49 protein-coding genes and 2 tRNA genes (2 of these 51 running past the window's edge) are annotated in these 57,671 nt (G+C 57.7%); 32 read left to right on the top strand and 19 right to left on the bottom strand.

Annotated elements, in window-relative coordinates; all coding sequences use genetic code 11:
• The 11 genes from nusA to KO539_RS19560 all read left to right on the top strand — a co-directional run.
• On the top strand, positions 1-1,409 hold the 3' portion of the coding sequence (gene nusA / locus KO539_RS19610; protein WP_035825194.1) for a transcription termination factor NusA. 157 nt of this gene lie to the left of the window's left edge; the window shows 1,409 of its 1,566 coding nt (coding positions 158-1,566); its start codon lies off the left edge, out of view; the stop codon is at positions 1,407-1,409.
• 46 nt (positions 1,410-1,455) lie between these two features.
• Entirely contained in the window at positions 1,456-4,314 is a 2,859-nt protein-coding gene (infB, locus tag KO539_RS19605; protein WP_219311038.1) for a translation initiation factor IF-2, read from the top strand.
• Positions 4,315-4,428: 114 nt separating this feature from the next.
• Positions 4,429-4,845 (top strand): 30S ribosome-binding factor RbfA, encoded by a 417-nt coding sequence (rbfA, locus tag KO539_RS19600; RefSeq protein ID WP_035825200.1) that lies wholly within the window; start codon positions 4,429-4,431, stop codon positions 4,843-4,845.
• 2 nt (positions 4,846-4,847) lie between these two features.
• A complete protein-coding gene (gene truB, locus KO539_RS19595; RefSeq protein ID WP_219311036.1) occupies positions 4,848-5,783 on the top strand; it encodes a tRNA pseudouridine(55) synthase TruB in 936 nt (311 codons plus the stop codon).
• A gap of 207 nt (positions 5,784-5,990) precedes the next feature.
• The gene (typA, locus tag KO539_RS19590) at positions 5,991-7,823 is read left to right on the top strand and encodes a translational GTPase TypA (RefSeq protein ID WP_035825203.1); all 1,833 of its coding nucleotides are present in this window, start codon (positions 5,991-5,993) and stop codon (positions 7,821-7,823) included.
• A 119-nt stretch (positions 7,824-7,942) separates the two neighbouring features.
• Entirely contained in the window at positions 7,943-8,938 is a 996-nt protein-coding gene (gene dusA / locus KO539_RS19585; protein WP_219311034.1) for a tRNA dihydrouridine(20/20a) synthase DusA, read from the top strand.
• The gene (locus KO539_RS19580) at positions 8,938-9,402 is read left to right on the top strand and encodes a hypothetical protein (RefSeq protein WP_219311032.1); all 465 of its coding nucleotides are present in this window, start codon (positions 8,938-8,940) and stop codon (positions 9,400-9,402) included. The genes dusA and KO539_RS19580 overlap by 1 nt, the downstream gene beginning before the upstream one ends.
• Positions 9,403-9,935: 533 nt before the next feature.
• Complete coding sequence (locus tag KO539_RS19575; RefSeq protein WP_219311215.1) at positions 9,936-11,675, top strand: methyl-accepting chemotaxis protein; 1,740 nt, start codon at positions 9,936-9,938, stop codon at positions 11,673-11,675.
• Between the two features lie 60 nt (positions 11,676-11,735).
• Positions 11,736-12,083, top strand: coding sequence for an energy transducer TonB (locus tag KO539_RS19570; RefSeq protein ID WP_034760455.1), 348 nt, complete (start codon positions 11,736-11,738; stop codon positions 12,081-12,083).
• Positions 12,084-12,250: 167 nt separating this feature from the next.
• The gene (locus KO539_RS19565; protein WP_219311030.1) at positions 12,251-12,823 is read left to right on the top strand and encodes a hypothetical protein; all 573 of its coding nucleotides are present in this window, start codon (positions 12,251-12,253) and stop codon (positions 12,821-12,823) included.
• Positions 12,824-12,972: 149 nt separating this feature from the next.
• Positions 12,973-13,353, top strand: a complete 381-nt coding sequence (locus tag KO539_RS19560; protein ID WP_219311028.1) for a hypothetical protein — start codon at positions 12,973-12,975, stop codon at positions 13,351-13,353.
• A 317-nt stretch (positions 13,354-13,670) separates the two neighbouring features.
• On the opposite strand, the gene KO539_RS19555 is transcribed toward KO539_RS19560, so the two are convergent.
• The 3 genes from KO539_RS19555 to KO539_RS19545 all read right to left on the bottom strand — a co-directional run bounded on the left by KO539_RS19555 (position 13,671) and on the right by KO539_RS19545 (position 17,454).
• Entirely contained in the window at positions 13,671-14,120 is a 450-nt protein-coding gene (locus tag KO539_RS19555; protein ID WP_035825219.1) for a hypothetical protein, read from the bottom strand.
• A gap of 260 nt (positions 14,121-14,380) precedes the next feature.
• Positions 14,381-15,040 carry an FxDxF family PEP-CTERM protein gene (locus KO539_RS19550; RefSeq protein ID WP_219311026.1) on the bottom strand — a complete coding sequence of 220 codons (660 nt, stop codon included), beginning with the start codon at positions 15,038-15,040 and terminating at the stop codon, positions 14,381-14,383.
• Positions 15,041-15,342: 302 nt separating this feature from the next.
• Complete coding sequence (locus KO539_RS19545; RefSeq protein ID WP_219311024.1) at positions 15,343-17,454, bottom strand: TonB-dependent siderophore receptor; 2,112 nt, start codon at positions 17,452-17,454, stop codon at positions 15,343-15,345.
• A gap of 288 nt (positions 17,455-17,742) precedes the next feature.
• Between KO539_RS19545 and KO539_RS19540 the strand changes: the two genes are divergently transcribed.
• Positions 17,743-18,189 (top strand): response regulator, encoded by a 447-nt coding sequence (locus tag KO539_RS19540; protein WP_219311022.1) that lies wholly within the window; start codon positions 17,743-17,745, stop codon positions 18,187-18,189.
• 28 nt (positions 18,190-18,217) lie between these two features.
• Here KO539_RS19540 and KO539_RS19535 read toward each other — a convergent pair whose 3' ends face one another.
• The 6 genes from KO539_RS19535 to KO539_RS19510 all read right to left on the bottom strand — a co-directional run bounded on the left by KO539_RS19535 (position 18,218) and on the right by KO539_RS19510 (position 22,380).
• Entirely contained in the window at positions 18,218-18,514 is a 297-nt protein-coding gene (locus tag KO539_RS19535; RefSeq protein ID WP_035825229.1) for an addiction module antidote protein, read from the bottom strand.
• Complete coding sequence (locus tag KO539_RS19530; RefSeq protein WP_035828697.1) at positions 18,514-18,813, bottom strand: type II toxin-antitoxin system RelE/ParE family toxin; 300 nt, start codon at positions 18,811-18,813, stop codon at positions 18,514-18,516. The genes KO539_RS19535 and KO539_RS19530 overlap by 1 nt, the downstream gene beginning before the upstream one ends.
• Before the next feature lie 204 nt (positions 18,814-19,017).
• Positions 19,018-19,093: transfer RNA gene (locus tag KO539_RS19525), tRNA-His, on the bottom strand.
• Between the two features lie 144 nt (positions 19,094-19,237).
• Positions 19,238-20,083, bottom strand: a complete 846-nt coding sequence (murI, locus tag KO539_RS19520; RefSeq protein WP_219311020.1) for a glutamate racemase — start codon at positions 20,081-20,083, stop codon at positions 19,238-19,240.
• Between the two features lie 66 nt (positions 20,084-20,149).
• Positions 20,150-21,691 (bottom strand): fumarate hydratase, encoded by a 1,542-nt coding sequence (locus tag KO539_RS19515; RefSeq protein WP_219311018.1) that lies wholly within the window; start codon positions 21,689-21,691, stop codon positions 20,150-20,152.
• A 71-nt stretch (positions 21,692-21,762) separates the two neighbouring features.
• Positions 21,763-22,380 (bottom strand): YqhA family protein, encoded by a 618-nt coding sequence (locus tag KO539_RS19510; protein ID WP_035825234.1) that lies wholly within the window; start codon positions 22,378-22,380, stop codon positions 21,763-21,765.
• A 308-nt stretch (positions 22,381-22,688) separates the two neighbouring features.
• Between KO539_RS19510 and acs the strand changes: the two genes are divergently transcribed.
• From acs to KO539_RS19480, 6 genes are all read left to right on the top strand, one after another.
• On the top strand, positions 22,689-24,695 hold the full coding sequence (gene acs / locus KO539_RS19505) for an acetate--CoA ligase (protein ID WP_219311016.1): 2,007 nt from the start codon (positions 22,689-22,691) through the stop codon (positions 24,693-24,695).
• A gap of 243 nt (positions 24,696-24,938) precedes the next feature.
• A tRNA-Ser gene (locus KO539_RS19500) sits at positions 24,939-25,029 on the top strand.
• A 231-nt stretch (positions 25,030-25,260) separates the two neighbouring features.
• On the top strand, positions 25,261-26,571 hold the full coding sequence (locus KO539_RS19495; RefSeq protein ID WP_219311014.1) for an integrase arm-type DNA-binding domain-containing protein: 1,311 nt from the start codon (positions 25,261-25,263) through the stop codon (positions 26,569-26,571).
• Complete coding sequence (locus tag KO539_RS19490; RefSeq protein ID WP_175445081.1) at positions 26,564-27,202, top strand: DUF4102 domain-containing protein; 639 nt, start codon at positions 26,564-26,566, stop codon at positions 27,200-27,202. The genes KO539_RS19495 and KO539_RS19490 overlap by 8 nt, the downstream gene beginning before the upstream one ends.
• Before the next feature lie 998 nt (positions 27,203-28,200).
• On the top strand, positions 28,201-29,067 hold the full coding sequence (locus KO539_RS19485) for a phage integrase N-terminal domain-containing protein (protein ID WP_219311012.1): 867 nt from the start codon (positions 28,201-28,203) through the stop codon (positions 29,065-29,067).
• Positions 29,068-29,201: 134 nt separating this feature from the next.
• A complete protein-coding gene (locus KO539_RS19480) occupies positions 29,202-29,402 on the top strand; it encodes an AlpA family transcriptional regulator (protein ID WP_219311010.1) in 201 nt (66 codons plus the stop codon).
• A gap of 475 nt (positions 29,403-29,877) precedes the next feature.
• On the opposite strand, the gene KO539_RS19475 is transcribed toward KO539_RS19480, so the two are convergent.
• From KO539_RS19475 to KO539_RS19450, 6 genes are all read right to left on the bottom strand, one after another.
• Positions 29,878-30,669, bottom strand: a complete 792-nt coding sequence (locus tag KO539_RS19475) for a DUF5677 domain-containing protein (protein ID WP_219311008.1) — start codon at positions 30,667-30,669, stop codon at positions 29,878-29,880.
• Positions 30,670-30,709: 40 nt separating this feature from the next.
• A complete protein-coding gene (locus tag KO539_RS19470; protein WP_219311006.1) occupies positions 30,710-31,660 on the bottom strand; it encodes a hypothetical protein in 951 nt (316 codons plus the stop codon).
• Positions 31,660-33,579, bottom strand: coding sequence for a hypothetical protein (locus tag KO539_RS19465; protein ID WP_219311003.1), 1,920 nt, complete (start codon positions 33,577-33,579; stop codon positions 31,660-31,662). The genes KO539_RS19470 and KO539_RS19465 overlap by 1 nt, the downstream gene beginning before the upstream one ends.
• Complete coding sequence (locus KO539_RS19460) at positions 33,576-34,823, bottom strand: metallophosphoesterase (protein ID WP_219311001.1); 1,248 nt, start codon at positions 34,821-34,823, stop codon at positions 33,576-33,578. Before KO539_RS19460 ends, KO539_RS19465 begins: the two co-directional genes overlap by 4 nt.
• Positions 34,824-35,624 carry a Dam family site-specific DNA-(adenine-N6)-methyltransferase gene (locus KO539_RS19455; RefSeq protein ID WP_219310999.1) on the bottom strand — a complete coding sequence of 267 codons (801 nt, stop codon included), beginning with the start codon at positions 35,622-35,624 and terminating at the stop codon, positions 34,824-34,826.
• Between the two features lie 726 nt (positions 35,625-36,350).
• Positions 36,351-37,931 carry an isocitrate lyase gene (locus KO539_RS19450; RefSeq protein WP_219310997.1) on the bottom strand — a complete coding sequence of 527 codons (1,581 nt, stop codon included), beginning with the start codon at positions 37,929-37,931 and terminating at the stop codon, positions 36,351-36,353.
• A gap of 386 nt (positions 37,932-38,317) precedes the next feature.
• Between KO539_RS19450 and KO539_RS19445 the strand changes: the two genes are divergently transcribed.
• Entirely contained in the window at positions 38,318-38,734 is a 417-nt protein-coding gene (locus tag KO539_RS19445) for an SMI1/KNR4 family protein (RefSeq protein WP_035825251.1), read from the top strand.
• Positions 38,735-38,787: 53 nt separating this feature from the next.
• Here KO539_RS19445 and KO539_RS19440 read toward each other — a convergent pair whose 3' ends face one another.
• Positions 38,788-40,092: an MFS transporter gene (locus KO539_RS19440; protein ID WP_219310995.1), complete on the bottom strand. Its 1,305-nt coding sequence runs from the start codon at positions 40,090-40,092 to the stop codon at positions 38,788-38,790.
• A gap of 152 nt (positions 40,093-40,244) precedes the next feature.
• Between KO539_RS19440 and KO539_RS19435 the strand changes: the two genes are divergently transcribed.
• Positions 40,245-40,961: an SDR family oxidoreductase gene (locus tag KO539_RS19435; protein WP_219310994.1), complete on the top strand. Its 717-nt coding sequence runs from the start codon at positions 40,245-40,247 to the stop codon at positions 40,959-40,961.
• On the opposite strand, the gene KO539_RS19430 is transcribed toward KO539_RS19435, so the two are convergent.
• The gene (locus tag KO539_RS19430) at positions 40,958-41,242 is read right to left on the bottom strand and encodes a DUF1993 family protein (protein WP_219310993.1); all 285 of its coding nucleotides are present in this window, start codon (positions 41,240-41,242) and stop codon (positions 40,958-40,960) included. The genes KO539_RS19435 and KO539_RS19430 overlap by 4 nt on opposite strands.
• 134 nt (positions 41,243-41,376) lie before the next feature.
• Between KO539_RS19430 and KO539_RS19425 the strand changes: the two genes are divergently transcribed.
• The 12 genes from KO539_RS19425 (at position 41,377) to KO539_RS19370 (ending at position 56,386) form a co-directional block, all read left to right on the top strand.
• Positions 41,377-41,799 carry a hypothetical protein gene (locus KO539_RS19425; protein WP_219310992.1) on the top strand — a complete coding sequence of 141 codons (423 nt, stop codon included), beginning with the start codon at positions 41,377-41,379 and terminating at the stop codon, positions 41,797-41,799.
• A 73-nt stretch (positions 41,800-41,872) separates the two neighbouring features.
• The gene (locus KO539_RS19420) at positions 41,873-42,838 is read left to right on the top strand and encodes a bifunctional helix-turn-helix transcriptional regulator/GNAT family N-acetyltransferase (RefSeq protein ID WP_219310991.1); all 966 of its coding nucleotides are present in this window, start codon (positions 41,873-41,875) and stop codon (positions 42,836-42,838) included.
• Positions 42,839-42,922: 84 nt separating this feature from the next.
• Positions 42,923-43,561 carry a TetR/AcrR family transcriptional regulator gene (locus tag KO539_RS19415; protein WP_219310990.1) on the top strand — a complete coding sequence of 213 codons (639 nt, stop codon included), beginning with the start codon at positions 42,923-42,925 and terminating at the stop codon, positions 43,559-43,561.
• Between the two features lie 116 nt (positions 43,562-43,677).
• Positions 43,678-44,472 (top strand): alpha/beta fold hydrolase, encoded by a 795-nt coding sequence (locus KO539_RS19410; RefSeq protein WP_219310989.1) that lies wholly within the window; start codon positions 43,678-43,680, stop codon positions 44,470-44,472.
• 148 nt (positions 44,473-44,620) lie between these two features.
• The gene (locus KO539_RS19405; protein ID WP_219310988.1) at positions 44,621-46,831 is read left to right on the top strand and encodes a TonB-dependent receptor; all 2,211 of its coding nucleotides are present in this window, start codon (positions 44,621-44,623) and stop codon (positions 46,829-46,831) included.
• An 84-nt stretch (positions 46,832-46,915) separates the two neighbouring features.
• Positions 46,916-47,911, top strand: a complete 996-nt coding sequence (locus KO539_RS19400; protein ID WP_219310987.1) for a PHB depolymerase family esterase — start codon at positions 46,916-46,918, stop codon at positions 47,909-47,911.
• A 197-nt stretch (positions 47,912-48,108) separates the two neighbouring features.
• Positions 48,109-50,904 carry a type VI secretion system Vgr family protein gene (locus tag KO539_RS19395; RefSeq protein ID WP_219310986.1) on the top strand — a complete coding sequence of 932 codons (2,796 nt, stop codon included), beginning with the start codon at positions 48,109-48,111 and terminating at the stop codon, positions 50,902-50,904.
• 18 nt (positions 50,905-50,922) lie between these two features.
• A complete protein-coding gene (locus tag KO539_RS19390; RefSeq protein WP_219310985.1) occupies positions 50,923-53,214 on the top strand; it encodes a DUF3274 domain-containing protein in 2,292 nt (763 codons plus the stop codon).
• Between the two features lie 58 nt (positions 53,215-53,272).
• A complete protein-coding gene (locus KO539_RS19385) occupies positions 53,273-54,889 on the top strand; it encodes a DUF2875 family protein (protein ID WP_219310984.1) in 1,617 nt (538 codons plus the stop codon).
• 13 nt (positions 54,890-54,902) lie between these two features.
• Positions 54,903-55,169, top strand: coding sequence for a PAAR domain-containing protein (locus KO539_RS19380; protein ID WP_099379511.1), 267 nt, complete (start codon positions 54,903-54,905; stop codon positions 55,167-55,169).
• Positions 55,170-55,253: 84 nt separating this feature from the next.
• Positions 55,254-55,913 (top strand): hypothetical protein, encoded by a 660-nt coding sequence (locus KO539_RS19375; protein WP_219310983.1) that lies wholly within the window; start codon positions 55,254-55,256, stop codon positions 55,911-55,913.
• Positions 55,914-55,951: 38 nt separating this feature from the next.
• Positions 55,952-56,386, top strand: coding sequence for a DUF695 domain-containing protein (locus tag KO539_RS19370; protein WP_100875823.1), 435 nt, complete (start codon positions 55,952-55,954; stop codon positions 56,384-56,386).
• Here the strand turns inward: KO539_RS19370 and bla are convergent, their stop codons facing one another.
• A complete protein-coding gene (gene bla / locus KO539_RS19365) occupies positions 56,387-57,280 on the bottom strand; it encodes a class A beta-lactamase (protein ID WP_219310982.1) in 894 nt (297 codons plus the stop codon).
• Positions 57,277-57,671: the end of a PAS domain-containing protein gene (locus tag KO539_RS19360; protein WP_219310981.1), read on the bottom strand. 2,278 nt of this gene lie beyond the right edge of the window; only the last 395 of its 2,673 coding nucleotides appear in the window; its start codon lies off the right edge, out of view; the stop codon is at positions 57,277-57,279. The genes bla and KO539_RS19360 overlap by 4 nt, the downstream gene beginning before the upstream one ends.

The raw sequence follows: 57,671 nt of genomic DNA, 5'->3' as shown, positions 1-57,671 counted from the left end.
CGGGCGAATTCGAATCGTTCCGCCGCTGGCACGTCGTGCCCGATGAAGCGGGCCTGCAATTGCCGGATCAGGAGATCCTGCATTTCGAGGCAAAAGAACAGATTTCCGATATCGAAGTCGATGACCACATCGAAGAACCGATCGAATCCGTTGAATTCGGCCGCCGTTTCGCCCAGGATACCAAACAGGTTGTCCTGCAGCGCGTGCGTGATGCCGAACGCGAACAGATCCTGGTCGACTTCCTGGAACGCGGCGACTCGCTCGTTACCGGCACCATCAAGCGCATGGAACGCGGCGACGCCATCGTCGAATCGGGCAAGATCGAAGCACGTTTGCCACGCGACCAGATGATCCCGAAAGAGAATCTGCGTATCGGCGACCGCGTGCGTGCTTTCATCTTGCGCATCGACCGCAATATGCGCGGCCCGCAAGTGATTCTGTCGCGCACCGCGCCAGACTTCATCATGAAGCTGTTTGAGCTGGAAGTGCCGGAAATCGAGCAAGGCATGCTGGAAATCAAATCCGCGGCCCGCGATGCCGGCGTCCGCGCCAAGATCGCCGTCTACACGGCCGACAAGCGCATCGACCCGATCGGTACTTGCGTCGGCATGCGCGGTTCGCGCGTGCAGGCTGTCACCGGCGAACTCGGTGGCGAACGCGTCGACATCGTGCTGTGGTCGGAAGATCCGGCGCAGTTCGTCATCGGCGCCCTGGCGCCGGCGAACGTGTCGTCGATCATGGTCGATGAAGAGAAACACGCGATGGATGTCGTCGTGGACGAAGAAAACCTGGCAATCGCGATCGGCCGTTCCGGCCAGAACGTGCGCCTGGCCTCTGACCTGACCGGCTGGAAGATCAACATCATGACGGCCGAAGAATCGGCTGACAAAGCTGCCCAGGAAACGGCTGCCGTGCGCATCCTGTTCATGGAAAAGCTCGATGTCGACCAGGAAGTGGCCGATATTCTGGTGGAAGAAGGTTTCGCCAGTCTGGAAGAAATCGCTTACGTGCCAATTTCCGAAATGCTGGAAATCGAATCGTTTGACGAAGATACCGTCAATGAACTCCGTACCCGTGCGCGTGATGCGCTCGTTACCGAAGCGATTGCTTCGGAAGAGGGTCTGGAAGGCATGGACGAGGCGTTGGTGGGTCTGGAAGGCATGGACCGCATTACCGCCGGCAAGCTGGGTCTGGCTGGTATCAAGACCGTTGAAGCATTTGCAGCACTGGCATACGACGAATTTGGCGCAATCCTGGCCTTGTCTGCGGACCGTGCGCGTGAACTGATTACAAGTGAATTTAAAGATGTGACCGACGATGAGATGAAGTTGGTTGACTCGAAATACGACGATCGTGCCAAGGCGTTGCAAGCCAAGGCATGGAGTCTGGCCGAATCCGCAAAGGCTTAATTTGAGTATCTTTATCATCTCCGCGACACATAGAAAAGAGGACTGAATGGCGAGTAACAACGTAGCCCAATTTGCCACCGAACTGAAGATGCCTGCAGATTTGCTGCTGACGCAGCTGCGTTCTGCCGGCGTCGAGAAAAGTTCGACGTCAGATCCATTGTCGAAAGATGATAAGGACAAGCTTTTGGATCATCTGCGCCGCACACACGGCGCAGCGGCTGACACAGAAAAGAAAAAAATCACCGTGACCCGCAAGGAAACGACTGAGATCAAACAAGCTGACGCAACCGGCAAATCGCGCACCATCCAGGTGGAAGTGCGCAAGAAGCGCACTTTCGTCCAGCGTGACGAAGCTGCGCCGGTCGCAGCAGAGCCGGTCGCGCCTGCCGCACCGGTGATCGATCCCGCCGACGTGGCGCGCCGTGAAGAAGAAGCCCGTAAACAGGCTGAACTGATCGCCCGCCAGGAAGCCGATCTGCGCGAAAAGCAAGAACGTCTGGCCAAGCTCGACGCGGAAAAAGAAGCCCAGGCGAAAGCCACGCAACAGGCTGAACTGGCTGCGAAGAAAGAAGCTGAAGCGGAAGCGAAGAAAGCCGCCGCCAAGGCTGCTGCCGCGCCTGCCGCCAGCGCCGCTGCGCCTGTCGTTGACGACGCCGCCGCCGAAGCGAAAAAAGCTGCTGCCGCTGAAGAAGCGAAGAAGAAAGCGGCTGCCGCTGCTGTTGCCGCCAAGGAAGCCGCTGACAAAGCGGAAGCCACCGAGCGTGCACGCAAGGCCGTTGCCGACGAAGTCGCCCAGATCAAGGCCATGATGAACGCGCCACGCCGCGCCATCAAGGCACCGGAACCCGTACCGGTTCCCGTCAAGCCGAAGGCGCCGGAAGGCACCCTGCACAAGCCAGCTGACAAGAAACCTGGCGACAAGCCGGGCGACAAGAAGCCTGCTGTTGCAGACAAGAAATCCATCAAGTCGGCGAATGTGTCGTCCACCTGGTCCGATGACGCGAAAAAACGCGGCACCACCGGTGGTCCCAAGCCACGCGGCAACAGCGGCCCAGGCGGCCGTGACAGCTGGCGCGGTGGCGCGAAGGGCCGTCGCCCGACGCACCATGACGACCGTGAATCGAACTTCCAGGCTCCTACGGAAGCCGTCGTCAAAGACGTGCACGTACCGGAAACGATCACCGTGGCCGAACTGGCGCACAAAATGTCCGTCAAGGCATCCGAAGTCATCAAGCATTTGATGAAACTGGGCCAGATGTGCACGATCAACCAGGTGCTGGACCAGGAAACCGCCATGATTCTGGTGGAAGAAATGGGCCACAAGGCGTTCGCCGCCGAACTGGATGATCCGGAAGCGTTGCTGGCCGATGTGGGCGAACACGCGCACTTCGAAACCAAGCCACGCGCACCGGTGGTCACCGTCATGGGTCACGTCGACCACGGCAAGACCTCGCTGCTGGACTATATTCGTCGCGCCAAGGTTGCTTCCGGCGAAGCGGGCGGCATTACGCAGCATATCGGTGCTTACCACGTCGATACGCCACGCGGCATGATCACCTTCCTCGACACCCCGGGCCACGAAGCGTTTACCGCGATGCGTGCCCGTGGCGCCAAGGCAACCGACATCGTCATTCTGGTGGTTGCCGCCGACGATGGCGTGATGCCGCAAACGAAAGAAGCGATTGCCCATGCGAAAGCAGCCGGCGTACCGCTGGTGGTGGCGATCAACAAGGTCGACAAACCAGGCGGCAACGTTGACCGTGTGACGCAGGAACTGGTCGCCGAACAAGTCGTGCCGGAAGAATACGGTGGCGAATCGCCATTCGTGCCGGTCTCGGCCAAAACGGGTCAAGGTATCGACGACCTGCTGGAACAAGTGCTGTTGCAAGCCGAAGTGCTGGAACTGACGGCACCGGTCGATGCGCCTGCGCGCGGCCTGGTCGTCGAGGCGCGTCTGGACAAGGGCCGTGGTCCTGTCGCGACGATCCTGGTGCAGTCCGGTACCTTGAAACGCGGCGACGTGATTCTGGCTGGCTCTTCGTATGGCCGTGTTCGCGCCATGCTGGATGAGAACGGCAAGTCGATCGCTGAAGCCGGTCCTTCGATTCCGGTCGAAATCCAGGGCTTGACGGAAGTGCCGGTTGCCGGTGAAGAAGTCGTCGTCATGGCTGACGAGCGCAAGGCGCGTGAAATCGGTCTGTTCCGTCAAGGTAAGTTCCGCGACGTGAAACTGGCGAAACAGCAAGCTGCGAAACTGGAAAACATGTTCGACCAGATGGCCGAAGGCGAAGTGAAAAACTTGCCATTGATCATCAAAACCGACGTGCAAGGTTCGCAAGAAGCGCTGGTCGGTTCGCTGCAGAAACTGTCGACCTCCGAAGTGCGCGTACAAGTTGTGCACGCAGCCGTCGGCGGCATCACGGAATCGGACGTCAACCTGGCAGTCGCCTCGAAAGCGGTCATCATCGGCTTTAACGCCCGTGCTGATGCCCAGGCACGCAAGCTGGCCGAGTCGAATGGCGTGGACATTCGCTACTACAACATCATTTACGATGCGATCGACGAGATCAGATCGGCGTTGTCGGGCATGTTGGCGCCGGAGAAACGCGAAACCGTCATCGGCCAGGTCGAGATCCGCCAGGTTATCCTGGTCTCGAAAGTGGGCGCGATTGCCGGTTGCCTGGTCACCGATGGCGTGGTCAAGCGTGCTTCTTCCGTCCGCCTGTTGCGCAACAACATCGTGGTGTGGAGTGGCGAGATCGAATCCCTGAAACGCTTCAAGGACGATGCGAAAGAAGTTCGCGCCGGTCTGGAGTGCGGCCTGTCGCTGAAGAACTACAACGACATTCAGGTTGGCGACACCCTGGAAGTGTTCGAAGTCCAGGAAATCGCTCGTACCCTGTAATCACAGAAGTAATGGCGCGGACATATCGTTGTCCGCGCAAACACGTGGGGCGCATTGGTCAACGGGCAACCGTTTGACTCATGCGCCCTGCGGCACTTAGGACAGCATAAAATCATGGCTAAACATAGCAAAACCATGCCAGCGCGCGGCTTGCGCGTGGCTGACCAGATCCAGCGCGATCTGGCTGAAATCGTCGCCTACGAATTGAAGGATCCACGCGTCGGCACGATGATCACCATCACCGAAGTACAGATCACGCCCGATTACGCGCACGCCAAGGTGTTTTTCACGATGTTGAAAGACAGCAAGGAAGCCATCAAGAACACCACCGAAGGCCTGATGGCCGCGTCCGGCTTCATCCGTGGCTTGCTGGGCAAGCGCCTGCACATCCACACCCTGCCGATGCTGCATTTCGTGCACGACAGCTCGACTTCGCGCGGCATGGAAATGTCGCTGCTGATCGACAAGGCCAACGCCACGCGCGCGGCTGACGCCGAGCCGGATGTCAAACCAGAAGCGGACGAGCAATAACAGTGGCGGGTCCGAAGAAACCGCCCGGCATCAAGCGGGTGCGCGACCTGGTCGACGGCGTCTTGCTGTTGGATAAGCCTGTAGGCTGGTCCAGCAATGACGCCCTGATCAAGGCCAAGCGCGTTTTGAACGCGAAAAAAGCGGGCCATACGGGCACCCTGGATCCGTTCGCCACGGGCTTGCTGCCGCTGTGCTTTGGCGAGGCGACCAAGTTCTCGCAGGACTTGCTGGAAGCCGATAAAACCTACGAAACCCTGGTGCACCTGGGGCAGACGACGGATACGGGCGATACCGAGGGCGAAGTGCTGGAAACGCGCGACGTCAACGTCACGCAAGAGCAGATCGAAGCCGTGCTGGCGCAGTTCCGCGGGCCGATTTTGCAGACGCCGCCGATGTACTCGGCCTTGAAACGGGATGGCAAGCCCTTGTATGAGTATGCAAGGGCAGGCATCACCCTGGAGCGCGAAGCGCGCCCCGTGACCATCCACAAGCTCGAGTTCCTCGGCTATGACGCCCCGTTCCTGAAATTGTCCGTGATGTGCAGCAAGGGCACGTATATCCGCGTGCTGGGCGAAGACATCGGCCATGCCCTCGGTTGCGGCGGCCATCTGAACGCCTTGCGCCGCACGCAGGTGGGCAGCCTGACCTTGGACGGCGTCGTCACGCTCGATGAGTTGACTGCGCATGCCGCGCCGCTGAGTCTGCTGGCGCCCGTCGATGCACTATTGTCGAGTTTCCCCGCCGTCCAGCTGACGGAAGAATTGGCCAAGCGTTTCCTGCATGGCCAGCGCATCGCGCTGGGCAAGGAAGACGTCGCCGTGCCAAGCGAGCCGGGCAGGGTGCGCGTGTATCACGACAGCAAGCTGCTGGGCACCGGCCAGTTGCAGGAATACAGCATCCTGGCGCCGGAACGCTTGATTGCCACGGCGCATCAATAAGTCACAGCAACGTCACATTACCCAGCGACACTCGTTAAACAGTGTCGCTTTTTTAAACAAACCGTCCCCGACTGCGGGAGCCGCCAGCATTTTTAGATAGCGTTGCAACGCAACATGCTATACTACGCGGTTCCGGAAATAGATTAGCATTCGGGTATCTCGTACACCTTGTACGCACTCCGCAGTTTTTCAGTAACTACTACGACCATGTCAAATACAAAACGCGCAATTCGTAATATCGCCATTATCGCCCACGTTGACCACGGCAAAACCACGCTGGTGGATCAGCTGCTGCGCCAGTCCGGCACCTTCCGTGAAAACCAAGCGGTCGACACCCGAGTCATGGACTCGAACGACCTGGAAAAGGAGCGCGGCATTACGATTCTGTCGAAGAACTGCGCTGTTGAGTACGAAGGCACCCACATCAATATCGTCGACACCCCAGGCCACGCCGACTTCGGCGGCGAAGTGGAACGTGTTCTGTCGATGGTGGACTCGGTTCTGTTGCTGGTCGATGCACAGGAAGGCCCGATGCCGCAAACCCGTTTCGTCACGCGCAAAGCGCTGGCACTGGGTCTGAAGCCTATCGTTATCGTCAACAAGGTCGACCGTCCAGGCGCGCGCCCGGACTGGGCCATCAACCAGACGTTCGAACTGTTCGACAAGCTGGGCGCGACCGACGAACAACTGGATTTCCCTATCATTTACGCTTCGGGCCTGAACGGCTATGCCGGCCTGACCGAAGACGTGCGCAGCGGCGACATGAAGCCGATGTTCGACGCCATCCTGGAACACGTTCCAGTACGTGACGACAATCCTGAAGGCCCGCTGCAAATGCAGATCACCTCGCTGGATTACTCGTCGTACGTCGGCAAGATCGGCATTGGCCGCGTCAACCGCGGTACCGTTAAAGTTGGTCAGGACGTGCTGGTCATCAATGGCCCAGGCGCCACGCCTATCAAAGGCCGCATCAACCAGGTGCTGAACTTCAAGGGCCTGGAGCGCGTGCTGGTTGACGAAGCCGTCGCCGGCGACATCTGCCTGATCAACGGTATCGACGAAATCGGCATCGGTTCGACCCTGTGCGCAGTCGATACCCCGGATCCGCTGCCGATGCTGACCGTCGACGAGCCGACCCTGACCATGAACTTCATGGTCAACAATTCGCCACTGGCTGGCCGCGAAGGCAAGTTCGTTACCTCGCGCCAACTGCGTGACCGTCTGGACCGCGAACTGAAAGCCAACGTTGCTCTGCGCGTTTCGCCAACCGACGACGACACGATCTTCGAAGTATCGGGCCGCGGCGAGCTGCACCTGACGATTCTGATCGAAAACATGCGTCGCGAAGGCTTCGAGCTGGCCGTATCGCGTCCACGCGTGGTCTTCAAAATGGTTGATGGCGTGCGCCACGAGCCGTTTGAAAACCTGTCCGTTGACGTTGAAGAAGTCAACCAGGGCGGCGTCATGGAAGAACTGGGCCGTCGTCGTGGCGACCTGCAAAACATGGAATCGGATGGCAAGGGCCGCGTGCGTCTCGAGTACCTGATCCCGGCGCGTGGCCTGATCGGCTTCCAGGGCGAATTCATGACCCTGACCCGCGGCACCGGCCTGATGAGCCACGTATTCCATGAATACGCGCCAGTCGACAACACCCGTGGCGAAATGGCTGGCCGTCGTAACGGCGTGCTGATCTCGCAAGATGACGGCGCCGCTGTTGCTTACGCCATCTGGAAACTGCAAGACCGCGGCCGCATGTTCGTGTCGCACAATGACCCAGTCTACGAAGGCATGGTCATCGGTATCCACTCGCGCGACAACGACCTGGTCGTCAACCCGATCAAGGGCAAGCAGCTGACCAACGTGCGTTCGTCGGGTACCGACGAAGCGGTGCGCCTGGTACCACCAATTCAGATGTCGCTGGAATACGCAGTCGAATTCATCGAGGACGACGAACTGGTGGAAATCACGCCTAAATCGATCCGTCTGCGCAAGCGCTTCCTGAAAGAGCACGAGCGTAAAAAAGCGTCGCGTGATGCGTAATCTGTTGTAGCGCATGGCCTGCGGGCCATGCCACGCTCAAGCCCGTTGCTCCGCCTTTCCTTCACCGGTGAGGCGCGCAGCGGGTTTGTCATTTGCAGCTCCTGTTTTTTGTAGACACCATGACTTCCTCTTCTTTGCCTTCCCGCCGCCTGTCCGTCGCCCCGATGATGGACTGGACCGACCGCCATTGCCGCAAGTTCCACCGCGAAATCACGCGCCACACCTGGCTCTACACCGAGATGGTGACGACGGGCGCGCTGGTGTACGGCGATGTGGAGCGCCATTTGCGCTTCAACGAGGAAGAGCATCCGGTGGCGCTGCAGCTGGGCGGCAGCGATCCGAAGGACCTGGCTACCTGCGCCAGGCTGGGCCAGCAGTGGGGCTACGACGAGGTCAACCTCAATTGCGGTTGCCCGTCCGAGCGCGTGCAAAAGGGCGCGTTTGGCGCCTGCCTGATGGCCGAGCCGCAGCTGGTGGCCGACTGCGTGAAAGCCATGCGCGACGTGGTCGATATCGACGTCACGGTGAAACACCGCATCGGCATCGATGACAGCGAGTCGTATGACTTCGTGCGCGATTTCGTCGGCACCGTGGCCGACGCCGGCTGCAAGACGTTTATCGTGCATGCGCGCAATGCCATCCTGAAAGGCCTGAGCCCGAAGGAAAACCGCGAAGTGCCACCCCTCAAGTATGACTATGCCTACCGCCTGAAGCGCGATTTTCCCCAGTTCGAGTTCATCATCAATGGCGGCATCAAGACGCTCGACGAGATCGACCTGCACCTGCAGCACCTGGACGGCGTCATGCTGGGCCGCGAGGCCTATCACAACCCCTACGTGATGGCGCAGTTCGACCAGCGCTATTACGGCGACGACACGCCCGTCAAAACGCGCGAGCAGGTGCTCGAAGCGATGATTCCGTACATCAGCGCGCAGCTGGAAAAAGAAGCGGGACGATTAAAACTGAACAGCGTCACGCGCCACATGCTGGGCCTTATGCAAAACCTGCCCGGTGCGCGCGGCTTCCGCCAGACCTTGTCCGATTCCAAGAAGCTGGCCTCGGGCGATCCGCGCTTGCTGCTGGAAGCGGCGGCGCGCTTGTCCTTGCCTGCCTGATGCGCGGCGACGTCCATGTCCATGCACAGCAGTTGCATGGCTACCTGCAGGCCGTCACAGCATTGAAGGATGATGGCAGCCTGTTTCTGTGCGAGTATCTGGGGCCCGTCGCGCCGCAGGCATCGCTCGACGCGCTGTGCCGCACGCTGAAGCTGCAGCCGGACGGCATGCGCCTGCAGCCGATCGAGAGCATGGACTGCAGCGGCGCCTTGTGCACGCCGCGCCAGTGGTTGCTCGAGCGTTTGCTGCCGATGAGCGAGGCGGACCGCGAGCCGCTCGACGCCCGTTTATATGATGGTTTCGAGGCCGAACTGGCCGAACTGTTCGGTAGCGAGCCGCACTGGTATCAACTGGTATCATCGGGCCAGGGCAGCCTGGCTGGTCGATTGGGTGCCATCTGGAGCATCTTTGTCTTCGGCACAGACGGCCACGCCTATGTGATGCGTTGCAGCTGGGACCGCTAATCCAACTTGTCTATACCGGTGCCCTTGCGCATTGGTATTGTCCGCACTTCCCCCTCCTCTGAGTCCCTCTCCCCAAACGATGTCACTGGCTATGCCATGTGTTGTAAATGCGCTGTTTCGGCGCACGCCCGCACTGTCGTGGGGCATTTCTATGGGGCAAGAAACGGCGTTGTTGCCATTTCCCCGAAGAAAGTTAATCAGCCATTTATTCGGGTACTTATTGCTTGCTTTGAGGCAAAATTTACACCTATAATTGATTATAGACAAATATTTCTCATATGAATGTTTGATGTTGATCTCGCATCATCTGTGTCAAAAATTCAGTGTGTAGAACAAATTTGCATTCGCAGTCACTGGCGTTTTCAGGGCTGTTGTAGATCAGGAAGTACCCCAGGCTGCGTGCGGCCGGAGACCGCCAGCATACCAATGGGTAAGGGCGGACACCGGTGTTGCGCAGCCTTCGTCTTGTCGTGCCGGGCAAAAATCCTTATCAATAGTTTCATTTACGAAGAGCCGAAATGAATTTAGCAAAAATGAAGGTTGGTACCCGCCTGGGCCTGGGTTTCGCCCTGGTACTGGTTCTGCTGGTGGCCGTGACCGTCCTCGGCATCGCGCGCATGGCGCAAATCCAGGAACGTCTCGATCACGTGATCAATGTCAACAACGTCGTCACCCGCCTGGTGATCGACATGCGTGGCAACGTCAGCGACCGCATCACTTCGCTGCGCATCCTGACCCTGATGACGGACGCGGGCGATATGGAACCTGAAATGGCGCGTATCAAGACGCAGACGAGCACCTATCAGGAAACGCAGAAGAAGCTCGAAGAGAAATTCGCCGTCGAGTCGACTCCGGAAGAAAAAGCCCTGCTGACCTCGATCAAGGAATATGAAGCTGCCGCCATGCCGGCCATCGCCAAGGCGTCGGCACTGTGGATGGCCAACGATGCGGAAGGCGCCACGCGCGTGATGATCAAGGAAATCCGCCCGGTACAGAAAAAATGGATGGAAGCGCTGGAGCAACTGGCCGTGCTGGAAGACAAGCTTAACGAGCAGATGCAATCGGACGCCCGCAAGGCCTTCGACAGCGCGCGCCTGTTCATGATCATCCTCGGCGTACTGGCCGTGGCGATGGGCGTGGCGGCGGCACTGGTGATTACCCGCGGCTTGCTGAAACAGCTGGGCGGCGAGCCTGACTACACGGCGTCGATCGCCGGCAGCATTGCCAATGGCGACCTGTCGATCGGCATCCACACGCAGCCTTCCGATACGTCCAGCCTGCTGGCGGAAATGAAGGAAATGCGCAACAGCCTGGTGGGCATCGTCGGCCAGGTGCGCGTCGGTACGGAAACCATCGGCACGGCGTCACGCGAAATTGCCGACGGCAATATCGACCTGTCGTCGCGCACGGAAATGCAGGCCAGCGCGCTGGAAAAGACGGCATCGGCCATGGAAGAGCTGACCTCGACCGTGAAACAGAATGCGGACAATGCGCGGGAAGCCAACAAGCTGGCCGCCACCGCTTCGGACGTAGCCCTGAAGGGCGGCTCCGTGGTGTCGCAAGTGGTTGACACCATGAGTTCGATCAATGAATCGGCGAAGAAGATTGTCGACATCATCGGCGTAATCGATGGCATCGCCTTCCAGACCAACATCCTGGCGCTGAACGCGGCCGTGGAAGCGGCACGTGCCGGCGAACAAGGCCGCGGCTTTGCCGTGGTGGCGTCGGAAGTGCGCAACCTGGCCCAGCGCTCCGCTGGCGCGGCGAAAGAAATCAAGATCCTCATCGACGATTCGGCCGAGAAGACGGAACGCGGTACGCGCCTGGTCGGCCAGGCTGGTGTGACGATGGGCGAAGTGGTCGACAGCGTGCGCCGCGTGACCGACATCATGAGCGAGATCGCCAGTGCCAGCCAGGAACAAAGTGCCGGCATCGAACAGGTCAACCTGTCGATCATCGAGATGGATGGCATGACGCAGCAAAATGCGGCCCTGGTGGAACAGGCAGCCGCCGCGGCGCAAAGCTTGCAGGACCAGGCGGCCGAACTGGCCCACGTGGTCAGCATCTTCAAACTGGTCGACGGCGAAGAGAAGCCGGCGGCGTATGTGCCGGCCCCCGCGGCTGCCGCGCCAGTGGCCGTACGCAAGCCGGCGCCGGCATTGCGTCCGGTCAAGTCGCTGACCCGCAAGACCGAAGCGGCCGCTCCCGTGGCGGCTGCAGCGCCACGCAAGGCGGCAGGCGCCGGCAGCAATGACGAGTGGGAAGAGTTTTAAGCGCGGCCAACAGCGCACCGGAAGTTGTAATTACCGTATCTGATAATCATGGGGAAGCACATGTTTGAGAATAAGCGTTTGATGAGTGTTGCAGCAGCCTTGCTGGTGTCCGTTTCTTCCGCCGCCTTCGCGGCCGAGGTGCCGGCGTCGTTCGATGCCAAGAACTGCAAGGCCGACTATCCGAAAGCCTCGCTGATGAACGAAGAGCAGGGCACCGTGTCGATGTCCTTCCTGGTCAACGCCGATGGTAGCGTTGCCGATTCGAAAGTCGAGAAGAGCAGCGGCTTCAAGAACCTGGACAAGGCCGCCATCAAGGCCCTGTCCGCATGCAAGTTCAAGCCGGGCACCAAGGATGGCGCCGCGGCGCAAACCTGGACCAAGGTCGACTACGCCTGGAAGCTGGACTGATCCACATTTGCCGGGAGCGGCGCTCCCGGCATGGCCGACTCCGCTACGGGCGGCGCCTGCAAGGGTGCCGCCCGTACTGTTATGTGCGCCAGCCAACGGCACTGTCGCCGCCGATTCTGTTACCCTCGAAACATACCTTCGGGATCTCCCATTACAAGAGGCCTACCATGCAGCGCATCCTGACACTTTCCTCCCTGGCCGCCAGCGGCTTGCTGCTTTCCGCCTGTGCATCGCTGAGCACGCCCGTGGGCTTGCAGGCGGGGCAGACCGTCGCCGTCGTCAATAGCCTGAGCTGGGACAATCCCCTGACGGGCAAGCGCGATGGCGTGCGCACCAGCTGGCCCATCAAGGATGGAAAGATTGCCCCTGAATATTTTCCGCTGGCGCAGCTGAAGCAGTGTGAGGCCGGCGGCAAGCCTTGCGCCTGGGGCGTGATGCGGGCGCAGCGCGGCGCGCCCACGCTGAGCTATGCGGACGGCGGTGTCGACCTGGCCGTGAGCGTGGCCATCGACGTGGCGCGGCGCCAGGATGCGCGCCAGGGTGAAACGCAAACGGCGATGGCGATTCCGCAGGATGTGGCCGCGCTGGCTGGCCGGCAACAAGTGCAACCCAGCTGGAAATTGAAGTATGGAAAGGTCGAGCAGGTCGAGCTCGATTACGGCGTGCGCTACCAGGTGTGCGTGCAGCGCTACGATGCGGCCGGCAAGGCCATCGATACCTGCGCGATTCCGTTTATTTGAGGAAACATGCGGCATGGGCCGCTTGTGGCGCGATTGCTACATTTCATGTTGCGGCGTGCGTCGGCGTGTAACAATCGGTAAAAGCACAGCAAAGCGCGGCGTAATTTCTTATAGTACTTAATTAAGTAGTACACATTAGGAGAATTGCGATGAAAACCCTGTTGGCAGTAATCTCGCTGGCCGCCCTGGGTGGCTGCGTCGTGGCGCCCCCCGGTCCTGCGTATTACGGTTCGCGCGCGCCGCAGGCAGCCTACAATCCTTACGACTGGCATACGGTCTCGTCCGAGCCGGTGCAGTCGGGCCGCGTGATGAGCGCGCCGCGTGTGGAATATACGAATGAGCCCGTTTATGTGCAGCAGCCGGTGTACGTGCAGCAGCCCGTGTATGTGCCGGCGCCTGTGTACGCGCCGCAACCGTATTACTACAATCCGCCCGTATCGATCGGGCTGGACTTCATGTTTGGCTTTGGGCGCTACGGTGGACACCGCGGCGGCTGGGGCGGGCATGGCCGCTATCACGGCCGCCGCTAATGTAGCGTGTTTGCATGCAGGACAAAGCCGGACAAGCAGTGCTTGCCCGGCTTTGTCATTTTACTAGTGGAAATACACCGAACCCTGGTGCAATACGTCCGCCGAGCACAGGATGTACATCGCCGCCGCTGCCAGACCTATTTGCAAGGCGCCAAAGCTGATCGGGATGAGGCGGGACATGTCGTACTCCTGAGTGGTGTGAAATGTGGTCAGGCTTTCATCATAGGATGAGTTGATGCCTTTGGGCATCGGATGAATGTCCGCTACCGTGTAGGACAACACCTCGTACCTGGCGCCCCGCCTCGCTCTCCGACCGCCTAGCGGTTTTTCCAGCGCACGACAGGCTCTTCCGGCGCCGTGTCCGGCACGTTCGAGATCGCCAGCCAGTGCGTCAGGCGTTCCGGGTGTTTGAGATTGATGCCCATACCATCGATGATGCCGACCTGTTCCAGCATGCGCGCATCGATTTTCGCTTTCGACACCGTGGGCGCGCCCATCACCATGCGGTCGTACGCCTTGCGCGCCTTGTGTTCCCACTTGTGCAGATTGCTTTCGTCGAAGCGGTTCGCTTCGAAGTACACGGTCAGGGTGCCATCGAGGTTGCCGAAGCCGACAATGCCTGCGCCCTTGCGGATGGTGGTGGTGTTGTCGATGTCAAATTCCGCCGTGGGCACGAAAATGCCGGCGCGGCCGTCGATGTCGGGACGTCCCACGGGCGTTTCCTTGCCGTAGGAACTCGTTTCGGTAATGGTTTTTTCTGCGGACATGGTGCGTGTGCGGTGGCCGTGCCGGGAGCGCTATCGGGCCCGGTGGTGCCAGCCTTCCTGTTCAAAAAATGCGTGCTGATGATCAGGGCGGGGTAGGGGCCCTGGCGGAGCGATGCCTGGCATTGCTTGATACCCCGCTATTGTAGCGTCAATTTAATTCTTCTTGGCAACATTTCCTGAAAATTATGCTCCCGTCTTTCCATGAAAAAAGCCGCCCGGCCATGGCGGCGGGGCGGCTGATGCGCGATGCTAGATCAGGCTCAGGCGCCGTTCTTGCGGCGCACCACAAAACCCAGCAAACCCAGGCCCAGCAGCATCATGGCGTAGGTTTCCGGTTCCGGCACGGCAGCCATCACCGAGACATTATCCAGATAGGAACCATAGGTCGGCGCCGAGACGGGGCCGATCGATTCGAAGCGCAGCAGGCTCGACGAGCCGAGCGCCGTCACGTTCTGGCTGTAGGTTTGCCACACGCCGGTGGTGGTGCCGACCAGTGCCGTTGGCGTCAGCAGGGTCGAACCCCAGTAGACGTTCATCAGGCTGCTCGCGCCGCCTGGCGTATTCGGGCGGCCCGAGTAGGCGAACGACAGCGCATACGTTCCGCCGGCCGTGGTGGCGATCGATTGCGAGACGGAAGTCAGGCGCTCGGCATTGAGTTCCAGGTATTGCGTGCCGGCAGCGGCGACGGGGTTGAAGCCGCTCTGGCCGCCTTGCGTGGCGCCCTTCTGGATTTCAAAGGCCGTGTTGCCGCTGACGGACGAGGTCCAGCCCGTCACGGCGCTCAATTGCGCGAACGGCGTGCTGATGGCATTGCTTTCGAAGCTACCGTTGATGACCAGTTCGGTCGCGGCATTGGCTGCGCCGGCAGTGATCAGGGTGGTGAGTGCGGCGATCTTGATAAGGGTGGCTGGCAGGTTCATGTATTGTCCGTTGTCTTGTTTAATAATTAATTCAATTTCCTAAATGATATTGAAGAGTATCACTAAAACTCACAAAAAATAGAAGTTTTTCAGGAAAAATTTTGTAATTGTGAAATCATTTGTGTTTAAAATGAAAATAATTTCCACGGTGAATTAGTTGTACTGACTTCCAGGGGGACGCGGCCCTGTCTTAGCTTGCACCGCAGCATCTTTGTGACATGACGGACGTAAAAAAACCTGCATCGAAAATACAACGATGCAGGTTTTTGGCCCAGTGCGCGTGCCACGCGTGCTGCCGGCTGTTAGAACGCGAGGCGGCCTTGCAGGTAGACCATGCGCGGCGCGCCCACCAGCTTGCCCAAGTTGCCATCCGAGGTGCGCGTGAAATAGCGCTTGTCGGCGAGGTTGTTGACGCCGGCGACCAGTTCCAGGCCGTTCTGGCCCGGCACTTTCCATTTCACTTGCGTGTTCCAGGTACGGAAGCCGGGAATCACGCCCAGGCTGCCAGTCGGATTTTCCGCCACGGTGTTGGCTTCGTCGGCGAACTGGCGGCTCTGGTGGCTGCTCGACAAATCAAAACCCCAGGCGCCCAGCTGGTAGTGGGCGCCGATGGTGTCCGTGGTGCGCGAATAGAAGGGCACGTCGTTGCCTGCGTTCACGCCATCCTGCAAGGTGGCCTTGGTGTAAGTGTAGGTGGCGTAGGCATTCAAGCCGGCCAGCGGGCCGGACTGGTCGAAGTGGTAGTCGATGGCCGATTCCAGGCCCCGGTGGTGCGTGGCGCCCACGTTGTAGAAGACGACGTTTTCGCCGCTGCCGACGGACTGGATCTGGTTGTCGAACTTGATGTTGAACAAGGTCGCTTCGGCCGACAGCTGGCCGCTTTTCCAGCGCGCGCCCAGCTCGGCTGTTTTCGCCAGTTCCGGCTGCAGCGGGTTCTTGCCCGATTGCGCATTGAGCTGCGTATTTTGCACGGCGCCAAACGAGCTGTTGTAATTGCCGAACAGGGTGACGTTGTTATTGAGCAAGTAGGCCACGTTCAGCGAGGGCAGGGCCTTGTTGTTGAGCAGATCGATCTTCTGGTCGGTCGGCAAGTGGTTGAAGCGTTCCGTCTTGATGTGCTCGTAGCGCACGCCGGGCGTGATGCGCCACGCGTCGATGGCGATCTTGTCGTCGATATACACGGCTTGCGCATCGGTCGAATTGTCGGCGAAGCGCGTCGGCTTTTGTTGCACGCCGGTGGCGATGACGACGTTGTAGATGGTCTCATCGGCCCGCTCGGCCAGGTAGCGGTAGCCGACGGTGACGTCCTGCGATACCTTGCCGGTCGTGAAGCGCTGCGTGTAGCGCGGTTCGATGGCCGTCGTTTCATAGTTGCGCGGCTGGCGGCCCAGGCCCGTGCGGCCGGCGTTGATCAGCGTGCTTTCGCGCGAGCTCTTGTTGTAGTAGGCGCGCACCTCGAATTCCTGCGTGCTGGACAGGGCGTTCAGGTAGCCGATGTCGAAGGCTTTGCGCTCGCCGCTCCAGAAGTCTGTCGGGCGCGTGTTCTGGAACGGGTCGGCCTTGTATTGCGCGGCGGTCAGGCCGCCCGGCGTGCGCGACGTCACGTCGTAGTAGGACAGCTTGCCGTACACCTCGGCCGTCGGGCTCAGGTCGTAGCGGAATTTGAGGGCGAAGTCGTTGACCTTTTCATCGCTGCCCACGCGCCAGTCGCTGCCGCGAATGCCCGAGTACAGCACCGCCAGGCCCAGGCCGCTGTCGAGCTGGGTGCCGGCAAAGACGCTGGCTTGCGTGTTGTGGCCCACTTCGCTGTACGAGTTGTAGCGCACGGTGGCGTCACCCGTGATGCCTGGCGTGGTGGGCACGCGGCGCGTCTTGAAGTTGATGATGCCGCCCACGTTTTGCGGACCGAAGCGCACGGCGCCGCCGCCGCGCACCACGTCGACCGTTTCGACATTGGCCAGGCTGACGGGCGCGAACGACAGTTGCGGCTGGCCATACGGCGCCACCGACATCGGGATGCCGTCCAGCAAGACCGTGCTGCGCGGCGAATAGCGCCCGGCCAGGCCGCGCACGCCGATATTGAGGGAGATGGCGCTGCCGGCGCTGCCCGAGTTGTCGCTGATCTGCACGCCGGGAATGCGGCGCATCACGTCGCTGAGGCTGGTTGCGCCCGAGTTCTCGATATCGTCTTTTTGCACCACGGTGCGCGCGCCGGCGAAATTTTTCGTGCTGGCGGCCATGCTGGTGCCCAGCAGGTTGCTGCTGACCTGAATCGATTCCAGGATGGGGCCGGCGTTATCGGCGGTATTGGCTTGCTGTGCCTGCGCGGCGATGGGCGCGTTCAGGCATGCGAGGGCGATGGCCAGCGCGCACGGGCGCAGCGAAAAGGGCAGTGTGAAAGGTGTGGCAGCCATGCATGGATCTCCGTAATGACAATGTTTGCGCGGGCAATCGGGCGGCGCGACAACATCGTGGCGTGGACATCCGGCGCAAGGGGATGATAATGATAATGATTCTCATTTTATCCGTCAATTGCGAGTATTGCGTAGGGGAGGTATGGCCGCTTGCGAGGTGGGAAAGTGTTGCTGGTGCGGTACAGCGGGTGGCTTCGATTGCCGCTTGGCACCATTGCTCGGGTGCGGCGGCATTGTGCGCGCTTCTTGTATACTCGCGTTTTTGCAGCCGTCAGACGTGAACGTACAATGAGCCAGACAACTGAAACGACACCAGGCAATTCCTCCGTGGAACGCCGTCAGGGTGACCAGCCGGCAAGTGCTGCGCGCAAATTAAATCTCCTGGTGGTCGACGACAACCAGGAAGTGGGCGAATCGCTGGCCATGCTGCTCGAAGCGCTGGGCCACCACGCCGTGGTGGTGCGCAACTGGCAGATGGCCGTCGAGCAAGTCAAGCTGTGCGTGCCCGACGCCGTCTACCTCGACATCGAAATGCCCGGCATCAGCGGCATCGAAATCGGCCGCCGCCTGCATAACAATCCCGAGACGGCCAACGCAGTGCTGATCGCCGTCACCGGCCACAGCCTGCCCATGTACATGGACGACGCGCTGGCCGTGGGCTTCCGTCACTTCCTCGTCAAGCCCGTGCGCCTGGAGGATTTGGCAACGACGGTGCAGTCGGTGCTGGCGGGGTAGTCTTTTCGCTGCCACGCCTGATCGGTGGTCAGGTGTTCAGCGCTGCGGCGCGAAATTGCAAGCCGAGTGCATGCGTCACCTTCAAAATGGTGTCGAAGCTTGGATTGCCTTCGCCGGACAAGGCCTTGTACAAACTTTCCCGTCCCAATCCGGTATCCTTGGCAAGTTGCGTCATGCCGCGCGCCTTGGCAATGTTGCCGAGCGCTTTGGCGATGAAGGATGCGTCGTCGCCCGCTTCTTCCAGGCAAGCTTCAAAGTAGGCGACGATATCCTCTTCGGTTTTGAGGTGCTGCGCGCTATCCCACTTGTTGAGTTTTTGTATCATCAGACCTCCTGGAGTATTTGCGCGAGCCGCTGCGCCGTTTTGATATCTTTTGCTTGCGTTGATTTGTCGCCGCCAGCGAGCAGGATGATTATTTCCATGCCGCGCTGGGTGAAATAAACGCGGTAACCGGGACCACAATCAATTCGCATTTCCGAAACGCCGCCACCGACAGGTTTGCAATCGCCAAAGTTGCCGTCTTCGGCACGGTCAATACGGGCCTGGATGCGGAAAAAAGCTTTCCGATCCTTCAACTGGCTGAACCAGTCATCGAACGTGGCGGTGGTATGGATGCTTTTCACGCATACAAGTGTATTCTTTGGGATACGATAAATCAAGCGTATGCATCAAGTTTGATTGTTGTGCGCCGACCAGCTTCGTTCGCTGATGCGCTCGCCTGACATGTTGTGGAAGGGCGGCTGATGTTGCCTTATGCATGTGCGCGGAAATGAAAAAAAGGGTTACAAGCCGAAGCGTGTAACCCTTTGATTTTCCTACTCATTCTGTGGGGTGGCTGATGGGGCTCGAACCCACGACAACAGGAATCACAATCCTGGACTCTACCAACTGAGCTACAGCCACCACTGTCTTACTTACCTGTTTAGCTGTTTTGCTGAACAGGTGCCGAATTATACAAAGAACTCGGCAAAGTGGCAAATCTAAATGCAGTCTTTTTTAAAGAATCGAAAGATTGCATGAAAACGGTCGCTTTTGCTCTCACACCGCTCACACGGACAGGTGTTCGACGGGCGGCTGCAAGTCCAGCAAACCGGCGAAGGCTTGCGCCAGGGCTTCGACCTTGGCCGTCGTGTAGCCCAGCAGGCGTGGCGCGTCGTTGCTGGTGCGGCGCAGGCTGGCCGCGTCGAGCAAGCGGGCCAGCTGGCGCGCCACGGCGTCGCCGGTGTCGATCAAGGTGACGGGTTCCGGCGTATGCGCGCGTACCGTGCGTTCGATGGCGTCTTGCACGAAGGGGTAGTGGGTGCAGCCGAGCACGAGGGTATCGACGCCTTGCGCCAGCAGGGGCGCGATATAGCGGTCGAGCATGGCGCTGGTGGCATCGAGCGGGTCGCTGCCCATCGCGGACTGTTCGATGCGTTCGACCAGACCGACGCAGGGCTGCAAGATGAACGTGGCGCCGGTCGCGCTGCTGACTTGTTCGCGCAAGGCCAGCAGTTTGTCGCCGCGCAAGGTGCGCTCGGTGGCCAGCACGCCGATCTTGCCGTTGCGGCTGATGGCGGCAGCCGGTTTCAGGCCCGGTTCGACGCCGACGATGGGCAGGTCCGGATAGCGCGCGCGCAGCGCCTTGATGGCGGCGATGGTGGCCGTGTTGCAGGCGACGACCAGTGCTTTCGCGCCTTGCTGCAGCAGGTAGCCGGCCACTGTCAGTGAACGGTCGATCACCTGCTGTTCCGTCTTGTCGCCATACGGTGCATGGCCGGAATCGGCAAAGTAAATCAGGTCTTCCTGCGGCAGCTGCGCGCGGATATGGCGCAGCACCGACAGGCCGCCCACGCCGGAGTCAAAAATGCCGATGGGCGCGTCAGGGTGGACATTGCTTGCAATAGAAGTCATGGGGAACCGGAGTAGATAAAAAAACGCCGCGCTGGATTGCCGCGCGGCGTTAATGGTAGAGCTTGTTTAAGCAACCGTCACGGGAATCTTGCTGACGCTATTGAGTTGCTCGATCTTCGCCTGCCACTCTTTCGGGCCCGTGTTGTGCACCGAGGTGCCTTTCGCATCCACGGCCACCGTCACCGGCATGTCGACCACGTCGAATTCGTAGATCGCTTCCATACCCATGTCGGCAAAGCCCAGCACCTTGGCGTGCTTGATGGCTTTCGACACCAGGTAGGCGGCGCCGCCCACGGCCATCAAATAAGCCGACTGGTGCTTCTGGATCGATTCGATGGCGACCGGGCCCCGTTCGGCCTTGCCGATCATGGCGATCAGGCCGGTTTTTTCCAGCATCATGTCGGTGAATTTGTCCATGCGGGTGGCGGTCGTCGGACCGGCCGGGCCGACGGCTTCGTCGCGCACCGGGTCGACCGGGCCGACGTAGTAGATTACGCGGTTCTTGAAGTTGACCGGCAATTCTTCGCCCTTGGCCAGCATGTCCTGGATGCGCTTGTGCGCGGCGTCGCGGCCCGTCAGCATCTTGCCGTTCAACAGCAAGGTCTGGCCCGGCGTCCACGAAGCGACTTCTTCTTTCGTCAGGGTGTTGAGGTCGACGCGCTTGGATTTTTCCGTGTCCGGCGTCCAGTGCACTTCCGGCCACGACGACAGCGATGGCGGTTCCATGTAGGCAGGGCCCGAGCCGTCCAGCACGAAGTGGCCGTGGCGCGTGGCGGCGCAGTTCGGGATCATGGCGACCGGCTTCGATGCGGCGTGCGTCGGGTGCATCATGATTTTCACGTCGAGCACGGTCGTCAGGCCGCCCAGGCCCTGCGCGCCGATGCCCAGCGAGTTGATCTTGTCGCACAGCTCGATACGCAGTTCTTCCAGCTTGTTTTGCGGGCCGCGTTGTTTCAGCTCAAACATGTCGATGTCTTCCATCAACACTTCTTTTGCCATCAGCATGGCTTTTTCGGCCGTGCCGCCGATGCCGATGCCCAGCATGCCAGGCGGGCACCAGCCGGCGCCCATCGTCGGCACGGTTTTCATGACCCAGTCGACCAGCGAGTCGGACGGATTCATCATGATCATCTTGGATTTGTTTTCCGAACCGCCGCCCTTGGCAGCGACTTTCACGTCGACGGTATTGCCTTCGACCAATTCCATGTGCACGACGGCTGGCGTGTTGTCCTTGGTGTTCTTGCGGTCGAAATGCGGGTCGGCCACGATGGAAGCGCGCAGCTTGTTGTCGTCGAAGTTGTACGCACGGCGCACGCCTTCGTTGACGGCGTCGGTGACGGTGCCGGAGAAGCCTTCGAAGCGCACGCCCATGCCGATTTTCAGGAAGACGTTGACGATACCCGTGTCCTGGCAGATAGGGCGCTTGCCTTCCGCGCACATGCGCGAGTTGGTCAGGATTTGCGCGATCGCATCTTTTGCCGCCGGGCTTTGCTCGGCCGCGTAGGCGCGCGCCAGGTGCTCGATGTAATCAGCAGGGTGGTAGTAGCTAATGTACTGCAACGCTGCGGCGACGGATTCGATCAGGTCTTCTTGCTTTATGACAGTCATGGTGTTCTCGCGGTGGATAAGAAGGGTAGGACTTTGATGCTGTTTGCTAATCAATATAGGAGCGCCGGAACTTAGTGGGGCGCCCTGGCTTGATTCTGCGTCACCGTCATGATGCGGTCGGTGTACGCAATGGCCATGGCCGAAATGATGAAGACCATGTGGATTACCGTTTGCGCAATGATCACTTCCATCTTGTAGGAATTGGCATTGATAAATGTCTTCAACAGGTGGATGGACGAGATGCCGATGATGGCCATCGCCAGTTTCGTCTTCAGCACGGATGCATTGACGTGCGACAACCATTCCGGCTGGTCTGGGTGGTCATCGAGGTGCATGCGCGAAACGAAGGTTTCGTAGCCGCCAATAATGACCATGATCAGCAGGTTCGAAATCATCACCACGTCGATCAGGCCTAATACCACCAGCATGATGGTCGCTTCGTTCAGCTTGGTCGGCAGGGCGCTGCCCGGCACGGCAACGGCCGTCAGCACGTGCTGCAGGGCTGCATCATTGCCGAACACGGCGCCGATCAGGTCGGATAATTCCACCCAGAAATGGAAGACATACACGCATTGTGCGAGGATCAGGCCCAGGTACAGCGGCAACTGCAGCCAGCGCGACATGAAGATGAAGGAGGACAGTGGGTGCAGCTTGGTATGTTTGGATGACGGTGGTAGGTGGTCGATCATGTGGGGTTTCCTGGGGGAGTAAATACCAATTTTTGGTATGCCCGACATTTTACACTTGCTGCTGATTACTGCGCATGGCCTTGCATCTGATTATCAGGTTTGATGAAACACGAAGTGGTATTGAACCTTCGGCGCAGCGTGCATTTTCCCAGTGAAAATACTGTATGGCGTCCCCTTGACTCCTGTTGCCGAAGGCGCTTATGGTTAGCCTTGATAGGGCTAAATCGCTGCATAAACGCGACATGTAAGGCGTCCGTAAGACATGGGGCCTATCGTGTTAGCAAACAATTACTACACTGGAGACAAGCATGAGCGCTACAGAAAACCAAGGGCAGGGCACGGAACAGCAGGGACCAGGAGAGTCGCGCGTATTTGACCCATCGGCAGCGTTTGCCGCACAGGCAACGATTTCCGGCATGGACGCCTACCGCGCCATGGTGGCCGACGCCGAACGCGACTACGAAGGCTTCTGGGCCAAGCTGGCGCGCGAAAACCTGAGCTGGAAAAAGCCGTTCACCCGCACCCTGAACGAAGACAACGCGCCATTCTACAAATGGTTCGAAGACGGCCAGCTGAACGTGTCCTACAACTGCCTGGACCGCAATATCGAAAATGGCCTGGGCGACAAGACGGCCATCATCTTCGAAGCGGACGACGGCACCGTTACCAAGGCAACATATAAAGAACTGCACGAAAAAGTCTGCAAGTTCGCCAATGGCCTGAAAGCCAAGGGCATTGCCAAGGGCGACCGCGTGATCATCTATATGTCGATGTCCGTTGAAGGCGTGGCCGCCATGCAAGCCTGCGCGCGCATCGGCGCCACCCACTCTGTGGTCTTTGGCGGCTTCTCGGCAAAATCCCTGCAGGAGCGCATCATCGACGCGGGTGCCGTGGCCGTCATCACGGGCGATGAGCAATTGCGCGGCGGCAAAAAGCTGCCATTGAAATCCATCGTAGACGAAGCGCTGGCGCTGGGCGGCTGCGAGTGCGTGAAAAACGTCATCGTCTACAAACGCACGGGCAGCGACTTGCCGATGGTGGCCGGCCGCGACACATGGCTGCACGACCTGGTCGAAGGCCAGCAGGCGCAATGCGAACCGGAATGGGTCGATGCCGAGCATCCATTGTTTATCTTGTACACCTCCGGCTCGACGGGCACGCCGAAGGGCGTGCAGCATTCGAGTGGCGGCTACCTGCTGTGGGCCGCGCTGACGATGAAGTGGAGTTTCGACATCAAGCCCGACGACGTGTTCTGGTGCACGGCCGACATCGGCTGGGTGACGGGTCACAGCTACATCGCGTATGGTCCGATGGCCGTGGGCGCCACGCAAGTGGTGTTCGAAGGCATCCCGACGTACCCGAACGCGGGCCGTTTCTGGGAAACCATCAAGAAGCACAACGTCAGCATTTTCTACACGGCGCCAACGGCCATCCGTTCGCTGATCAAGGCGGCCGACGTGGACCCGAAAGTCCATCCAAGCAACTACGACCTGACCAGCTTGCGCCTGCTGGGCACGGTCGGCGAGCCGATCAATCCAGAAGCGTGGATGTGGTACTACAAAAACATCGGCGGCGAGAAATGCCCGATCGTCGACACTTTCTGGCAAACGGAAACGGGTGGCCACATGATCACCCCGTTGCCGGGCGCCACGCCGATGGTGCCAGGTTCCTGCACCCTGCCATTGCCAGGCATCATGGCCGCCATCGTTGACGAAGCGGGCCAGGACGTGCCGAACGGCCAGGGCGGCATCCTTGTGGTGAAGCGTCCATGGCCATCGATGATCCGCACGATCTGGAACAACCCCGAGCGTTTCAAGTCCAGCTATTTCCCGGAAGAACTGGGCGGCAAGATGTACCTGGCAGGCGACGGCGCCATCCGCAACAAGGACACGGGCTATTTCACGATCACGGGCCGCATCGATGACGTGCTGAACGTATCGGGCCACCGTATGGGCACGATGGAAATCGAATCGGCCCTGGTGGCCAACCCGCTGGTGGCCGAGGCGGCTGTGGTGGGCCGTCCGGACGACACGACCGGCGAGTCGATCTGCGCCTTTGTGGTGCTGAAGCAAGCGCGTCCGACTGGCGAGGAGGCCAAGAAGCTGGCCCTGGAGCTGCGCAACTGGGTCGGCAAGGAAATCGGCCCGATCGCGAAACCGAAGGAAATCCGTTTCGGCGACAACCTGCCAAAAACCCGCTCCGGCAAAATCATGCGCCGCCTGCTGCGCGTGCTGGCCAAGGGCGAGACGATCACGCAGGATGTGTCGACCCTGGAGAATCCGGCGATTCTGGATCAGTTGAAGGAAGCGTCGTAATAAGGTCAGTCCCTTCGGGATCGGCCTGCGCCCCACTGGGGCACAGGCCCCCGCCGGGTCTGACCCCAGCTTTTACTGGGATGGAAGCATGAGAACATCCGAAACCAATTCTGGCCAGCCAATGGTTTTACCCCAAGGTAAATAACTTTGGCAGTCCGTAGAATCTTTGCTATAATCTGCGGCTTCGCGACAAGCGATATGCAGTACACAATGTGAGCAAGCAAGACGCGCGCATTGCCTTCAGGAGAGATGGCTGAGCGGCTGAAGGCGCACGCCTGGAAAGCGTGTATAGGGTAATACTCTATCGGGGGTTCGAATCCCCCTCTCTCCGCCACGGATAGTAATTAAGTAAGATCAGGACGTCTCAGGAAGTCCCTCAAAAACCGCTTAGAGCCTTGATTCTAAGCGGTTTTTTCGTTTTTCGGCGTCTCGAAATGTGCCAAGACGTTTCAGTACGTCTAACTTTTTTGAGGGAAGGCGTCGGGCCGCATTCCCCCATCCTTGACTACCATTCCCGCATAACTGTCCTATAGTGGTTTCAGACGCATTTGCGAAGGAGGCTACCATGGCAAAGCTCATCGTACCGCTGTCCGAACTTCAGGTCAAAAACGCCAAACCAAAGGATAAACCATACAAGCTATCCGACGGCGGCGGCCTGTTCGTAGAAGTCATGCCGAGCGGGTCTCGCATCTGGCGCTGGAAGTTTCGCCAGGCCAACGGCAAGGAGAACGCGCTGACGTTTGGTCCTTATCCGGAAATTACGTTGCAGGATGCGCGTGAAAAGCGCTTGGCTGCGCGGCGCTTGATGCTGCAAGGAATCGACCCCGCCAAGCATCGCGACGACGCCAAACGCTTGGCAAAGGATAAGGCGTCCAACACCTTCGAAAAAATCGCGCGCGAGTGGCACGGCAACAAAGTGCCGACGTGGAGCGAACGCACCGCCAAGAACACCATCCAGCGCCTGGAAGCGGACATCTTCCCAGCCATCGGCCGCATGCCGATCGATGAGATAAAGCACCGCGATCTGATCGCCGCACTGCGCAAGATCGAGGAGCGTGGCGCAAGTGAAGTCGCCCATCGCCTGAGAGCGCTATGTGCGTCAATTTTCAGCTACGCGATTCAATGCGGATTCACAGAGCGCAATCTGGTCACCGATATGAAGGATGTGTTGAAGACCGTCCGCGCCGGACACTTCGCCGCCATCAACGCCGACGAACTACCGCAGTTTCTGGCCATTCTGGACCGCAACGAAGCACGCATGTTCGCGCCGACGCGCATTGCGCTGCGGCTGATGCTGCTGTGCTTTGTGCGTACCAGCGAGTTGATCGAGACGCCCTGGAGTGAAATTGACCTGGAGCGCGGCGAGTGGGTCATTCCATGGCAGCGCATGAAGCGCGGCAAGCTGACCGTCAATCCGGATATGACCAACCATCACGTCTGCCTGTCGCGCCAGGCGCTGGAGCTGCTGCGCGAACTGCACGCGATCACGGGCCGCAGCAAGTACCTGTTCCCGAATCAGCGCGACCACGAAAAGCCGATCAGCAATAACACGATACTGGTGGCGCTTGGACGCATGGGATACAAGGGCAAGATGACCGGCCATGGCTTCCGGGCGCTGGCCATGAGCACCATCAAGGAGCGCCTGGGCTACCGGCATGAAGTCGTGGACCGGCAGCTGGCACATGCACCGAAGGATAAGGTGGCCAGCGCCTATGACCGCGCCCAGTTCCTGGCGGAGCGGCGCCGGATGATGCAGGATTGGGCCGACTATATCGATGCCGTCAGCGGCAAGGGAGCGCCGCCGCAGACGCCAAGATTAACGCTGGTCAGTGGCGAATTCAGCCGGGATGGCGGAACAGGAGGGCACCATGTCTAAGTATGTATTGCGCCTCACGGATGAGCTTATCAATCAAGCTGCTCCGAAGGACAAAATATACAAACTATCCGATGGGGCTGGTCTGTACATCGCAGTGCAGCCCAGCGGCAGCAAGGTCTGGCGCATGAAGTATCGCCAGCAAAGCGGTGGCGAAAGCGTTCTGACTTTTGGCAGGTATCCCGAAGTCTCTATCGTCAAAGCCCGCGAACACAGGCTTGCAGCGCATCAGCTGCTGGAGCTGCAGCAGGACCCGCGCACAGAATTCAATCGAGAAAAATTGCATCCACTGCCAAAGCCTATTCCAATCGACGAAATATTCGATGAGCCGGAGTGGGGCCATGTGCAGACCAGTATTCGGCGGGCGACCCTGCTCGCTATCCGTCACCTCGAAACCGCCTTATTTCCGGCATTGCAGCGCATTTCCATCAGTGAAGCACAGCACAGTATCCAGCAAGCAGCCATTCGGCAAATTGAACAGGCTGGTTTGCAGGTCGTCTCCCGTCAGCTGGAGGGTGTCGCGACGGCGCTCGCTGCCAGTTATTTACGTAACGGTATGAGCATGGACCAATTGGTTAGTGCGATGAAGGAGTCAAGGAGGCGGGTACGTCGCCAGGGCGACAACATGCAGTAGCTATCGGAGTCTTTGACCGGGTCCCAATTCTGCGTACTACGAAAAGCGCACTTGACGAAACGAACCACTTGCAAACGTCGATATCAGGCATAGAATGAAGCTCTCTTATGTGGGAATCGCTCCCACGAGGGCATGCTTCGAGCATGTCCCTATGCTTAGCGGCATAGGCGTTGCGGTCGTTACCCGCCACCATGATACATAGCAGTTTCTGCTAGATATATCGCCGGGCCATGCAGAAGCATGCACATCTCGGCAAGATAAAGCGCTGCCTTCAGCGCCTACATATCCCACAGTCCGCAAGACGGATTGCCTGGATGATTGCGCCCGGTGGGCGCTTCTTCAAACAGGAGCAAGACTCCTGCCCCGATTGGTTCGCATGCCCCGCGAGGTAGCGCACCGTATGAAGCACAGCATGGCTTTGCCGCAAGCCGCAGCGTCAGCAGAAATGCCAGCGATGCGATGCCATCGCGGCTGCCGCCAGCGCATGTGCTTGAGAGTCGCCAGTATCGTCACCGCGAGTGCGATGCTGGCTTGTATGCCGTCGCATGCCATGGCTACGTGCGCGCGTCGTTACTGGCGGCGTGCTGCCAGTGACGACGCGCCGCCGACGGCATAGGCCCAGGCGGCAAGCGGAATGCCACCGCGTGATGGTGTTCAGTGACGGGGCCAGGCGCCCCGCATCGCAGGCAATTCCTGCGATGTCCTTTGCCCGCTACGGGCTGATTAGTAGAAGTTGATCCGTGCACGATGTGCACTCCATGGACCCTGGGTGATTGGTCCCCGCTGCGGCAGCTTCCTCCGGGAGCGCGCAGCGGTGCCACACGCGCATGCGGCGCGGGCAAGCAGTAACAGCAACCGCATACACGGGAGTGGTGTCCCGAGGCCCTTGATTCAACCTTTTCTGCTGAGGCAGTGAGGGTGGCCAGAAACACTTACCAGACAGGATTACACCACGCAACATCGATGTGGAAACCCAAGATCGAAGGGATGACTTTGCCATGCGCGACCTGAACTACCAGCTCAAGCAACTGTGTCACCGCAACCGGGATGGCAGCTTTGCGACGCAGGCCGACCGCGAGCGCTTATTAAACCTGTGCGCCAACGACCTGGCGGAACGGGGCTTCCAGCATATGAGCGTGGACAGCCTGAAGCCGAAGCATGTGGCGGCGCTGCTCGACAAGTGGAAGCAGGATGGCGTCAGTACCGGAACGATCAAGAATCGCATGAGCGCCCTGCGCTGGTGGGCCGAGAAGATCGGCAAGGAAAACATCATCGCGCGCACCAACGGCGAATACGGCATCGCGGAGCGGGTGTTTGTCACCAATGTCTCGAAGGCGAAGGTGCTCGACGCCGACACAATGGCCCGCGTGAATGATCCGTATACGCGCATGTCTTTGCAGCTGCAGGCGGCGTTTGGTTTGCGGCGCGAGGAAAGCATCAAGATCAAGCCAGGATGGGCCGATGGTGGGAGCGTCTTACGGCTGAAAGATAGCTGGACCAAGGGTGGCAAATACCGGGAGCTGCCGATTGCCACCATGCAGCAGCGCGCCGTACTGGAAGCGGCCAAGGCGCTGGCGGGCAAAGGCAGCTTGATTCCGGCGCAGTTGCGGTATCGGGACCAGTTGAACCGTTTTCGTGCGCAGTGCGACAAGGCTGGCATCCATGGCGTGCATGGGCTGCGCCATGAGTACGCGCAGCGGCGCTATGCCGAGTTGACTGGCCGACCTTGTCCAGCCAGTGGCGGTCTGACTTCGAAGCAGCTGGATGCGTCGCAAAAATTGGTGGATAACGCTGCGCGGATGAAGATTTCGACGGAGATGGGGCATGGGCGTGAGCAGGTAACTTCCATCTATCTTGGGAGATGACGGCCTGCCTGTAGCAGGTCCGCAGTTTATGGAGCAGAAGATATGCCAGGGGCAGCCATGGCGCTGCCGGAACTATCGCGGAGAGGCTACATGACTCTCCATTGTTTGCTGTTCATCAATCGAAGGAGAATCTTATGACCACGACTAAAAAATTCCTCCGCTTGCCTGCGGTAATCGAGGCCACCGGCTGGTCCCGCGCCACAATCTGGCGCAAGGTGAAGGCAGGCGTGTTGCCTGCGCCGATTCCCATCGGCCCCAAGTCCGTCGCCTGGGACGCGGCCGAAATCGCAGAATGGCAGCAGCGCTGTATAGACGCTAGACGAGGAGTCGCTTGAGGGAGAGGTTGATACCTTATGGATCAACAGCACCGCAACAATAACACCGTCTGGAACGCGTGGGGTTTAGGACATTAGCGACCGAGGCGGACGAAGAGATAGCCAGGCAATTTAATGAGAGTGTTGCTACTACGGCAAGGCTACTGCGCAAACAGAGCGCAAGCGGTTTCTAGTCGGTGTGATTACTACTCAGGCTAAGTTAATGAGTCTGGTGGAATAGTTGGAGATCTTAGCTGAGTGGCTAAGGCTTGGATCGGCAAATGGAGAGAAGCAAAAGCCATCGGGAAATTTGCGGAAAGTGAAGTTTGCGTTGTTGTGGTTGGCAAGACGGTAGCGATCGTGCCAGTGGTTGAGTTTCTTTCGAAACTGTAGCGGAAGAGCATCTGTATGCTGGAGCGAGTTGTTCACTGTGTTCTCACTAGCCAAGCAATTTATTAATTGATGAGGGACAGTTTTCTTCTTGGAATAATTCAAATTATGAACAAATACCTTCAAAAGCTGTACGAAGGCGCTTCGTCTCGGGTGAAAGATCAATCCCGAGTAATTCATTGTATCCATCGCAAGAATTTAAAAGAAATTGACCTAGCGTAATCATGCTTTCGGCAATATTTCCAATTTGTGGCATTCTTCGAATTTCTGTAATATCTCCTGCTTCATTCTCGGAAATGTAAATTTCAAGTGACCGCGGTGTGCTATGAGTTGCCGCGCTCGCTATACGATAAAGAGCATTGTAAGTATCTACGCACTTAATTCGTCTTGCATATTCGTAACAATTTGCTTCATTTGCATTCAATGCTTCAATTTCAGCCTTTAGTGCAATGCGTACATCTTCTGTTGCATAAGATTTCACCATGTCGTAAATGTCATTTTTGCTCTGCATAGCTGCATTAATTATCTTCTGGCGCATCTTTAAATCAGTCTTGAAATATTCTTTCACAAATTCCGTATTCGAGCATAGATTTCCAAAAATAAAATATGCTTCAAGAAAATTTCTTAATCCGGCAGTAACTTCTGTACTAAATCCAGCATTTGCAAGCAAAACTATAGATTCACTTATTTCTAATAATCTAGCCAGCATGACAGAGGAAATGGCCTTTTGTTTCTCAATATCACTTTCTTGATTGGTGATGTCGTTTTTCGCCAAGCTGCTATCACAAAGTCTAATCGTCTCTTGAACTAATTTTATAATCGAGGAAATTTTCCTATTTATGTGCTTTGCATCCGCAACGCCACGGGAAGACAAAAAACCATCGCCAACTATTTTCATTTTTTTATTCCTTATTCTTAGTTATACGATGGTTTTATGTTTAGTAGATATTTTCTTCAATGGAAAGGTTTTTTTTGGCGAATGTGACTTGGAATCCAATCTCGACACCTGATGCGCATCGATCTACTGGTGCTTCGTGTGTTTCTCCGGTTACATGCCAGACACCAATTTCAGGATGTCGGAAACTTTGTATAAGGCAAAGTACAAAGAATATCTTTGGTCCAAATGGTAATAAAATTGGATTTGAACGTGTTAAAAGATCAGATATTACTATTTCAAGTTGACCAAAAGTTCTTGATGGTTGATCAATTTCGTATTTTATTACACGATTTTCACCAGATAATCGCATAATTAGACTGCTATTGTTTTTTTCTAGTTCCGGTAAGAATTCCTCGACGGGGGAAATTGGGATAAATCCCCACTGTTCTGATGGGTCAAGATATTCAGATGCTCCCTCGGCCTTTTCAGGTTCATATCCAAGGCCGGTAATTAAGCTCGTTGGTAACGATTGTTTTGACGGCCATCCTGAAAAAGACGAGTGAACTGGTTCAATAGCTTCGTTGGGTACAACCGCTGTTAAGGGGGGCGTAAAATTTGCCAGTGAATAGCAAAAAGTTATTTCAAATTTCACAAAATCTTGCAAATTAAGTATATGCAAAACTACTTCAGCCATAAATTGTCGCGGCATACACGATATATCCAGAGCAATCCGGATAGTATTAAGGGGGTGCGAACTAGTGAAATTCTTTATGGATTCAAAGAAATCATGAGGGTGGATTTTTTCAAATCCATTCAATTCAAAAAAATCGTCATTTTCGGTATACGCTAGTTCTTTCCTTGAATCACAAATTATTGCTAATTTCTTCGAACTTGAAATTTTGTACTTGTGGGCGATATTGATCGCACGAGATTCCGGACTTAGCGTACATATAATAATGTCAAAATCTTGGTTCGTGGTCGGTAATTTGTCAATAAAATTGATAATTTTCATTAAAAGAGTCCTCGCTGACTAGGTTCCATTTTTTCCTCAGCCTGCACTTTTTGATTGGCATCATTCTTGTTCATTGCAGAAGATATTCTCGTTTGACCGGTGGAGCGCAAGGGAAGGAAAAATTCTGGAGCTAAGCGATAGCATAAGCGCACTCGTGATCCAATTAACCCGATACTTTCAGGAGAGTCTAACAATCGTTTTGGTGATTCGGGGTTCATAATCACTAAAGCACCAAGATGTATCGCTGTCTCAAGGAAAATTCCATATTCCCGAGCTCCCGCAGGATCAATTTCAAATGATTGCGCAGGATCCGGAGAGAAGGCATCAAAATAAAGTTTTTGTCTTATCGAGCCTGCAAGCGTTTCCAAAAATTCATACAGGGTGGCTATTTCATCCTTTTTGCTGGCGTGAATAGGATATATTTTTAACATTGCTGCGAAACGTTTGTGCATCGCTGTAATTGCTGCAGCTTGAACACTTTGCGAAAATATCGGAAGTGATTTCTTTATATGTTCGCCATCTAATAAATCTGCCAAGTTAAGAATCCAGCGAGGATTTCCTTCTGTAATATCTAATATGTTTGGAAAACCAAAATATGGCTCATGCGCAATTTTCCCCGACCGCAATACAGATTTCTCTTTTTTCCAACTTTTAACTGCTCGATTTCTAAACTGAACCAGGGGCATAATTTTTCGAATTAACGGACCCTGTTTTTTTCTATCGGATAGATCAAGGTTAGCTAGGTCAATTTTTGAGCGTTGCAAGAATTCCATAAAGGAATCATCTTTCTTTGCCAATTCTGAGAATAATGTTTGGCGTTTGTCTTTTGATAAATTACCTTCGGTCAATTTTGAATCTGGATACTCAAGACTTTCCTCACCATTGTCTTCTTCGTAAATGCTAGATTTTCCAAGCTTAGTGGAGAGATTAGCTTCGCTAATTTCAAAGCCACGATGTTTAAGAGCTTGGCAAAGCAATCGGGTTGCAAAGTTTCTGAGATCATTTCGCTCGTTGTACCAAAGATTCAGAATTTTAAAGTCATTTCCTTGGGTTGGTTCATCTTCCTGAATTCGAGAAAATATACCAGATGCGGAGGGGCTAAGTGCTAATTTAAATATTAGTTGAGACGACGTCGAGCGTAGGCAGGAAACGATGGATTGAAGCAGACTAGGTGGAATAATTTCCAATTCATCGAGTAGCAAGGCCCATCGCTGATTCTGTTTCTCTATAAACTCGTTAATTGTCTCAATTGCAGTCACTATTCCATCGAGCCAACCTAAAGCCAAGTATGGGTCATCCATTGATAATTCGTGTAGCGAGACGCCGTTCCGTAGCTGGGAGGCCCAAGTCGGGAATCGTGTTTGGCGCATTCTAAGTTTATGCTTAAGTTCAGATAAAGATGGAATGCTAATTGGAGTCGACCATAACTCAGCAAGCCGTAGCGCAAGCGTTACTTCATTTGGACGCTCTAAGATGAATTTGAATTTTTCGTGATCGTTACTGTTTGAATTCTTAGATATCTCTATGCATTTATCGATTGTATCAAGAAGAGCCAAGAAAATTGATGTGCCGAACGCGACTTCGTACAACCTTTTCTTTGTTTCTTCGCAATCAATTCCATCGACGTGAGCGGCTAACTGTTTTGCCCAACGGACATCCGCCGGCACAAATATTCCTACGAAAGCTATATTTTGAGCCGTTGCTCCGTGGGCGCCTGATGAATATGCAAAGCTTGAATCCGGTTGTAGCATCTTGAGTAAAGTAGTTTTACCGCTTCCTCGAGGACCAATTAGAACACAATGATTCAATCCCAATAATTGATAAAACTGAGAAGGGGCAACGAAATCGCGAGCAACGTCTAAGGCAGAGAGCTGCCGTGCATTAAACGAGTCAAGGTAAGATAAGGGATTTGAACTCATAATGATAACTCGGTAGGAAATGATAGACGGCTATCCCCGCCAAGATTAACTTTAAGGCGGCCTAAAAGATACCTTAGCTTCTTAATTTCAAAGGGCATAAGATAGTTTAACGCGGGCAAGACTTCACAAATTTCTGTCCATTTCATAAAACTACCTGGAATAGTTTGAAGGTGATCTCTTACATCGGTAGCAATTTCATCGATATTGACATTGTTGGCGAATCCGCATCCATTTGGAAGCCCATGCTCATCTTCTATTGCTGGTCGCCATTCTGTAGATGTCCAATAATATGCCTCTATTCTGCCTCGCATTTCAAGGGTTCCGGATACATTTTGGATGGATTCTAATTCAAGAATATAGAATTGATTCTTTGTCTTCGTGGCAAGTGCTCCACTTAGGGCTGCTCCGAATGATCCTGCAGAAAAAACGATAGGTGGAGTAGCCGCTCCCTGAGCGCGTATTAGACGTGGATCATGTTTGTGTCCATGAATAATTAACCAATCGTTATATGATTCATTCAAAATTTCCATTAATTTTGAGCCGTTGTACATATCTATCTGCCCAGAACCTTCCGTGTCATGCTGACTTATTGGATGATGATGCATTAAGACGATTCGGAATTTCTTTGAGCTTGCCAGTTCTGTAACTCTCTTTTTAAATGAGTCAAGCACTACTTGACTAATCTTCCCGCGCTCATATTCGTTTGGTTGCATGGTAATGTGAAAATGACATGAATTGATTAGTACAATTACAGCATCGTCATCTTCAATAATCTCGTAACCTCTACCCCAATATATCCACCGCTGATCTGGATTTTTCAAAAACGAAGCAGGATAATCTTCGATTGACTGCAGTAGCCCGATTGGATCAACAGTTTCTTCGACTAAGCCTACTGTCTTCATTGATTCTGAAGCCCTCGAATCGACTTCATGATTGCCTGTTACTGCAATTAATTCTACTGCACACAGCTTGTCTCGAAGGGTTTTTAAGTTCTCCCAGCCTTTAATAAATGCGGGATGTGCTGCTTGGTTAGTAATGTCTCCAGGACAAAGCAGTACATTCGCTTTAATAGCGTTAGACGTTAGAAAATTTCCAAGTTTTTCTATAGGATCAAATTTCTGCCCATTAGCCATTTGCGGCCGATAGCTCGACGGATCTGTCGTTGTATCTAGCACGTAATGAAGATCTGTAATTACAGCGATACGCATACGCGAGCCACTCATCTTCAATTTTTGGGTCATCATTTAATTAAAATTTGAAATTAGTATTTCCTGCACCATGCCTCTACCTCGTGAAAATCCACTAACACTCCTTAGCACGTCTAATTCGCGTACACCCCAATTTGGGAGCAATTCTCGCATGATTGGGAGATCAGCGTAGGATAGAAGCACTTTAGCCCCACGCTTGGAGGCGCGATTGCAAGCATCTGTTAGTCTAACGATGTCAATTTCTTTAAATGCATTTATGCCATATTCACCGCGATCACGAGATGCGCCAGCATAAGGGGGGTCAAGGTAAACAAAATCGCCTGTAGTGGCGATATCTAAGAGTTCTTCAAAGTCTGCCGCGTGGAACTCGGCTGAACGAATGAATCGACCGAAATTTGTTATTTCTTCGACTGAAGGAAGAGCACCCATATGTTTTCCGCGTGGTACGTTAAACTGTCCTTGCTTGTTTGTACGGTAAACACCATTAAAGCAGAAACGATTTAGATAGAGGAAACGCGCAGCTCTGTCGTTCGACGAAAGAGTAACCGGATTTAATGCCCGTAGTTCATAATAAAAAGATTCTGTTAGGGGCATTGCTGCCGCTAATTTACCTATGTGTGCCGGGCGATGGCGTAAAGTTCTGTAAAAATGGATAAGCTCAGGATTGTTGTCGCTAAGGACAGCTTTTTTAGGTTTCAGATCGACGAACAAGCAAATTGAACCGCAGAACGGCTCAATGTAGCGTTCGAACTCTTTTGGTGCGCTGGCCCGCAGAACTGGTAGAAGGCGTCGCTTGCTACCTGCCCAGCGAAGGAGGGGACGGCAAATGTCAGTCATGTATTTTGCAAGATACTCGACCGGTCATCATTTGCATGATGCGTGGCAGGTATTGAGGTGGGTTTGTTGGGGTCTTCATATATGCATAGTATATGTGATTTGACCGTGTCAGAAGCCAGAAATGGGCCCAGAATAGCGGCTGTATAGGTATTTGGGAGGAGACCGTTGCTGTAGTGAAGGGGTTCCTATGCTGATGTACAGACGGTTAGCGGTTGCATAAGTCGGCTGCTTAAGGAACATGGTCTCAAGGATACTTCGAAAACTGCTCTTTTTCCCGATCTCAAGTGTGTAAGTCATTGATTTATATGACGCCAGTTTTCAAAAAAACGGGTACTTGAGGCTCTCTTGAGTTCGATGAGTTGAGCGCCTTGTCTGAGTGGGTAGATGAAATCGCTCCTTGTCTGCATGACAGCTATGACACCTCGGTGAACTCAATCATTGTATTTTCTATCATAGAGGGCTCCCGGCAACGTTACCAGCAGCGGTGAAACCCGCAAAAAATGCTGGCTTTGTGCGGGTAGCTCAATGGTAGAGCAGAAGCTTTCCAAGCGACTAATGTGTATTGCCCAGTAAGGGTATGTTTTGGGTTATGTTTAAATTTAAAATTGCCATACTCTATGGGTATATGCGGGTCTGGACCGAGGATTTGAGTCCCCCTCTCGCAACGTTCAGACGCAAAAAAGCCCGCCGAAGCGGGCTTTCTCACTCTACAGCCAAGCCAAAAGCTCAGAACTGGTTCATGGTGTTGTCTTTGCCAGCCGCCTTCAGCGCCGCTTCGCCGCTGAAGTAATCCTTGTGATCGTCGCCGATGTCCGAGCCGGACATGTTTTGATGTTTCACGCAGGCGATGCCCTGGCGGATTTCCTTGCGCTGCACGCCGGCCACGTAGCCCAGCATGCCCTGGTCGCCGAAGTATTCCTTGGCCAGGTTGTCGGTCGACAAGGCTGCCGTGTGGTAGGTCGGCAGGGTGATCAGGTGGTGGAAGATGCCGGCTTCGCGGGCCGAGTCGGCCTGGAAGGTGCGGATTTTCTCGTCGGCGGCGATCGCCAGTTCCGTCTGGTCATATTCCACGCTCATCAGCTGGGCGCGGTCGTAGGCGGACACGTCCTTGCCTGCCGCTTTCATGCCATCGAAAATTTGCTGGCGGAAGTTCAGGGTCCAGTTGAACGATGGGCTGTTGTTGTACACCAGCTTGGCGTTCGGGATGACCTTGCGGATTTCGCTGACCATGCCGCCGATTTGCGCGATATGCGGTTTTTCCGTTTCGATCCACAGCAGGTCGGCGCCGTTTTGCAGCGAGGTGATGCAGTCGAGCACGCAACGTTCTTCGCCGGAACCGGCGCGGAACTGGAACAGGTTGCTCGGCAGGCGTTTTGGACGCAGCAGCTTGCCTTCGCGCTTGAGGATGACGTCGCCATTGCCCAGCGCGTCGGCCGACACTTCTTCGCAGTCGAGGAAGGCATTGTATTGGTCGCCCAGGTCGCCTGGTTCATTGGTGACGGCGATCTGCTTGGTCAGGCCGGCGCCCAGCGAGTCGGTGCGGGCAACGATGATGCCGTCGTCCACGCCCAGTTCCAAGAAGGCGTAGCGGATGGCGCGGATCTTGGCCAGGAAGTCTTCATGTGGCACCGTGACTTTACCGTCCTGGTGGCCGCATTGTTTCTCGTCGGACACCTGGTTTTCGATCTGGATGCAGCAGGCGCCCGCTTCGATGAACTGTTTCGCCAGCAAATAGGTGGCTTCGGCATTGCCGAAACCGGCGTCGATGTCGGCGATGATGGGCACGACGTGGGTGACGTGGCCGTCGATCTTGGCCTGGATGGCTTGCTTGGCATCACCTTGGGCAGCGTCCAGCTGGCGGAACAGGCCGCCCAGTTCGCGTGCATCGGCCTGGCGCAGGAATGTGTACAGCTCGCGGATCAGGCTGGTGACGGCGGTTTTTTCATGCATGGACTGGTCTGGCAGCGGGCCGAATTCGGAGCGCAGGGCGGCGACCATCCAGCCGGACAGGTAGAGGTAGCGGCGGTCGGTGCTGTTGAAGTGCTTCTTGATCGAGATCATCTTCTGTTGACCGATGAAACCATGCCAGCAGCCCAGCGACTGGGTGTACTTGGATGGGTCCGCATCGTAGGCGGCCATGTCGTTGCGCATGATCTTCGCCGTGTAGCGGGCGATGTCCAGGCCGGTCTTGAACTTGTTCTGGGCGCGCATGCGGGCGGCGGACTCGGGATTGATGGCGTTCCAGGCGCTGCCTTGTTGGTCTTTCAAACCGGCAACAGCTTTGATGTCGTCTTGATATTGGGACATGTGAATCTCCTAAAAAGAAAAGCAATGTTTGAGAAAATCGCCGAGTGCGCCACAACGTCTTGTCGAAGCAAACTGCATGACTAAATAGTAGGCCGATTGGCGACGATGTTCAAGTCTTATATAAGACATATAACTTAAATTAAGTCTTTGTTTTACAACGACTTAATTTATATTTTTCATGATATGAAATGAATTTTCAAAAAGTGAGAGAAGTAATTGCTGAGTCCGGCGCCTGAAATTCCGCGATGTGAAACGTCTTTTCAGAATTTGGTGCAGCGCGACAAATCGGGACGAAAAAAACCACCCGAAGGTGGCGCAGAAGCAATTTTGTTTTAATATTATGTTCCTTTTTGTGAAAGGTAAAGTCAGCAATGCAGATGAACGGTATGGATCTGCCCGTCGAGTATGTTGCTTTTGCAGCAATATATCGGGAGGCGGAAGGATTTTGCAATTTGAGACTGAAGGAAGAGCTCGATTCTTTCGGTAACGTCTTGCAGGCGGAATTGGCTCACATCTATACGGATGTCGTCGAATTGAGTGCCCAGACAGCGAAGCTTGGCGTGTGTTTCGTAGGTGATGGCTGCTATGGGGAGCCTGGAAGTGTCAGTGCTGAGCCGGGAGCCATGCCGGACATTATTGATTTTACAGAAATCATCTGTTTCGGCATGGCCGGTGACGGGAGTCCATTCTGTTTCGACTACAGAGGGGGCCGCAGCGCGCCCTCTGTCATCTTGTGGGACGATGACTACTGGCGAAAGATTGCAAACTCCTTTGAAGACTTCCTGTTGCTATTTTCTAGATAGCTTACCGGGGCAGTTGCCGCAGCGCACGAGGCAAGCCCGTGCGCTGCGCGGATCTAGCGTCCCACGGTCTGCCGCTGATCCTTGATGAACAGCGCCGTCAGCATGCCCACCACGCACACGCCGATCACGTAATAGGCGGGACCCAGCACGTTGTTCTTCAGCATCAGGGTCACGACCACGGGCGTCAGGCCACCGAAAATCGCGTACGACAAGTTGTAGGAAAACGACAGTCCCGAGAAGCGCACCTGCGCCGGAAACGCTTGCACCAGCACGTAGGGCACGGCGCCGACGACGCCGACGAACAGGCCCGTCATCGCGTACAGGGGCAGCAGCAGGTCGGGGCGGCTGCCGACGGTGGTATAGAAGATATATGTGGAAATGGCCAGCAGCACGGAACCGACGAAGATCACGCGCTTGCCGCCCAGGCGGTCGGCCAGCATGCCGGCGATGATGCAGCCGAAGGCCAGGCAGAGTGTCGCCACGGTATTGGCGACCAGGGTGGTGCGCGGCGCGATGTGGTGGATCTTTTGCAGCAGGGCAGGTGTCATCAAAATGACGACGACGATGCCGGCCGACAGCATCCACGTCAGCAGCATCGATACGACGACGGCGCCGCGGTGGCTGCGCAGCACGGATTTCAACGGCATTTCCGTGGCCAGCGCCTTGCGCTGTTGCATTTCCGCAAACACCGGGGTTTCATGCAGCCAGCGGCGCAAGTACATGGCGCCAAAGCCGAAGATACCGCCCAGCAGGAACGGATAGCGCCAGGCGCCCTCGGTGATTTCTGCCGGCGTGTAGACGGTGTTCAAGCCCGTCGCCACCAGCGAACCGAGCAGGATGCCGACCGTGAGGCCGGCCGTCAGCACGCCGCAGGCAAAGCCCGTGAAGCGGCTCGGCACGTGTTCGGAGACAAACACCCAGGCGCCCGGCACCTCGCCGCCCACGGCCGCGCCCTGGAAGATGCGCATCAAGAGCAGTAGCAGGGGGGCCGCCAGGCCGATGGTGGCGTAGGTGGGCAGCAGGCCGATCAGCAAGGTCGGCACGGCCATCATCAGTATGGAGAGCGTGAACATGCGCTTGCGGCCGAGCAAGTCGCCGAAGTGGGCCATGACGATGCCGCCCAGCGGTCGCACCACGTAGCCGGCGGCGAAGATGCCGAAGGTTTGCAGCAAGCGCAGCCATTCCGGCATTTCCGGAGGGAAGAACAACTGGCCGATGGCGTTGGCAAAGAAGACGAAGATGATGAAGTCGTAGAATTCCAGCGCGCCGCCGAGGGCGGCCAGCGACAGGGTCTTGTAGTCTTGTTTGGTGAGGGGACGGCTTGCGGCGTTGATTGCGGCGGTGTCGGAAGTAGGCATGTGTCTCGTTCTTGTGTGTTATCGGAGATTGCCAGACCTAGCATACGCATTTCCGCCGCGTGAGTAAATGCGGGGGATATGGGCAGCAGCCTCAGCTGTGCTTAATACAACGCCGCTATCATCAGCGTTGACTTCATTGGAAAGGACACACAATGCACATCATGATCGTGGGCGCCAGCCGGGGCCTGGGACGCGCGCTGGTCGACGGTTTGCTCGCTGACGGCCATGCCGTCATCGGCGTATCGCGCCAGCGACCTGCCGACTTGCCTGCCGGCCAGGGCGCGCAGCTGCAATGGATAGCGGCGGACCTGGCGGCACCCGCCGAGGCCGTTGAACGCATCGCGCGCGAGGCACCGGCAGCATTGGACGCGGTGATCTACAACCTGGGCGTGTGGGAAGAAAAGGCCTTCAGCGACGAGTACGCTTTCCTCGACGATGCGGACGACGCCATCGTCGACATGGTCAATACCAACATCACGGCGACGATATTGCTGCTCAAGCGCCTGGTGCCGAGATTGCTGGCCAGCGGCAAGCCGCAGCTGATACTCACGGGGTCGACGTCCGGCCTGCGCCAGAGCGGCCGTCCGGAAGTGACGTTCAGCGCGTCGAAATTCGCCTTGAACGGCATCGCCGACGCCTTGCGCGAAGGATTCCGCGCACAGGGGCTGGCCGTGACGGCGCTGCAACTGGGCTATTTGAATACCTACGATAGCTTGTCCGTGCCGCTGGCGGACGCCGCCGCGCGGGGCGAGGGCGAGCTGATTCCCGTGCATGACGTCGTCGCCGTCGTGCGTATGCTGCTGAGCCTGTCGAATGCCTCGTTCGTGCGCGAACTGGTGATGCCGGCGCTGCGCGACGAGCGCTTTTAGGCTTTACGCCGAAACAGCGCCCCGGCTTGTCGCATGTTGGCGGGCGTGGCGAGCCGGGGCAGCGCTTGCCGCGTCAGCCGGCACACGGCTTCCTGCGCCTGGGTGCACGTGAATTCCACCTGCCGCGCCAGGGTGTGCATGTCGGGCGCCAGCCGTGATACGAGCAGGTTTTGCGCATCGAAGCCCAGCGCCTGGGCGCGTTCTTCACCTTTGGCTAACAGCGTCGTCAGGGAGCGCAGCATCTGTGCAAAGCAGGGGATGGTGATGGCGTAGACCGACATGGACTTCCTCAAGTAAAGGGGCGAGAGCAATACTGGCATGATGCCCGTGCCAGCCGGGTTTCAGCGTGCCGCTTGAACATGCTACAGTCCGCCATTGCCGCAAGCCCATTGCGGCGCTCCCTGGATCAAGATTGATGCGCACCTGGACTTCCCCGCCCCAACTCGTCGCCCTGGCCGCCTTCTATGCGCAAGCGCAAGCCCACCCGGAAACGCTCAGTGATGCTGTCTTCCTGGACAATGTGAAAAGCGCCCACTGGCCCACCAATTGCTGGAGTTACGTGGAAGCATCGTTCGCCATCATCGCGCCCGCCTGTCTGCTGCGTCCGCATCTGACTGCCGAGCTGATCGCTTTCCCCATCGACGCCATTATCGCGGGCGGCCTGGAGGATGCAGGGCAAGTCATCGCAATCGGCCTGGCCTGCGCCACGCGCGACGTGCCGTATGTGGCGCCAAGCGAGGAGGGTAAGCGCTGGCTGACGCAGATGTGGCCGGGATTGGGGGAGATGGTCGAGGCCGTGTTTCAGGCCAGGTTGCAGGAGGCGCTGGCGGAAGACTAAGCAAGCTGGTGCTTGACCTGGAAATCGGGTTTGCGTTATGGTATACGTAACTACTTACATATATCCCGATCTCATGTCCTCCAACTTGCAAACCTACGGCTCCCTGATGCTGGCCAGCCGCCTGCGCCGTCTTTCCGATCAACTGTATGCCGGCGTCGATACCAGCTATGTGGCCGCCGGCGTCGAGCTGACGTCACGTTGTTTCCCCTTGTTACTGCTGCTGCGCGACAACGGTCCCACGGCGATCACGGCCCTGGCCGCGCAGATCGGGCAGACGCATCCGGTGGTGGTGCAGCTGGGACGCAAACTGCTCGATGCAGGTATGGTGGCGGAGATGCCGGACGCCAAGGATGAGCGCCGCCGCCTGCTGGCGCTGTCCGACGCGGGGCAAGCCTTGCTGCGCGACATGGCGCCCCTGTGGGATGACGTGCGCGCGGCCGTCGATACGGTGTTCGAACACGGTACGCCGCAGCTGATGGCCAGCCTGGACCGGGCCGAAGCGCGCTTGCAGGCGCAAGGTTTCGGCGAGACCATCGCCGCCTGCCGACGCCAGCGCGAGCAGGCCGCCGTGGAGATCATTGATTACGCGGCGCCCTATGCGCCCGACTTCAAGCGTTTGAATATCGCCTGGCTGGAACGCTATTTCTATGTCGAGGAACTGGACGACAAGGTGCTGTCCGATCCGCAAAGCTCGATCCTCCACGCTGGCGGGCAGATTTTCCTCGCGCGCCTCGATGGCAAGATCGTTGGCACTTGCGCGCTGATCCGCGCCGATGACGCCAGTATCGAGTTGTCGAAGATGGCCGTCACACCCGAATGCCAGGGCCTGGGCATCGCGCGCAGGCTGATCGAACGGGCCTTCGATGCATTCGAGGCCAGCGGCGCGCAACTGCTGTTCCTGGAGTCGAACAGCAAGCTGGCGCCCGCCATCCGCCTGTATGAAAGCAGCGGCTTTGCCCACGTGGCGCGGCCGGCCGGCGACGCGCATTATCAGCGCGCCGACGTCTACATGGAGTGGCAGGGCAGGCCGCGTAGTTGAACACCCCATCGGCCGTCTCCCGCGTTACAATACGCGCACCCCATAACGGAACTCAGGTTCCACTATTCGAGACGCCGACGCCGCATGCCTTCCTTTCCGATGCCCTTCCCGCAGATGATCGTTCCCCCGGAACCCACCCAGGCGCGCAGCAAGCAAGCGTTCGAGCGCCTGCTGCTGGTCGGTGAACAGTTGCTGGCGGAAAACCGTTTCGATGAAATCGGCGTGGCTGACCTGGCCCGGCTGGCGCAAACCTCGGTGGGCACGTTTTACCGTTTGTTGGGCGACAAGGACACCCTGAGCCGCTTGCTGCTGCAGCGCTTTTTTTCCGACATGGTGGAAAAGGTCGAGACCCTGACGGAGCTGCGCCAGTGGGAAACTCGCAGCCTGGAAGACTTCATCCGCGCCATGGTAGCGATGTTCGTGGCCGTGAATGGCGGGCGCAGCGGCGTGTTGCGCGCCCTGATCACGCGCGCGTCGCAGGATGCGCAATTTCGCGACAGGGTGCACCAGATCAATCATCTGATCTCGCAACGCACGGTGGCCGTGCTGGCCAGCAAGTCGTCCAGCATCCGTCACCCGAATCCCACGCAGGCGATGATGGTGGTGCCGCCCGTGCTGCTGGGCATCCTGAACCAGCACACCCTGACGGGTTCGCTGTCCTTTTTGTCGGGCGCGGCGCTCGAGGATGAACTGGTGCGTGTTGCTTTAAATTACCTGACTTGAACTATTTAGCGATTTAACTTGAAATCGGAATTCGGATTCCGTATTATGTTTTCCAACAGCAGGAAAACATATTCCTGCACCTGAACACAAAGCATGTTCAACAGCAAGGAGACAGAATGCGGCGTCACACGACATCCGATGTTCCATTGCATTACCTCGACCTCGGCAAGCAGCAGGGCGAGCCCGTGTTTTTGTTGCACGGCCTCGGTTCCTGCGCCGAAGACTGGCGTCCGCAGATCGACGCTCTCGGCAGCAGCTATCGCCTGATCGTGCCCGACCTGCGCGGCCATGGCGCCAGTCCCGCGCCCAACGGCGACTGGCAGATCGGCGACTTCGCCAATGACCTCTTCAATTTGATGGACCAGCTCGACGTGCCGCGCGCGCACATCGTCGGCTTTTCCCTGGGCGGCATGGTGGGCCTGGAAATGGCCAACCGCGCGCCGGGCAGGGTGGCCAGCTTGTGCCTGATCAATTCCCAGCCGTTCCAGGGTAGCAAGCCGGCCGCGCTGCTGTTTGCCTACTGGCTCCGGCGCACGGTGATCGCCACCTTCGGCCTGAAAGCCATGGGCAAGATCATCGGCAAGAAACTGTTTCCCGATCCTGCACAGCAGGCGCTCGTCGAGCGCTTCGCCACGCAGATGGCCGGTATGGACAAGCGCGCCTACCTGGCTGCGCTGGACGCCATTTTCCACTGGGATATCGATATTCACTTCCAGGCCCTGGCCATGCCCGTCCTCATCATGGCGGCCGACCAGGATTACACGCCCGTCGCCAGCAAGCGGGCTTTTGCCGCACAGTTTCAGCAGTGCGAGATCGAGATCATCGCGAACTCGCGCCATGCCACGCCCCTGGACCAGGCGCAGCGTGTGAATACCTTGTTGCAGTCCTTCCTTACCATAAATTCAAAATAAACAGGCCACTCGCCGCACGGGCCGGGGGCCGGGAAACAGTCATCGCAGGGCAGGTGCTCGCATTGCGCGCGCCGGTACCGTGACGTCTTGCGAATCTGTAAACCGGTCGTCTTCCCTGGCGGTCAGCAAGCCTGACATTGGAGACGCTATGAAACTTGCTTTGAAATTGATGCCCGCCGCCCTCGCCGTTGCCGGCGCGTTTGCCACCCAGGCCCAGGCGCAGGAAGCCAGCCCCGCTGCTGCCAACGCCGCCACTGCCCAGGAAGCCAGCGAGGCGAAAGAACGCATGGAAACCGTGACGGTCTCTGCCCGCCGCCGCGACGAGCGCCTGCAGGACGTGCCGCTGGCCGTCACGGCGTTTTCCGCCAAAGCCCTGGAACGGGCGAATATCCAGAACCTGGCCGACTTGCAGGAGCGCGTGCCGAACCTGACCGTGTACGCCTCGCGCGGCACGAATACGACATTGACGGCCTTCATTCGCGGCTTGGGCCAGGCTGACCCTGTCTGGGGCGTGGATCCGGGCGTGGGCATTTATTTTGACGATGTCTACATGGCCAGGCCGCAAGGCGCGCTGCTCGACGTATTTGACGTGCAACGCATCGAAGTGCTGCGCGGTCCGCAAGGCACCCTGTACGGCAAGAACACCATCGGCGGCGCCATCAAATACATTTCGCGCCCCTTGGCGAAGGAAAACGGCGCGTCGGCGGAAGTGGGCATCGGTAACTATAACCAGCGTAACTTCAAGGCGGCCTTCAACCTGGCCAACGAGAGCGGCACCTGGCGCGCGCGCCTGGCCGCCGCCAAGCTGGATCGCGACGGTTTCGGCCGCAACACCTTTAATGGCGAACAGGTCAGCGACCAGGACAGCACGGCTGCGCGCTTGTCCGTCGGCTACTTTCCGCAAGACATCCCCTTGACCGTCGTGCTGAGCCTGGACGCCACGGATGACAAGTCCGGCGTGCGCGGCTTCCAGCGCATGGGCGTGAGCGCCTTCGACCCGCTCAAGCGGCCGGCCAGCACGGATGCGTATGACATCCAGAGCGGCATGCCGGGCAACAACTTCACGCACAACCGGGGCGGCTCGCTGGTGGCCAACTACACCTTGTCGAACGACTGGTCCGTGAAAGTGATCGGTGCCAAGCGGCGCAGCACGTCCGAGCAAACCATCGACTTCGACGGCTTGCCGCAGCCCATCGCCGACGTGTTCGGCGACTCGCGCGACGAGCAGAAAAGCCTGGAATTGCAGGCGTCATACAGCGGTGACTACGGCGCCGGCGTGATCGGCCTGTACCGCTTCGAAGGCACGGCCGGCGGCGGCATCTACAACAACTTCCTGGGGCGCCAGTTCACGGCCGCCGTCAGTACGGTGGAGACGGACAGCACGGCGCTGTACACGGACTGGACCTGGCCGCTGGGCAAGGTGTGGAGCATCAATGCGGGCTTGCGCCACACGCGCGAGGAAAAGCGCGCCATCGTGCTCAACCGCGCTTTTGCCGACGTGGGCTTTACGCGGCCCATCCAGACGGCGGCCGACTTCGACAAGTCCTTGTCGGTCAGCAACACCTCGCCGAAACTGTCCGTGCGCTATGAAGCGTCGAAGACGACGAATTTCTACAGCAATCTGTCGCGCGGTTTCAAGTCGGGCGGCTACAACGTGCGCGCCAACAACCTGGTGGTGCCAGACTCGGCGCGGCCGTACAAGGATGAAAAACTTGACGCGCTGGAAGTGGGCATGAAGTACGCGGCGCCGGACGACACGTTTGATGCCAACGTGGCCCTGTTCTACAACCGCTACAAGGATATCCAGTTGTCGGTGTTCACCAGCTACGTGCAGCCGGGCGGCGTGCCGGGCTTCTATGGCGACTTCACGAACGCGGGCAAGGCAACGGTGAAAGGGGCCGAGTTCGAATTTTCGTGGCGGCCCAACCGCCAGTGGGAAGTCAACGGCTTCCTCGCCTTGCTCAATGCCCATTATGACGAGTTCATGAGCGGCGGTAAGAACATTGCGGACACGCAAAAGTTCAGCAATACACCAGCCCGGCAAGTGGGCTTGAACCTGACACGCACGGACCGCGACGTGTTCGGCGGCGCCTTGCGCAGCATGGTCGGTTATGGCTACCGCAGCAAGGTCTACCCGACCACAGACTTGAGCGAAACCCTGGCGCAGGGCGGCTACAGCATCTGGACGGCTGGCCTCGTGTGGGAAGCGCCGAAGAACTGGACCTTCAGTCTGCATGGCAGCAACCTGGGCAATAAACGCTACCGCACGGATGGCTACAACATTCCGGCCGTGTTCATCCTCGACGGTTTCTACGGCCCGCCGCGCCAGATCATCGCCAAGGCCGGCTACAAGTTCTAAAAGGTTGTTGAAGTGCCAGCCTGGTTAGCGCCAGGCTGGTTTGTTGTCGCTGTTTTCGTCCTTAATAACAATCAGGAGACTGGCATGGCACATCTGCATCAGCAACTGCGTCACTTCTTATCTGCAATCATCGCCGCCTGCGGCTTGCTGGCCGCGCTGCCGGCCTTTGCTGGACAGTGGGACTTCGGCCTGTACGCGAGCCTGTGGGGATCGCGTGAATACCAGGTCTGGCTACCGAGCAATTACAATCCGAACACGCCGCTGCCCGTCGTGCTGATGCTGCACGGCTGCGGTTCCGAACCCAACAGCATGGCTGCCGTCAGCCGCTACAACCAGCTGGCCGACAGCGAAAACTTCATCGTCGTCTATCCGCGCCAGAACGCCACGGCCAATCCCATGCGCTGCTGGAATTTCATGTTGCCGCTGAACCAGGAGCGGGGCACGGGCGAGCCGGCCGTACTGATGGGTATCTTGAACAAGGTCAAGAACAAGTATGCGGTGCAGGATAGCCGCGTGTACGTGACGGGCATCTCGGCCGGCGGCGCCATGGCCTCCATCATGGCCGCCTGCTACTCCGATGTGTTCGCCGCCGTGATGGTGCATTCGGGCGGCATGTACAAGGGCGCCACCGGCCTGGTCACGGCCGCCGATTCGCTGTTCAACGGCAGCTCGTTCGATCCGAAAGTGCGCGGCAAGGATGCCTGGCGCTGCTCCGGCTCGCCGCGCCGGCTGATGCCGACGATGGTGTTCCACGGCACGTCCGACATCGTCGTCAACCCCGTCAACGGCGAGCAAACCATCGAGCAATTCCTGCAGACCAACGACTATGGCGACGATGGCCTCGACAATGACAGCGTGCGCTACCGTGCCGACAGCATCGTGCGCCAGACGGTGCCGTACGGCCGCAGTTACTCCATCGATACCTACCTGCACAACGGCGCCGTCATCGCGCAAAAGTACACGGTCGAAGGCATGAACCACGCGTGGAGCGGTGGCCCTCCCGGCTGGCCATTCAGCGATGAGCTGGGCCCGGACGCCACCGTGATCAGCTGGAATTTCTTCAAGAATTACCAGCGCTGATGTTTTGAGGAACTAGCAGCTTGGACAAAGCACCTATTGTGCTGTTCAAGACCGCCCTGCTGGCCAGACGGCAAAGGTTGACGGAAGTAGTGGGAACCCTGGCGGGTTCTTACTAAATATCAAGTATTTCGCTGCCATCCCATGGCATTGTCGGTTCTCCAGCTTGATTCGATGCAAGTGCGAACGAGGAGAATGCCATGGACGGTGACGAGTCGATATCGGGTGCCGAGCGACCGCTGCGCCTGCGCCTGGGTGTTTCGCCCAAGGTGCCTGCCGGCGTGCTGATACCGCAGCGTATCGTCGGCAGCGAGGCCATCTGTGGCGGCATCGAATACCGCATCTTGTGTGTCTCGACGCATGCCGACTTGCCGCTGAGTAGTTTGATTGCCTTGCCCGCGGCTCTCGATATCGTCACCGACCAGGGGCAGCTGCGCAGTATCTGCGGCATCGTCACGCAAGCCAGTGCCGGCGACAGCGACGGCGCGCTGGCCAGCTACCAGCTGGTGCTGACGGATGCCTTCGCCATCATGGAAAAGCGCTGCAATACGCGCGTCTTCCGGCGCCTGACGGATATCGAGATCGTCAAGACCTTGCTCGACGAATGGATACGCAGCAATACCGTGCTGGCGCACGCCTTCCAGTATGCGTTTGCCGATTTCTTCGAAGCGCAGACATATCCGCAGCGCGAATTTGTCATGCAACACAATGAATCCGATGCGGCCTTCGTGCGGCGCCTGCTCAAGCGCAATGGCGTCGCCTGGTTTTTTCGTGCCGAGGGCAATACGGATGCACATGCCGAGCCAGCGCATACCTTGGTGCTGTTCAACCATGCCGATGGCTTGCGGAAAAACATGGCCGATACCGTGCGCTATCACGCGGACCGCGCGACGGAACAGCGTGACACCCTGACGTCGTGGAGCGAAGTGCGCAAGTTGCAGGCGGGCAAGGTGACGCGCCATAGCTGGAATGAAGAACATCCGGGCGCGCGGCCGTTCATGACCGCCGATGCCCTGGGACGGGGGACGCAGGGCATGCATGGTAATGCGATTGCCGCTACGCTCGATGATTACCGCGTGCTCCCGCCGCGCGCGGGCAACGATCATGAGGCCTTGTGCCAGCTGGGCATGCTGGCCATGCAGCAGCATGATTACGAGAGCCATTGCTTTCACGCCGAAGGCAGCGTACGCGACCTGTGCCCGGGCGAGTACTTCAGCCTGGCCGAGCACCCGGACATCGACGCCTTGCCAGTGGAGGAACGCGACTTTGTCGTCACATCGCTGCAGGTGGCGGCGCAAAATAATTTACCCAGGGAGCTTGCCGCCAGGGTGGCCCGCCTGTTTGCACGCAACCATTGGCTGGCCGATGATACATCGCTGCCGCAGTGCGAACTGGCGTCGGCGGTGGACGAGGGCCCCTTGCGCATGCATATTGCACTGACCGCCGTGCGGCGCGGCGTGCCCATCGTTCCAGCCTATGACACGCGCATCGACCTGCCAGTAGTCACCATGCAAAGCGCCGTGGTGGTGGGGCCGGCGAATGAGGAAGTCCATTGCGACGCGATGGGCAGGGTCAAGGTGCGCTTTCCCGCCACGCGCAAGCTGGACCACGAGCATGCAGGCGGCACGGGCGCCTCCGACACGGATGCCGATTCGGCCTGGGTGCGGGTCGCGTCGAGCTGGGCGGGAAATGGTCACGGCAGCATGCAGCAATGCGGCTATCTGGGCTTGCCCCGCGTGGGCAGCGAAGTCTTGCTGGCCTTTCTCGGGGGCGACCCGGACCGGCCCATCATCGTGGGACAGTTGTACAACCACAATGCGCAGCCGATTGCCCTGAGCAAGGCAGGCGACTTGCCCGGCAACCGCTATTTGTCCGGCATCAAGAGCCGCGAGATCAAGGGCTCGCGTGGCAACCAGCTGCGCTTTGATGATGTGCACGGGCAAATCAATGCCCAGCTTGCCAGCGATCATGGTTCCACCCAGGTCAATCTGGGCTGGCTGACGCAGGACCGGCGCAACGGCCAAGGGGCGGCGCGCGGCGAGGGCGCCGAGCTGCGCACCGATGAGCAGCTGGCCATGCGGGCGGGCAAGGGCATGCTGATTTCGGCCTGGAAGCGCCTGAATGGCGAGGGTAGCCACATGGCGCGCAGCGAATATCTGGGCCTGATGGAAAACTGCCTGGAACTGTTCCGCTCGCTGGGCAGCTATGCGACTACGCATCAGGCACTGGAGCAGGAAGACCAGGCGCAGCAGGAATTGCAGCACAGCTTGAAAGGCTGGGAGGGCGGCAGCAATACGCAGCCCCGTGCCGAACTGGGTGGTGCGGCGGCGATTGCCGTCACGGCGCCGGCCGGCATCAGCTTTGCCAGTTCCAAGGCCATCGTCAGCTATGCCGTCAGCAATATCGATACGGTGGCGCAGCAGCATCTGCAAGCGGTGGCAGGCCAGCGCTACAGCGTGAATGCGGGCAAGGGTATTTCGCTGTTTTCCCATGCGGATGGCATCCGCGCCATCGCCCACCATGGCAAGTTCTTGCTGCAAAGCCAGCATGACGACATGGACCTCAACGCGGCGAAAAATTTGAAGCTCACCGCCAGCGAAGGCAAGCTGACGGGCATGGCTGATGAAATCGTGTTGATCTCCAAACATGGCGCTTTCATCCGCATCGCCGATGGCATCACCTTCGGCAGCAAGTCGTCGCTGCAGTTCAATGCGCCCAACTTCGTCTTCAACGACCCGCAAAGCATGGAGATGCAATTGCCAAGCTTTGCCGAGGGCAAGGCCGACCAGCAATTCATCTTTCAGTACGAAGGCGACGACAGCGCCGTCGATGGCGTGCCGCAACAACCGCAGTTGGCACCGCAGGCGCACTTCGCCGTGAAGCTGGGCGATGGCTCGTCGGCCGATGGGCGCAGCGATGGAGGCGGCAAGACGGACGTGCTGGAGCGCGCAGCGATGCACCTGGCCGCCATCGAAGTGTTCAACAACAAGGATTGATGACGCCAGGAGGGTGCGATGGGCAGCTATCCGAAAGTACCGTACGTGGTGGGCGAGGAAGTGGCGCTCCTGCATTGCGAACGCAGCGTGTGCAAGAAGGTCAAGATACGCCGCAATTTGCCGGGAAATATCATCGTCATTCACGGCGTCAACGATGTGGGTGTCAGCTACAAGGCGGTGGAGCACGGCCTGTGTACCGGCCTCGCTGCCAGGCTGGGCCGTTCATTTACGCCTGCCACTTATCGCATGCCCGTGGCGGCGGACAAGGACAAGCTGGAAGACGATCCAGACGCCGTCTTTTTCAAGCGCACTGTTGCCAAGGATACCAACAGCCCCGTGATTCCTTTTTATTGGGGCTGCCGTGAAGTCGAAGGCAAGAGTAGCACCATCAATGGTCAGTTTGTCGACCGCTACGGCAACCGTCTCGACAAGGACTTGTCCAAGGAAGGCGGCCCCTTCGGTAACGCCACTAGCAATTTGCCCGACATGTGGCGTCCGGGAATCTATGCGCCAGTCGATCCCATGGGCGATGCCTTGCGTCCATTGAGGACTGCACCCGGGCGCATGTACATGGTACTGGCGGCCCAGCGGCTGGCAGCATTGATTTCCATGATCCGCGATTACGACGCGGATGATACCGTCAGCATCGTTGCGCACAGCCAGGGTTGCCTGCTGTCGCTGTTGGCGCAAGCCATGCTGATGGAAAAGGGGCTGGCGCCGGCCGATAATTTGATACTCACGCATCCGCCGTACAGCCTGGTGGACAGCCTGCCTCTGTTGATGCGTGGCGCGGCCTGGTTCGATGGCGGCGAGGATGCGGCGATGAAGCCCTATTACCATTTGCTCAGTGGCGCGCAGACGCTGGGTGCGCGCCTGAAGACCTTGGTGAATATCGTGGCTGGTGTGGCGAAAGGCAGCGGCCAGGCTTGCCAGCCGCCGTTTGCCGACTTGAAAAAGGATGAGCATCGCGGCATGGTTGGCAGCCGTTGGCAGAGTGCAGAGGACCGCGATAACCGCCGCAAGGTTTATCTATATTTCTGCCCGGAAGACATGACGGTGGCACTGGATAACATCCAGGGAATGGGCTGGGATGGCGTGCCCGATTATGCATCTGGAAGCGAATTGGTTGAAGAAGAGGAGACATCCAGTCTTGATGGGTACAGTGTCTCATCCGGGCACACCAAGATAGTAGAACATAAAAAGGTGCGCAGCGCGCTGGCGGAATTGGGTGGCAGATTTTATCAGCGGGTATTCAGCAACAAGACCAGGCTGGATCCCATCACTGGAAAGACCACGGCGTCGTTGGTAGGCAAGCCGCCGCCTTTTGATTTCCCGCTAAGGCTGACGACAGAAAGCGAACAGTCCCATGTGGATGTTTCCTTGCGTAGTCATCGTGCACAACACAAGGCGGTGGTTTGGCCTGTCAATACCAGGTTGAGCAAAGTGGAACAACGTAATGGCGTACGCACCATCAATGGGGAAGCGTTGAAACAGCCGGTGTTGGCTGATTTGCGTGGCACTTCGCAAATCGATCCAGCCAATGTTCCCACAACGTCCGTGATGAGAAACCGTACTGTGGCAGATCAGGGTCCTGCAGAGGAAGTCGATTCCTGCGACGCTTCGGTAGCACCGACCAGCGGAAGTGGCATGCAGCTACGCAGCGAATATCGTCCTGACCCGGGAGGCTATCAAAAGTTTCCTGAACGGGAAGAGCATCTCAGCCCTCGGGAACTGGCATTGATGACGGCAAGCTACAACAAGGAAAAAGGACTGGACGTGAAAGACAAGTTGGATCAACGCGAAGTTGTTTCCGCGAAACGCTACCCAGACAGCAAGGTCGTGGCTCAGATTCAGGAAAGTCCGAATGAGTCACGCTTGCGTTGGCAACGCGAAGTCAGTCCCAAGTCTTTTCATAGCTCCATTATCGGTAGCGCGAAGAATCATAGCCAAGTGACCGCATATGACGTGGCGATTGGCAGCGGAAAGGCATCATCCGATCCGCTGTTTTATGCGTATCTGTGTGCGGTGGCGGATTGGCGGGTGAAGATGCTGAAGAAAGGTGAGCAACCGAGAGACGGAATAATATTAATGCATCGATTTCGTGCTTTGTATTCTTCTTATCTGGATGTCGAACCAGCATGGCGGCAATCAATTATTGAAGGAAATATTGCCTATTACAACAGCGGAAATTTGCCTGCTGGCCTACCATTATTGTCGGGCGCTTTATGGAAGATTGTTGTATCGCAAACAAAAAATATGAAAATAGTGGCTGAGAAAACGATAAATAGCGTGTCCAAGACGCATCGATAACAGCTTATTTGGACTGATTTTGCTTCCTTCGGAACTGCAGACTCAAAAGGTGAAAAACATGATGATGCTTCGTTGGCTGGGGATATCGATAGTTGTTGTAATTTTATTTGCTGGCTGGTTATGGCTAGGTGCCGCATCTAAGAGTCAGGCACGTGAAATTGCATCACAGTTGCAGGCGCAAAAGCCAAAGAAACCTGTGGAGCCAGGGCAAGAGTACGTGCTGGAAGTGATCGGATTGGGTGTAACGTTGGATAAATACCGTCAGGGGAAACTGTGGGAAGCCTTGCAAAAAGGAAGTGCTTATACCAGCATACGTGAGAAGGATCCGACGAAGTATCCGTGGAAAGGAATGGATAAGGATGGGCAGGGGGGAGGCCGAGCGTGCGACGCATTGGAAAACGGCGTTAATTTCACACCCATGTATTGGGGCTTGCCATCGTTTTATGCTGGTTCTCCTATTCTTGATCCTGATGAGCAACCCAGTTTATACGAGCCAATGGCTGGACTGGTAGCTGGTGCATCGACAATTGGCCTGCCGGCACATTTATTTTCGATAGGTCCTTGGAAATTGGATGAGAGACCGGATCGCTTGTTGATTGAAGTCTTTGAATTTTTCGACCAACATCCAGAGCTGCCTTATGTTGTCGTACATTCCGAAGATAGTATGGGGACGCGCGATGGAAGTCGCAAGCCGGGTGATGCGATGAGACTAAAGGATGGCTATTACATCCCTGAGATGCCCGATGCCACTGCCGTGTTTGTGCTGGCGCGCCGCGAGAGAATAGATTCTTTGCGCTCTTACGTATGGGAGGATCCCGAGAATAAGTTTGTACAGGGGTACTTCAAGGCCATGTATTACGATTTGAAGAGTTCATTGGCCAGGCCAGTCAAATCAATATGGTCCAGTTTTAGTATGCCTCGTCAACCCACCGTCGCCGAATGGCTCGCCGCCGCCGCCGCCTTCGCCCAGCGGCCCGATATCCGCGGCGTCGGCTTGCACACCTTCGATAAACTCAATCCTTGGGAAAATCGCCCGCCTCGCGACTGGAAGCCGACGCCGTGGTTTCCCATTCCGTGGAACCGGGAACAGATGGAAACATTTGACCGCCTGCCCTCGTTCGGTTTCGTGCACCGACCCGTATTCGTCAAGTTCGCGGACGAGGAAGGCAAGCCCGTCACGCGGCGCAACGCGCGCCAGAAGATATTCAATGCAGGCTGGCAGCAGGCGCTGCAGACCTTGCCGGAAGCGGAGCGCGGCAAGGGGCCAGCGCGCATCGTGGCCGGCACGGGAAATCAGCCGGAACAGTTGTTGATGCTCGAAGGTATGTTGCATGACTATGCGTCACAAGGCGGGCCGGAAATCGACAGCAGCAAGAGCGCACAGTTCATCAATACCGATCATCGGCTGGGCAATACCGGTGCCGCCACCTGGTTCATGCAGATGGCCATTGGCGTGATGGGCAGCTATCGCGATGGCGGCGCCACTGCCGCGATTAATTTGCGCGACGGCAATGAGGCCAGCATCATCTTCATCACGCCGCCATCGGACGCCAAACGCCAGCAGCAGGATGCCAATGGCGATATCTTCCGCAGCCGCGTCACGCCCGCCGTCGATCCGGCCAACTATGCGGCCCCATCGGTGGAAGCCATCCTGGAAAGCTCGGTGGGCAAGTAGAACGGGAGGCAGCATGCGTAAAGTCATCCGTTTGGGCGACGCCACGTCGCATGGCGGCAAGGTGCTCAGTTGTGCCGCCACGCATTTTACGGTCAATGGCATTGCCGTGGCCTGCGTAGGGGACTTGTGCAGCTGCCCCATCAAGGGGCATCAAGGCTGCAAGATCGCCAGCGGCTCGTCGCGGCACACCATCAACGGCATCGCCATCGCCTTTGAAGGCGATACCACCACCTGTGGCGCCAAGTTGCTCGCTGGCGGCGTCAACTTCCGCACCTCCTGACGCCGCGTCCGCCTGCCATTTCCTGGTAACTATATAATCTGCGCTTGGGCGACATTTGCCCTTGACTCCGATTGAAGGAATGCCATGCCAGCTTATTTCGTGCGCCCCTTGGCGCTGTGTGTCGTGTCGGCCGTGTGCCTGTCTGCCAGTGCCGCCGAGGCGGTGGTGGATGCGCAGCAGCGCGCGTCCTTGCTGGAATTTTATGCACAGCAATATCCGGGCGATCCGGCTGCGCGCACCGTGTTCGAGAGCGTGCCCGTGGTGGGCGGCCGCGGCAGCGAAGTGGTGGGCAGCGTGGAAACGTCGCCGTATCGGGGCCATGGCGCGCTGTGCCGGACGCAGCGTACCAAGTTCGTGCTGCACGGCGAGGGCAAGCAGGCGCGCTGGCAAGAGGCGGGCATGGAGTATTACGCCTGGCTCGACCGTGGTACCTGCCGCGCGGTGGCCGAACCCGTGCGCATGCTGCAGCGTATTCCCGATGTGGAACTGGAAGGCGTGTTGCTGTACCAGAAGCCGCTGCTGGAGCGGGCGCGATTATTGATGGCGGGCAATACGGCCTGCGCCCCGTTGCGGGCGCTGAAATTTTCGCTGGCGGCGGTCGATGTGGGCACGGCCGCACCGCGTGCCGAAGAGCGCTATGCGCTGGTGTTCAAGAGCGACCGCGACAGCTACGCCCGTGTCTGGCTGCGCAAGAGCGGCGCCCAATATGACGCGTGGAATGTGACTTGCCCGCCGGTGCTGTAAGCTGCACACCCTCGATTTATTTTTTGACTGTTGCAACCATGAACGAAAATTCCACTTCCGCCCGCAGCTGGGGCACCATCGTCACGCATAGCGACGAGATGGCCATCATCTACCGCTATGTCGATACTTTCCATGACGACTGGGACCTGTCGTCGCAGCCGGACCGCATCATCATCGCCTGGCGTTATGAAGACGAAACGGGCATGCCCGCGCCGAACGAGCGCGAGCACATGGAAGAGCTGGAAGCGGCGCTGGCACCCGTGGTGGAAGAGGGCGGCTTCGCCACCCTGGCGCTGGTGTCGACCGGTGAAAACTTGCGCGAATGGATTTACTACACGCAGTCGGGCGAAGAATTTTTCAACCGCCTGAACACGGCGCTGGCGCCGCGTCCAAAGTTCCCGATCGAAATCCGCAGCGCGGCCGACCCCGCCTGGTCCACGTACGCGGGGTTTATGGCGGCGTTACCGAAGTAATTACACCAGCGCGGCCGTCACGATACGCGTGGCGGCCGTGATGATGTCCTGATTCGTGTCCGCTTTTTTCTGTTCGCGCGTGTAGTACACGGCGATGACCAGTGGCGCGCCGCTGGGCGGGTAGGCCACGCCGATGTCGTTGACGCTGCCATACGCGCCCGAGCCCGTTTTATCGGCCACTTGCCAGCCGGCAGGCACGCCGGCGCGGATGCGCTTGTCGCCCGTCGTGTTGCCGCGCATCCAGGTATCGAGTTGCTGGCGCTGCGGCGCCGGCAAGCTATTTCCCAACAACAATTGCTGCAAGCTGTGCGCCATCGACGCGGGGCTGGCCGTGTCGCGTACTTCTCCCGGGATGGCGCTGTTCAATTCCGTTTCCCAGCGTTCCAGCTGGAACACCGTATTGCCGATGCTGCGCGCAAACGCCGTCACGGCTTGCGGCCCGCCTAATAATGTCATCAAGAAATTGGCCGCGCTATTGTCGCTGTACTGCAAGGTGGCGGCGCACAGGTCGGCGACCGTCATGCCGTCGGCCAGATGCTTTTCCGTGATGGGCGAGTAGGTGACCAGTTCCTTTTTCTCGTAACGCACGTGCTGGTCCAGCAAGCCCGGCTGGCTGACGCTGCGCGCCAGCACAGCACCCGCCAGCATGGCCTTGAAGGTGCTGGCCAGGGGAAAGCGTTCATCGGCGCGGTAGGCCACGCGCAGCTCGCTGCCCTGGCGCCAGGCGGCAACGCCGAGGCGTCCTCCTGCGCCTTGTTCCAGCGCGGCCAATTGCGTCTGGGCGGCGGCGATGCTGGTGGCGGGCGCGGCAAACAACATCGGTGTCGGGCACAGCAGGGCGGCGCCGCCGGCCAGCAGGAGGTTGCGGCGGACGTGGTTCAGGGATTCAGTCATGGTCTGTCAGTGTTTTTTGGAGTGGAAAGAGTGGCCAGCAGTTCGCCGATGGCGAGCAGGTTGGCCGGTTTGGTCAGATGGTGGTCGAAGCCAGCCGCGCTCGATTGGCTGCGGTCGTTTTCGGCGCCCCAGCCCGTCAAGGCAACGAGCACGACGTTGGCGCCGGCCGGTATCCGGCGCAACGCGCGTGCCACTTCGTAGCCGTTCATGCCGGGCAGGCCGATGTCGAGGAAGATAACGTCCGGCAAGAATTGCGGCGCCACGGCCAGAGCCTGTGCGCCGTCGTGGGCCACTTGCGTGGCGTGGCCCATCATGTCGAGCACGGCGGCGAGGGTGTCGGCCGCATCGACATTGTCGTCGACCACCAGCACGCGGAAATGGCGGCTGCTGG

This window comes from Janthinobacterium sp. NKUCC06_STL, assembly GCF_019345455.1.
GTDB lineage: Bacteria > Pseudomonadota > Gammaproteobacteria > Burkholderiales > Burkholderiaceae_D > Janthinobacterium > Janthinobacterium rivuli.
The sequence above is the reverse complement of the archived record's forward strand: the minus strand, read 5'-3'. Positions and strand labels throughout refer to the sequence as shown.

Excerpts from the sequence above, each read along its gene's own strand:
- KO539_RS19470 (WP_219311006.1), bottom strand. The coding sequence starts at position 31,660 with ATGAAAATTATCAATTTTATTGACAAATTACCGACCACGAACCAAGAT.
- KO539_RS19450 (WP_219310997.1), bottom strand. The coding sequence starts at position 37,931 with ATGTCCCAATATCAAGACGACATCAAAGCTGTTGCCGGTTTGAAAGAC.
- KO539_RS19545 (WP_219311024.1), bottom strand. The coding sequence starts at position 17,454 with ATGGCTGCCACACCTTTCACACTGCCCTTTTCGCTGCGCCCGTGCGCG.
- KO539_RS19580 (WP_219311032.1), top strand. The coding sequence starts at position 8,938 with ATGCGCGGCGACGTCCATGTCCATGCACAGCAGTTGCATGGCTACCTG.
- KO539_RS19535 (WP_035825229.1), bottom strand. The coding sequence starts at position 18,514 with ATGATACAAAAACTCAACAAGTGGGATAGCGCGCAGCACCTCAAAACC.
- KO539_RS19370 (WP_100875823.1), top strand. The coding sequence starts at position 55,952 with ATGAACGAAAATTCCACTTCCGCCCGCAGCTGGGGCACCATCGTCACG.
- KO539_RS19395 (WP_219310986.1), top strand. The coding sequence starts at position 48,109 with ATGGACGGTGACGAGTCGATATCGGGTGCCGAGCGACCGCTGCGCCTG.
- rbfA (WP_035825200.1), top strand. The coding sequence starts at position 4,429 with ATGGCTAAACATAGCAAAACCATGCCAGCGCGCGGCTTGCGCGTGGCT.
- KO539_RS19555 (WP_035825219.1), bottom strand. The coding sequence starts at position 14,120 with ATGTCCGCAGAAAAAACCATTACCGAAACGAGTTCCTACGGCAAGGAA.
- KO539_RS19480 (WP_219311010.1), top strand. The coding sequence starts at position 29,202 with ATGACCACGACTAAAAAATTCCTCCGCTTGCCTGCGGTAATCGAGGCC.
- KO539_RS19420 (WP_219310991.1), top strand. The coding sequence starts at position 41,873 with ATGTCCTCCAACTTGCAAACCTACGGCTCCCTGATGCTGGCCAGCCGC.
- KO539_RS19425 (WP_219310992.1), top strand. The coding sequence starts at position 41,377 with ATGCGCACCTGGACTTCCCCGCCCCAACTCGTCGCCCTGGCCGCCTTC.
- KO539_RS19510 (WP_035825234.1), bottom strand. The coding sequence starts at position 22,380 with ATGATCGACCACCTACCACCGTCATCCAAACATACCAAGCTGCACCCA.
- typA (WP_035825203.1), top strand. The coding sequence starts at position 5,991 with ATGTCAAATACAAAACGCGCAATTCGTAATATCGCCATTATCGCCCAC.
- KO539_RS19430 (WP_219310993.1), bottom strand. The coding sequence starts at position 41,242 with ATGTCGGTCTACGCCATCACCATCCCCTGCTTTGCACAGATGCTGCGC.
- KO539_RS19570 (WP_034760455.1), top strand. The coding sequence starts at position 11,736 with ATGTTTGAGAATAAGCGTTTGATGAGTGTTGCAGCAGCCTTGCTGGTG.
- KO539_RS19465 (WP_219311003.1), bottom strand. The coding sequence starts at position 33,579 with ATGAGTTCAAATCCCTTATCTTACCTTGACTCGTTTAATGCACGGCAG.
- KO539_RS19390 (WP_219310985.1), top strand. The coding sequence starts at position 50,923 with ATGGGCAGCTATCCGAAAGTACCGTACGTGGTGGGCGAGGAAGTGGCG.
- KO539_RS19490 (WP_175445081.1), top strand. The coding sequence starts at position 26,564 with ATGTCTAAGTATGTATTGCGCCTCACGGATGAGCTTATCAATCAAGCT.
- acs (WP_219311016.1), top strand. The coding sequence starts at position 22,689 with ATGAGCGCTACAGAAAACCAAGGGCAGGGCACGGAACAGCAGGGACCA.
- KO539_RS19445 (WP_035825251.1), top strand. The coding sequence starts at position 38,318 with ATGGATCTGCCCGTCGAGTATGTTGCTTTTGCAGCAATATATCGGGAG.
- KO539_RS19375 (WP_219310983.1), top strand. The coding sequence starts at position 55,254 with ATGCCAGCTTATTTCGTGCGCCCCTTGGCGCTGTGTGTCGTGTCGGCC.
- KO539_RS19435 (WP_219310994.1), top strand. The coding sequence starts at position 40,245 with ATGCACATCATGATCGTGGGCGCCAGCCGGGGCCTGGGACGCGCGCTG.
- KO539_RS19550 (WP_219311026.1), bottom strand. The coding sequence starts at position 15,040 with ATGAACCTGCCAGCCACCCTTATCAAGATCGCCGCACTCACCACCCTG.
- infB (WP_219311038.1), top strand. The coding sequence starts at position 1,456 with ATGGCGAGTAACAACGTAGCCCAATTTGCCACCGAACTGAAGATGCCT.
- murI (WP_219311020.1), bottom strand. The coding sequence starts at position 20,083 with ATGACTTCTATTGCAAGCAATGTCCACCCTGACGCGCCCATCGGCATT.
- dusA (WP_219311034.1), top strand. The coding sequence starts at position 7,943 with ATGACTTCCTCTTCTTTGCCTTCCCGCCGCCTGTCCGTCGCCCCGATG.
- KO539_RS19385 (WP_219310984.1), top strand. The coding sequence starts at position 53,273 with ATGATGATGCTTCGTTGGCTGGGGATATCGATAGTTGTTGTAATTTTA.
- KO539_RS19455 (WP_219310999.1), bottom strand. The coding sequence starts at position 35,624 with ATGACTGACATTTGCCGTCCCCTCCTTCGCTGGGCAGGTAGCAAGCGA.
- KO539_RS19415 (WP_219310990.1), top strand. The coding sequence starts at position 42,923 with ATGCCTTCCTTTCCGATGCCCTTCCCGCAGATGATCGTTCCCCCGGAA.
- KO539_RS19560 (WP_219311028.1), top strand. The coding sequence starts at position 12,973 with ATGAAAACCCTGTTGGCAGTAATCTCGCTGGCCGCCCTGGGTGGCTGC.
- KO539_RS19440 (WP_219310995.1), bottom strand. The coding sequence starts at position 40,092 with ATGCCTACTTCCGACACCGCCGCAATCAACGCCGCAAGCCGTCCCCTC.
- KO539_RS19460 (WP_219311001.1), bottom strand. The coding sequence starts at position 34,823 with ATGATGACCCAAAAATTGAAGATGAGTGGCTCGCGTATGCGTATCGCT.
- KO539_RS19405 (WP_219310988.1), top strand. The coding sequence starts at position 44,621 with ATGAAACTTGCTTTGAAATTGATGCCCGCCGCCCTCGCCGTTGCCGGC.
- KO539_RS19575 (WP_219311215.1), top strand. The coding sequence starts at position 9,936 with ATGAAGGTTGGTACCCGCCTGGGCCTGGGTTTCGCCCTGGTACTGGTT.
- KO539_RS19495 (WP_219311014.1), top strand. The coding sequence starts at position 25,261 with ATGGCAAAGCTCATCGTACCGCTGTCCGAACTTCAGGTCAAAAACGCC.
- KO539_RS19485 (WP_219311012.1), top strand. The coding sequence starts at position 28,201 with ATGCGCGACCTGAACTACCAGCTCAAGCAACTGTGTCACCGCAACCGG.
- KO539_RS19475 (WP_219311008.1), bottom strand. The coding sequence starts at position 30,669 with ATGAAAATAGTTGGCGATGGTTTTTTGTCTTCCCGTGGCGTTGCGGAT.
- KO539_RS19400 (WP_219310987.1), top strand. The coding sequence starts at position 46,916 with ATGGCACATCTGCATCAGCAACTGCGTCACTTCTTATCTGCAATCATC.
- bla (WP_219310982.1), bottom strand. The coding sequence starts at position 57,280 with ATGACTGAATCCCTGAACCACGTCCGCCGCAACCTCCTGCTGGCCGGC.
- KO539_RS19380 (WP_099379511.1), top strand. The coding sequence starts at position 54,903 with ATGCGTAAAGTCATCCGTTTGGGCGACGCCACGTCGCATGGCGGCAAG.
- KO539_RS19515 (WP_219311018.1), bottom strand. The coding sequence starts at position 21,691 with ATGACTGTCATAAAGCAAGAAGACCTGATCGAATCCGTCGCCGCAGCG.
- KO539_RS19410 (WP_219310989.1), top strand. The coding sequence starts at position 43,678 with ATGCGGCGTCACACGACATCCGATGTTCCATTGCATTACCTCGACCTC.
- KO539_RS19540 (WP_219311022.1), top strand. The coding sequence starts at position 17,743 with ATGAGCCAGACAACTGAAACGACACCAGGCAATTCCTCCGTGGAACGC.
- KO539_RS19565 (WP_219311030.1), top strand. The coding sequence starts at position 12,251 with ATGCAGCGCATCCTGACACTTTCCTCCCTGGCCGCCAGCGGCTTGCTG.